This is a genomic window from Serinicoccus sediminis (assembly GCF_004153545.1).
GTDB lineage: Bacteria > Actinomycetota > Actinomycetes > Actinomycetales > Dermatophilaceae > Ornithinicoccus > Ornithinicoccus sediminis_A.
The window spans coordinates 112006-169676 of record NZ_SDVA01000009.1 but is presented as its reverse complement, the minus strand read 5'-3'; the positions used below and the strand labels follow the sequence as shown (position 1 = coordinate 169676).

The window sequence follows — 57671 nt, the reverse complement described above, 5'->3', positions numbered from 1 at the left end:
AGGGCGAACCGGTGCTCGACGAGGACGGCGAGCCGGTCTTCGGCGAGGTCGGGTTCCTCGGCGCCTCCCCGACGGTCGTCAACGAGCCCCAGCCGGTCACGGCGGTGCCGGCCGTGGTGGGGGAGATGTTCACCGGGACGGCGGGCATCGTGCTGACCCTGCCGCAGCGGATGGTCGACGTGTCGCAGGCCGCCTTCGGCGCCGAGGAGCGGGACCCCAACGGGCCCATGTCGGTCGTCGGCGTGGGACGGGTGGCCGGCGAGGTCACCCAGGACGGCCTGAACGGGCTCGTCGAGACGGCGCAGGAGCGCTTCTGGCTGCTGGTCTCGCTGCTGGCCTCGCTCAACATGGCACTGTTCGTCTTCAACCTCATCCCGCTGCTGCCGCTGGACGGCGGCCACATCGCCGGGGCCCTGTGGGAGGGCCTGAAGAAGGCCTGGGCGCGGCTCCGGCGCCGCCCGGACCCGGGCCCGGTGGACACGGCCGCCGCCCTGCCGGTCGCCTATGCGGTGGCCCTCGGCCTCCTGGGCATGACCGTGCTGCTCGTCTACGCCGACATCGTCCGCCCGGTCCAGCTCGGCTGACGCGCCCGACGGTCACCCAGGGAGAGGCCAGCCCGGGGTGCGACAATGAGCGCATGACAGCTGGTGTCCCCATCTCCCTCGGTATGCCCTCCGCCCCGCCCCCGGTGCTCGCTCCCCGCCGACCGACCCGCAAGATCAAGGTCGGCAAGGTGGAGGTGGGCGGCGACGCCCCCATCTCGGTCCAGTCGATGACGACGACGCCGACGACCGACATCAACGCGACGCTGCAGCAGATCGCCGAGCTCACCGCGACCGGGTGCGACATCGTCCGGGTGGCCTGCCCGAGCCAGGACGACGCCGACGCCCTCCCGGCGATCGCGAAGAAGTCGCAGATCCCGGTCATCGCCGACATCCACTTCCAGCCGAAGTACGTCTACGCGGCCATCGACGCCGGGTGCGCGGCGGTCCGGGTCAACCCGGGCAACATCCGCAAGTTCGACGACCAGGTCAAGCAGATCGCGCGAGCCGCCAAGGACGCTGGTGTGTCCATCCGCATCGGCGTCAACGCCGGCTCGCTGGACAAGCGGCTGCTGGACAAGTACGGCAAGCCGACCGCCGAGGCCCTGGTGGAGTCGGCGGTCTGGGAGGCCAGCCTCTTCGAGGAGCACGACTTCCACGACTTCAAGATCTCGGTGAAGCACAACGACCCGGTCGTCATGGTCCGGGCCTACGAGATGCTGTCCGAGCGGGGCGACTGGCCGCTCCACCTCGGGGTGACCGAGGCCGGTCCGGCCTTCCAGGGCACGATCAAGTCCTCGGTCGCCTTCGGCGCCCTGCTCTCGCAGGGCATCGGCGACACCATCCGGGTCAGCCTCTCCGCGCCTCCGGTCGAGGAGGTCAAGGTCGGCAACCAGATCCTGCAGAGCCTCAACCTCAAGCCGCGCAAGCTGGAGATCGTCTCCTGCCCCTCCTGTGGGCGGGCACAGGTCGACGTCTACACCCTCGCCGAGGAGGTCACCGCCGGCCTCGAGGGGCTCGAGGTGCCGCTGCGCGTCGCGGTCATGGGCTGCGTCGTCAACGGACCGGGCGAGGCCAGGGAGGCCGACCTCGGGGTCGCCTCCGGCAACGGCAAGGGCCAGATCTTCGTCAAGGGCGAGGTCATCAAGACCGTCCCCGAGAGCCAGATCGTCGAGACCCTGCTCGACGAGGCCATGCGGATCGCCGAGGAGATGGGCGAGCCGGAGGACGGCGCCGGCTCGTCGGCCGGGGCCACCGTGACCGTCGGGTAACGCCCCGGCAACACGGCACCGGGTAGCGTCTGGTCATGGCACCGGACCCCATCAGCCGGCAGACCGCCCGCCAGAGCACCTGGCACGAGGTGTGCCGGGCGTTCCACCTCGTCGACCGCTCGGACCTCACCGTCGTGCACGAGCACATGCCGTCCGGCACCCGGGCCGAGGCGCACGTCCACGACCGGGGCCGGCAGTTCTTCTACGTCCTCTCCGGCACCGGCACGATGACCCTCGGCCGGCGGGAGATGCCGGTGCCCCCCGGGTCGGGCATCGAGGTGCCGCCGCGGACGCGGCACTTCATGCGCAACGACGGCGAGGAGGACCTCGAGATGATCGTCGTCACCACGCCGCGGGCCAGCGGCCGGCCGCACGTGCGGGACCGCCCGCTGGGGCGCGACCGCAGCGGGCTGGTGGTCGGGTCGCACCTGCGGCAGACCCGCCCCGGAGACCTCTCTGCGGTCGTCAGCTTCGAGGAGGCCATGGACACCAGCCCCTTCCTGGGACAGGGCGGGTACGACTGGCACGAGGGGGCGCTGCGGGACCCGGACCTCGAGCACTGGGTGCTCGTCGACCGGCTGGACCGGGTCCTGGCCTTCGGGATCCTCGTCGGTGTCGCCGGCGGGGAGGTGGTCGAGATCCGCCGGATGGTCGTCGCGCCCGAGGGACGCGGCCAGGGGCTGGGGCGCCTGCTGCTGCGCCACCTCCTCGAGCACGCACTGGCCGGCCCCGGGGTCCGCCGTGTCTGGCTCGACGTCAGCGCGGACAACACCCGTGCGCGCTCCCTCTACCGCACCTTCGGGTTCGTCGAGAAGCCGCCCCCGCCGGACGCCACCCTGCTCGACAACGGTGTCTACATGGAGTGGGACGACAGCCACCGCATACCCTTGAGCAGGTGACCGCCCCCGGATTCCTGCCGCTGCGCCAGCTGGTGCTCGTCGACCTCCTCGGCCTCATGCTCGCCGTGCGGCCCGGGGAGCGCGCCGTCGTCGCGATGGACGGCCCCGACGGCGTCGGCAAGACGCGGCTGGCGGCCGAGCTGGTGGCGCTCGCCCCGCACGTCGCCGGTCGCGAGCTGCACGCCGTCTCGGTGGACGGGTTCCACCACCCCCGGGAGCAGCGGTACGCCCGTGGTCGCACCGGGCAGACCTGCTACCAGGACTCCTACGACTACGACGCCCTGCGACGCGCGGTGCTCTGGCCGTTCCGCGCCGGGCAGGACATCGTGCCCGCGGTCTTCGACGTCGACCGGGACGAGCCCGTCTCCGCCGCGCCGGTGGCCCTCGCCGAGGACGCGGTCCTGCTGGTCGAGGGGGTCTTCCTGCGTCGCCCCGAGCTGCGGGGGGAGTGGGACGCCACGTGCCTGGTGACGGCACCGGAGTCGGTGACGGTGCCCCGCGGCAACGCCCGGTCCGCCGCGTCCCGCGTGTCCGGCGACGACCTGCCCGACCACCCGGCGAACGCGCGCTACGTTGAGGCGCAGCGCCTCTACCGGCTCCAGGCCCGCACCTGGGCGCCGGAGTGGATCGTCGACAACACCGACCTGCAGCGGCCGGAGCTGGTCTGGCCCGACCCCGACGAGCCGCAGTGGTTCGACCAGTGACAGGAGGGACCCGTATGCGGCTGGCCCCGGTGCCGTACGCCACCTCCCGCAGCGCCCTCGTCCAGGCCGCCCCGGGGCGGGTCCTCACCGAGCTCGTCGACTTCCGTCGGTGGCGGGACTGGTCGCCGTGGGAGGGCACGGACCCACGGATGCGCCGCAGCTACTCCGGTCCGACGTCCGGGGCGGGGTCGGAGTACGCCTGGGACGGCGGCACCAAGGCCGGTGCCGGATCGATGCGCATCAGCTCCGTGCTGGGGTCTCGGGCGGTGGAGATCGACCTGCACTTCGAGAGGCCGTTCCCGGCGGACGCCGACATCCGGTTCGACCTCGTGCCGCAGCCGGAGGGGGAGCGCACCCTGGTGACCTGGAGCATGGCCGGCGAGCACACCGGGGTCATGCGGGTGCTCGGGCGCGTCCTGTCGATGGACCGGCTCGTGGGCACGGACCTCGAGAAGGGCCTCGCGCGGCTCAAGGACCTGGTCGAGCGCTGACCGCCCCGCCGGGCCCACTGCGGCGATCAGCCGACCGGCGGTGCCGTCCTGCACGTGCTCACCCCCGGGCGGCTAGAGCACCTTGGAGAGGAACTCCTGGGTGCGGGGCTCCCGGGGGTTGCCCAGCACCTCGCGGGGGTCTCCCTCCTCGCAGATGACGCCGTCGGCCATGAAGACCAGCTTGTCGCCGACCTCCCGGGCGAAGCCCATCTCGTGGGTGACGACCATCATGGTCATGCCCTCGCCCGCCAGCGTCTTCATGACGTCGAGCACGTCACCGACCAGCTCGGGGTCCAGCGCCGAGGTGGGCTCGTCGAAGAGCATCATGTCCGGGTCCATGGACAACGCCCGGGCGATGGCCACACGCTGCTGCTGGCCGCCGGACAGGTGGGCCGGGTACGCGTCGATCTTGTCCGACAGCCCGACCCGGTCGAGGTTGCGGCGGGCGACCTCCTCGGCCTCCTTGCGGCTGCGCTTCTTCGCCCGCTGCTGGGCGATGGTGAGGTTGCGCAGGACGGTCATGTGGCTGAAGAGGTTGAACTGCTGGAAGACCATGCCGATCCGGGAGCGGACCGCGTCGAGCTCGGTCTCCGGGTCGGTGATGTCGATGCCCTCGATGAGCACCTGTCCTGAGGTCGGCTCCTCGAGCCGGTTGACGCAGCGCAGCAGCGTCGACTTGCCCGAGCCGGACGGGCCGATGACGCAGACCACCTGACCGGCGTCGACATGGAAGTCGATGCCGGTCAGGACGTCGTTGTCACCGAACGACTTGTGCAGGTCACGGACCTCGATCGCCGGGGCTCCGGGGTCCACCTCCTGGGTCGGGTGCAGCCGGGTGGTCATCAGCGGGACCTGTTCTGTCGACGTTCGAGCCACGCCACCACACGGGTGAGCGGCAGGGTGATGGCGAGGTAGAGCAGTGCGGCGAAGGTCAGCGACGTCGCCGTGCCGGCCGAGGGCCCGCTGCTCATGAAGTCCCGCGCCATGGTGGTCAGCTCCTTCTCGTTGGCCGCCATCCCGATGACGAAGAGCAGGGACGTGTCCTTGATGAGGATCACCAGCTCGTTGGTCAGGGGCGGGATGACGATGCGCAGCGCCTGGGGCATGACGACGGTGGCCATGGTCCAGCCCCCGTTCATCCCCAGGGAGCGGGCCGCCTCGGTCTGGCCCTTGGGCACCGCCTCGATGCCGGCCCTGATCGTCTCGGCCATGTAGGCCGCGGACACCAGCATCAGGCCGACGAGGCCGGCCCCGACCGGTCCGCCCGGCGGTCTCCACCCGAAGGCGATGGGGACGCCGAAGGCCATGAAGAGGATGACGACCAGGGCGGGCAGGCCGCGGAAGAGCTCGATGTAGGCGGTGGCGAGCCAGCGGAAGGGCGCGACCGGGGCGAGCTTCATGAGCACCAGGACCATGGCCAGCACGAAGCCGCCGACGAAGGCGATGACCGTGTAGAGGATGGTGTTCTTGGCGCCGATGAAGACGAAGTCCTGCCAGGTCTCGGTGAACCCCTCGGCGAGGAAGAAGTTGGCCCGGATCGCCTCCTTGTCGGAGACCACCCAGAACAGGACGATCAGCAGGACGAACAGGCCGTACAGCGAGAACTGGACGGCCCGCTGCCGTTGCGTGCGGGTCAGGGAGCCCATCGGCCGGCGGCTCAGCCCTCGGTGCTGAAGTACGTGTCGTAGATCTCGTCGTACTCGCCGCTGTCGCGCAGTTCGGTCAGCTGCTCGTTGACCGCCTCCACGAGGGCCGTGTTGTCCTTCTTCATCGCCAGGCCGTAGGTCTCGTCGGTGGAGTACTCCTCGACGATCTCGTAGCCGCCGTCCCGGGTGTGCTCCACATTGACCGGCAGGTCCTGGAGCAGGGCGTCCACCTGTCCCGCCTGCAGCGCCTGGTACATCTCCGCGTCGCTGGGGAAGGAGGTGATGGTCGCCTCGGGCGCGTTCTCCTGCGTGTAGGCCTCACCGGTGGTGCCCTGCTGCACCCCGACGGTCCGGCCGGCGAGGTCGTCGATGCCGGCGATGTCGGAGTCCTCGGGGACCAGGAGCGACTGCTGGGAGTCGTAGTAGCCGTCGGAGAAGGCGAGGTTCTCCTGGCGCTCCTCGGTGATGGTCATCGCCGAGGCCGCCATGTCGCAGTCCCCGGAGTTCAGGGCCAGACCCGACTGCAGGGCGTCGAACGAGGAGTCCTTGATCTCCAGCTCGAGGTCCAGGCCCTCGGCCACTGCGCTGACGATGTCGACGTCGAAGCCGGTGAAGCCGGACTCGGTGGACTCGTCGAAGTCCTCGAAGGGCGGGTAGGGCACGTCGGAGCAGACGGTCAGGGTGCCGTCGGTCACCAGCTCGAGGTCGGCGCCGGCCGCCTCCTCGCCGCCGGAGCCGGCGTCGCTGCCGCCGTCGTCGGAGCCGCACGCGGCGAGGGAGAAGGCCAGGGTGCTGGCGGCGATCACGGGAAGGATGGAGTTCTTCATGGGCGCACCATACGTCCGGCCCGGGCGAGACGCGCTCACCCGGGCCGGATCGTGACCGAATCGATGCCGGTCAGGCGGTCTCGGCCTCCTCGGCCGCCTCCTCGGCCGCCTCGGCGTCCTCGTCCACCCAGTCGAAGGTCTTGGTCACGGCCTTCTTCCACTGGCGGTAGAGCCGGTCGCGCTCGGCGTCCCGCATCTGCGGGCTCCAGCGCTGGCCCTCCTCCCAGTTGTCGATGACGTCCTGCTCGCCCGAGAAGAAACCGACGGCGATGCCCGCGGCGTAGGCGGCCCCGAGCGCGGTCGTCTCGGCCACCTTGGGGCGCACGACGTCCACCCCCAGGATGTCGGCCTGGAACTGCATGAGGGTCTCGTTGGCGACCATGCCGCCGTCCACCCGCAGCTCGGTGAGCTCGACGCCGGAGTCGGCGTTCATCGCGTCGGCGACCTCCCGGGTCTGGAACGCGGTCGACTCCAGGGCGGCCCGCGCGATGTGGCTCCGGTTGACGTAGCGGGTCAGCCCGACGATGGCGCCGCGGGCGTCGTCTTTCCAGTAGGGCGCGAACAGCCCGGAGAACGCCGGCACGATGTAGCAGCCGCCGTTGTCGTCCACCTGGGTCGCGAGCTGCTCGATCTCGGGTGCGTCCGAGATGAGCCCGATGTTGTCCCGCAGCCACTGCACGAGAGAGCCGGTCACCGCGATCGAGCCCTCCAGGGCGTACACCGCGTCCTGGTCGCCGATCTTGTAGCAGACGGTCGTGAGCAGGCCGTTCTCGCTCGGCACGATCTCGGTCCCGGTGTTGAGCAGCATGAAGTTGCCGGTGCCGTAGGTGTTCTTGCTCATGCCCTTCTCGAAGCAGGCCTGACCGAAGGTCGCGGCCTGCTGGTCGCCGAGGATGCCGGCGATCGGCACGTGCAGCTTGGTGCTCTCGCCGTAGACCTCGGCCGAGGACCGGATCTCCGGCAGCATCGACAGGGGGATGCCCATGTCGGAGGCCACCTCATCCGACCAGCTCAGCGACTGCAGGTCCATGAGCATCGTGCGGGAGGCGTTGGTGACATCGGTGACGTGCACGCCGCCCTCGGTGCCGCCGGTGAGGTTCCACACCGTCCAGCTGTCGGTGTTGCCGAAGAGCAGGTCGCCGTTCTCGGCCTTCTCACGCGCCCCCTCGACGTTGTCGAGGATCCACTTCACCTTCGGGCCGGAGAAGTAGGTCGCGAGCGGGAGGCCGCAGATGTGCTTGTAGCGGTCCGCGCCCTCGTCGCCGGCCAGCTCGGCCACGACCTTGTCGGTCCGGGTGTCCTGCCAGACGATGGCGTTGTAGACGGCCTCGCCGGTGTTCTTGTCCCACACCACCGCGGTCTCGCGCTGGTTGGTGATGCCGATGGCCGCGAGCTCGTCGTTGCCGACACCACCCTTGCCCAGGGCGATGCCGATGACCTCCTTGGTGTTCTGCCAGATCTCGGCCGGGTCGTGCTCGACCCATCCCGCCTTGGGGAAGATCTGCTCGTGCTCCTTCTGCCCGACCGAGTGGATCTCACCGCTCTTGGTGAACACGATGGCACGGGTGCTGGTGGTTCCCTGGTCGATCGCCAGGACGTAGTCAGCCATGGATGCGCTCCTTCACGTCGTTGTGGGTTCGTGGGTGTGGGGTCGGTCAGCCGTACAGCGCGGCGACGAGGCCGGCCAGGATGCCGCCGACGATGGGGCCGGCGATCGGCACCCAGGAGTATCCCCAGTCGCTGCTGCCCTTGCCGGGGATGGGCAGGACGGCGTGGGCGATGCGGGGCCCGAGGTCACGGGCCGGGTTGATCGCGTAGCCGGTGGGGCCACCCAGGCTGGCGCCGATGCCGACGACCAGCAGGGCCACGGCCAGCGGACCCAGCTCGTTGGGGGTGTTGCCGAACATGATGACGACGAAGACCAGGACGAAGGTGCCGATCACCTCGGTGGCGAAGTTCCACCCGTAGTTGCGGATCTCCGGCCCGGTCGAGAAGACCCCGAGCTTGGCGGCCGGGTCGCCGTCGGCGTCGAAGTGCTGCTTGTAGGCCACCCAGCACAGCACGGCGCCGATGAAGGCTCCGAGCAGCTGCGCCAGGATGTAGATGACGGCGTTGCCGATGCTCGCCTCCACCCCGGGAGCGAACTCCTCCGCCCCGTTGGCCAGCAGCCCGATGGTGACCGCGGGGTTGATGTGCGCCCCGGACTTGTAGGCGGTGAAGACACCGGCGAACACGCCGAGACCCCAGCCGAAGTTGATGAGCAGCCAGGCGGCGCTGGCGCCACCACCGGTGCCCTTGGTCTTGGGAAGGATGGCGTTGGCCACCACGCCGCAACCCAGGAGCAGCAGCATCATCGTGCCGAGCACCTCTGAGACGAAGATCTCTCCCACGTCGGTGGATCCTTTCTCTTCTCACGGCCCCGGACGGGCGTCCGGGGGCCTACCGAGGGTCAGGCGTCCTTGCCCGCCCCCATCGCCTGGAGCGGGGCGACCTCACCGAGGTGGTCCCGGACCCGGGCGGCGCTCTCGTCATCCGGCTCGGCGGCGGCGGCGATCTCCGCCTCCGCCCGGGCGGTGTAGGCCTCGATCTCGGCCTGCTTCTTCTGCTCGTCCCAGCCCAGCTCGGCCGCCGCGATGTCGGCGATCTCGGGGACGGTGTCCAGACCCTTGCGGGGTGCCTCGTAGATGAGTCGGGTGCGGCGCATCATGAGGTCCTCGAGGTGCAGGACCCCTTCGGTGCGGCAGGCGTGGGCGACCTCGGCGCGCAGGTAGGCGGTGGAGTGCTCCAGGGTGCGGGCGAGGGAGGGGTCGTCGTCGATGAGCTCCAGCAGCTCCTCCACCAGCGACCCGTAGCGGTGCAGCAGGTGGTCGGTCATCTGCTCGCTCCAGCCGTACCGCTCGCGCAGGGCCGGCATCCGGTGCCGCATGGCGGCTTCGCCGACGGCGCCGAGCAACGGGATCTGGTCGGTGACGCAGGGCAGGTCGTCGGCCTTGCCGCCGAGCGCGAAGTCGACGGCGTCCTTGGCCATGACCCGGTATGTCGTGAGCTTGCCGCCGCCGATGACGGTGAGTCCGGGCACCGGGCTGGCGACGGTGTGCTCCCGGCTGACCTTCGCCGAGTCGGTGCCCTCCTTGGTGCCCGGCTGCAGCAGCGGACGCAGACCGGCATACCAGCCGACGACGTCGTCCCGGGTGAGGGTGGTCTTGAGCACCGCGTTGGCGTGGTCGAGCACGTACTCGATGTCCGCCGCCGTGGCGACCGGGTTCTGCCGGTCCAGCTCCCAGGGGGTGTCGGTGGTCCCCAGGATCCAGTAGCGCGACCAGGGGATGAAGAAGAGCACCGACTTCTCGGTCTGCAGGAACAGGCCCGAGGTGCCCTGGATGCGCTCACGGGGGATGACGAGGTGGATGCCCTTGGAGGCCAGCACGTTCAGGCCACCGTCGGTGTCGGCCAGCCCCGAGACGTCGTCGGTCCACACGCCCGTGCAGCTGATGACGTGCTCGGCGCGCGCCTCGAAGCGCTCACCGGTCTCCAGGTCGACGAGCTCGGCACCGACGGCCTTGCCGTGCTCGTCCTTGGCGATGCTGACGACCTCGGTGCGGCTCGCGGCCCGCGCACCGTAGGTGTGCGCCGTGCGCACCAGGGTGGACACGAGCCTGGCGTCGTCGACGGTGGCGTCGTAGTACTTGACCGCGCCGATGGCGGTGTCGTGACGCAGGTCGGGGAACTGCTTGCTCAACCCACCCCGGGTGGTGTGCTGGTGGATGGGCAGGGCACGCCGCCCGGGCATGATGTTGGCCAGCACGTCGTAGAGCGTGACCCCGGCTCCGTAGTAGGCCCGTTGCCACACCCGGTGCTCCAGGGGGATGAGGAACGGCATCGGCTTGACCAGGTGCGGGGCCAGGGTCTTGAGCAGCAGGCCCCGCTCGGTGAGCGCCTCGTGCACGAGCTTGAAGTCGAGCATCTGCAGGTAGCGCAGACCGCCGTGCACGAGCTTGGTCGACCACTGCGAGGTCCCGGACGCCCAGTCCTGCGCCTCGACGATGACCGTGGAGAGCCCGCGGGTGGCCGCGTCGAGCGCCACCCCGGCACCCGTGACCCCACCCCCGATGACCAGCACGTCGAGCGGCCGGCCGCCCGCACCCGAGTCCTTGAGGGTCTGGATCGCCTGCTCGCGGCTGGCGGGGTCGAGTGGGCGAGGCTGCATGGTGGCCTTCCGGTGGTGGACGTCCCGTGGTGCCTTCCGATCCTGCCCTGCCCGGACCTGTCCCGCAAGGGCACGGAGGCGGCCGTCGGGCTGGCCGAGGTGCCGCGCGGGCCGGTGTCGCACGAGCGCCGCGGGTGGGGCAGGCTGGGGTCATGCTGCGCACCCTCGGCTCCGGCACCTCGAGCGTGCGCGCCTACGGGCTGCAGGACGTCCGACGGGCGCTGGACGTGTGCGCTCAGGACCCGGTGACCAACGTCTTCGTCGCGGCGCGCATCCGGGAGAGCGGGCTGGTGGGGACCCGGGGGCCGCTCTACGGCTACGAGACGGGTCGGGAGCACGCGCTGTGCTGGTGCGCGGCCAACGTCGTGCCGGTCGGTGCCAGCCCGCGCGCCCTCGGGGCGCTGGCGGGCGCGGTGGTCAAGCGGCGGGCGACCGCCAGCTCGGTGTTCGGCCCGGCGGACCAGGTGCTGGACCTGTGGGGTCGGCTGCGCCGGCACTGGGGCGAGCCTCGCGAGGTGCGCCGCAACCAGCCGGTGATGACGATGCAGACCCTCCCGAGCGAGGTCGGGGTGCCGCTGGACCCGCGGGTGCGTCCGGCCCGGGCCGACGAGGTGGACCTCGTCCTCCCGGCGGCGGCCGCGATGTTCACCGAGGAGATCGGCTACCCGCCGTACCGCGGCAACGCCACGGCATACCGCCGAGCCGTGGCCGGCCTCGTCGAGCACGGGCACACCCTCGTGCGGGTCGAGGGGGGCGAGGTCGTCTTCAAGGCCGACCTCGGATCGGTGGCGCTGGGGGTCGCCCAGGTCCAGGGGGTCTGGGTGCACCCGGAGTGGCGGGGCCAGGGGCTCGCCGCACCGGCGATGGCCGCTGTCGTCGAGCACACCATCCGGCACGTGGCTCCGGTCGTCACCCTCTACGTCAACGACTTCAACCACCGCGCGATGGCGACCTACCGGCGGGTCGGCATGGTGCAGACGGGCACCTTCGCCACCGTCCTCCTCTGACCGCGGCCTGGCCGCTCCCCGGTGTCAGCCGGCGAGCCGCTGGTGCAGGAAGGCCCAGGCCAGCGCGTGCCACGTCGCCCACTGGGCTGCGGTGCTCGCGCCACCGTGGCCGCCCTCGGTGTTCTCCCAGTAGGTCACGTCCCGGCCGTGCTCCTCCAGCAGCGCCGCCATCTTGCGCGCGTGCCCCGGGTGCACGCGGTCGTCGCGGGTCGAGGTCGCGAGGTAGACCGGGGGCGTCGGCCGCCCGGCGTCGAAGCGCTGGTAGGGGGAGAAGCCCTGCAGCCACTCCCACTGCTCCGGGTCGTCGGGGTCGCCGTACTCCGCCATCCACGAGGCACCTGCGAGCAGGTGGTGGTAGCGGGCCATGTCGAGCAGCGGGACCTGGCAGACCACGGCGCCGAAGTCCTCGGGGTAGCCGGTGAGCATGTTGCCGACGAGCAGACCGCCGTTGCTGCGCCCGGTGGTCCCGAGACGCGGCACCGAGGTGACGCCGCGGGCGACGAGGTCGCGGGCGACGGCGACGAAGTCCTCGTAGGCGCGTGGGCGCTGCTCGCGCAGGGCCGACTGGTGCCAGCGGGGCCCGAACTCCCCGCCACCACGGATGTTGGCGACGACGTGCACGTGCCCGTGCGCCAGCCAGGCGCGCCCCACGATCGGGTCGTAGGCCGGCGTCAGCGGCTGCTCGAACCCGCCGTAGCCGTGCAGCACCGTCGGCGTCGAGCCGTCGTCCGGCAGGTCGGCGGGCCCCACCTGCCAGTACGGCACCCGGGTGCCGTCCGCCGAGGTGGCCCACTCCTGGGTCACCCTGAGGCCGGCGGCGTCGAAGCGCTCCGGGGCCTGTCGCAGCGGCTCGAGCTCGAGCGTCTGCGTCTCGTCCAGGTGGGCGAGCGACAGGGTCATCGGGTCGAGGAAGCCGGTGGTGACGACCCACAGGTCGTCGGTGTCGTGGTCGTCGACCGCCGCCAGGCTGACCGTGCGCAGGCCGACCTCCAGCGCGTCGGTGAGGTCGACGCTGACCCACCCCTGCGGGGTGCTGCGGTGCGCCTGGACGGTATGCCGCACCTCCCGCAGCGTGGTGGTGACCAGCTGGGTCGCGGTCCAGGTGACGTCGACCAGCGCGGACCGCTCGTCGGGCCGGACCAGGCAGGTCCATGGCGCCGCGGCCGGGTCGTCCAGCACGGCCTCCAGGGGGGCCACCAGCAGCGAGCCCGGCGCGTGCTCCAGGCCGGGCCGGGGGCGCCAGGCGTGCCGGAGCTCCACGGCCACCTGGTCGTCGTGCACCGAGATGGAGGCGGTCTCGGGCAGGTCGAGGGCCCGCACCCCTGCCGGGGTCAGCACGAGCGCCTGCTCGCGGTAGAAGGCCGGCACCCGGGTGAGGACGGTCTGGTCGCGCTCCTGGTCGTGGTGCACGAACACCCCCAGGTCCTCCTCGAGGACCGTGTGCACGACCTCCGCCTCGGCGACGGGCGTGCCGCGCCGCCACAGCCGCACCGTGCGCGGGTAGCCCGAGCGGGTCGCGCCGGTGGGGTCGTCGGCGGTGGTGAGGAAGACGTGGTCGCGGTCCCGCCACGTCAGGCTGCCCTTGGCCTCGGGCTTGGCGAAGCCCTCGGGCTCGGGGACGAACTGCCCCGAGGTCAGGTCCAGCTCGCGGGTGGTGCCGGCGTCGGAGCCCCCGCGGGACAGGTGCACCAGGGCGCGGTCGTAGCCGGGGCGCAGGAGCCCGGCCCCTTGCCAGACCCACGGCACGTCCTCCTCGGCGGCCAGCGCGTCGACGTCGACCAGGACCTCCCAGACCGGCTCCTCGGTGCGGTACGACGCCCAGGTGGTGCGGCGCCACACGCCACGCGGGTGCTCGCCGTCGGTCCAGAACCCGTAGAGGTGGTCGCCCGCCTGCCGGACGAGCGGGACGCGGTCGCTGGCCTCCAGGGCGTCCTGGATGCCGGCGTGCAGCCGGGGGAAGACCTCGGTGCCGCGCAGCGCCTCCTCGCTGGCCGTCGAACGCTCGCGCACCCAGTCCAGGGCCTGCGGCGACTCGACCTCCTCGAGCCAGCGGTGCGGGTCGGTGCCGGACGAGGTCTGCGTCATGCGCCCCATGTCATCACACGCCGCCAGGGCGTCTCGGGTCGGTGCTGGTCAACTCCGCGTCTCGTGGCTAGGTTGGCCCGCGGGCCCCGTCCCAGCGGGCCCGTCCACCGAGTGACGAAGGAGTCCTCATGAACCACCGCCTGCGCCCCCGGCGCACGCTGGGCGCGGCCGCTGCCGGCGCCCTCGTCGCCTCCGCCCTGGTCGCCGCGCCCTCCGGCGCTGCTCCGGCCAAGAACGGCTGCGACAACCGCACCAACAACACCTACGCCAAGCTGCTGGAGTGCGTCACCGCCGAGGGCGTCACCGAGCACCTCGAGGCGTTCCAGGCCATCGCGGACGCCAACGACGGGAACCGCGCCGACCAGACCCCCGGCTACGAGGCGAGCGTCGACTACGTGGTCGAGACGCTGGAGGCAGCCGGCTGGACGGCGGAGGTGGTGCCGTTCACCTACGACGCCGCCGACGTGGCACTGCGCCAGCTGACGCCCGTGGCGGCGGACTACCCCGCCAACGACGCCACCGGCACCGGGGAGGGCGACGTCACCGGGTCCGTGGTCCCGGTCGACGTCAACCTCGCCGGTGACCGGGCCAACAGCAGCGCGTGCGAGGCGGCCGACTTCGCCGGCCTGGACCTGTCCGGGCCGAACGACGTCGTGCTGACGCAGCGAGGCTCCTGCTCGTTCGCGGTGAAGGCGCTCAACGCGGAGGCTGCCGGGGCCGAGGCCGTGGTGATCTTCAACCAGGGCGACAGCACCGGCCCGGGTGACCGCTTCGGTGCGGTCAACCCGACCCTCGGCGGGGAGGACGTCGTGGGCATCCCGGTCGTCGGCACGTCCTTCGACGCCGGCGAGGCGCTCGCGCAGGAGGGCTCGACCGCGCAGGTCAAGGTCGACTTCTTCGAGGCGACCTCCGCCAACGTCATCGGCGAGCTGGCCGGGAAGACCGACGGCAACGTCGTCATGGCCGGTGCCCACCTGGACTCCGTGCAGGCCGGGCCGGGCATCAACGACAACGGGTCCGGCTCGGCCGGACTGCTCGAGGTCGCCCAGCAGATGAGCAAGTCCAAGCCCCAGAACACCGTGCGGTTCGCGTGGTGGGGGGCCGAGGAGCTCGGCCTCATCGGCTCCACCGAGTGGGTGGAGCAGCGGACCCAGGAGCAGCTGGACGAGATCGCGCTCTACCTCAACTTCGACATGATCGGGTCGCCGAACTACTACTTCGGCGTGTATGACGCGGACGAGTCGAGCTTCGAGGCGCCGGTCGTGGTGCCCGAGGGGTCGGAGGACATCGAGAGGACCTTCGAGTCGTTCTACACGCTGCGCGGCGAGCCGTACGACGACTCCGCCTTCAGCGGTCGTAGCGACTACCAGGCCTTCATCAACAACGGCATCCCCTCCGGCGGTCTGTTCACCGGTGCCGAGGTCGTCAAGACCGAGGAGCAGGAGGCGATCTGGGGCGGCGTGGCCGGGGAGTCCTTCGACCCGTGCTACCACCAGGAGTGCGACACCCTGGACAACGTCGACCAGCACGCGCTGTCGGTGAACGCCGACGCGGTCGCCTTCGCCGTCTTCACCTACGCGGCCTCCACCGAGGCGGTCAACGGGGTGGCGGGCGCGAGGATCCCGGGCCGGTTCACCGTGCCGGAGCCGGCCGGTCCCGAGCACACCTTCGCGGGCCCGCTGGGTGGCGACGACCACGGCCACGACCACGACGTGGTGGGCGAGCACGAGTGACGCGCGGCCCGGGCCAGCCGGCCAGGGCCGAGGCACCCGAGGGTGGGCGGGCCGCGCGCCCGCCCACCCTCGTCGTGCGTGCGTCTCTCTGCTCAGGCGGCGTGCGCGGGGGAGCGGTCGCCGCCTGAGCAGAGAAAGATGGCCGAGGCAGGGGTCGCAGCACCTGCTTGGGCGGCGTTTCTCTGCTCAGGTGGGTGCGCGGCCAGGCACGTCTGCATCAGAAGCCCTTCCGCACACGCGGTGCCCGGACCGTGACCTGGGCCGGACCGGACGCGGTGCGGAGGCGCGCCTAGGGTGGGCGGTATGCCGCTCGACGTCGCCGCCGTCCGTGCCCAGTTCCCCTCCCTGCGCTCCGGGGTGGCCTTCTTCGACGGACCCGGGGGCTCGCAGACGCCCGAGGCGGTGGCCGGTGCCGTGGCCTCCACGCTGACCAGCCCCATCTCGAACCGGGGGGTCGTCACGGCCAGCGAGCGCCGCGCCGACGAGGTCGTCGTCCAGGCTCGGTCCGCGCTGGGCGACCTGCTGGGCGTCGCGCCCGGCGACGTGGTCTTCGGCCGGAGCATGACGGCGCTGACCATGGACCTCGCGCGCACCCTCGCCCGCGAGCAGGCGTGGGGCCCCGGTGACGAGGTCGTGGTGAGCTCGCTGGACCACGACGCCAACATCCGCCCGTGGGTGCTGGCCGCCGAGGCCGTCGGCGCCACCGTCCGGTGGGCGGAGGTCGACCCGGCGACCGGCGAGCTGCCGGTGGGGGCGGTCACCGAGGTGCTCTCCGCGCGCACCCGGCTGGTCGCGGTGACCGGGGCCTCGAACCTGCTCGGCACAAGGCCTGACGTGCGGGGCATCGCCGACGCGGCCCACGAGTCCGGGGCCCTGGTCCACGTGGACGCCGTGCACCTGGCCCCGCACGCCCGGATCGACCGGGAGGCGCTCGGCGCCGACCTGCTCTCCTGCTCGCCCTACAAGTTCTTCGGGCCGCACCTGGGGGTGCTCGTGGCCCGCCGCGGACTGCTGGAGGAGCTGCACCCGGACAAGCTGGTGCCCTCCAGCGACGCCGCGCCCGAGCGCTTCGAGCTGGGCACCCTGCCCTACGAGCTGCTGGCCGGCGCCACCGCCGCCGTCGACGTGATCGCCGGCTGGGGCGAGGGCGCCACGAGGGCGGAGCGTCTCACCAGCGCCTTCACCGCGGTGGAGGAGCACGAGGGCGCCCTGCGGGAGCGCACCGAGGAGGGCCTGCGGGGGATCGAGGGCCTGACCCTGTGGTCGCGGGCCGCCCGCCGGACGCCGACGCTCTTCTTCACCCTGGACGGGGTGCGGCCGACCGAGGTGCACCGGCACCTGGCCGGGCTGGACGTCAACGCGCCCGCCTCCCACTTCTACGCGTGGGAGCTGTCCCACCGGCTGGGCCTGGGGCCGACCGGCGGGGTGCGGGTGGGACTCGCGCCCTACACCAGCACCGAGGACGTGGACCGGCTGCTGGCGGGTGTCGCCGAGGTGGCCGCCCGGCGCTGAGCCGGCTCGCCCGGCGCCGCGACCGTCCACCCGACGCCGCGACCGTCCACCCGGCGCCGCGCCGGCCCGCCACCGGCCCGGCCGGAATCACGTCGGGACGGCCCCCGGCCGACAGGTACCCTCGTACCGCCGGGACCACCGGCACACCCCTGCACACCGACCACCGAGGAGTGCCGTCACGTGACGCGCCCACTGCGCCTGTCGACCCTGTTCCTGCGGACCCTGCGCGAGGACCCGGCCGACGCCGAGCTGCCGGGGCACAAGCTGCTGGTCCGCGCCGGCTACATCCGGCGGGCCGCGCCGGGTGTCTACTCGTGGATGCCGCTCGGGCTGCGGGTGCTGCGGAACGTGGAGCGGGTGGTGCGCGAGGAGATGGACGCCATCGGCGGCCAGGAGCTCTCCTTCCCGGCGCTGCTGCCGCGCGAGCCCTACGAGGCGACCGGGCGGTGGGCCGAGTACGGCCCCAACCTCTTCCGGCTGCAGGACCGCAAGGGCGTCGACATGCTGCTCGGTCCCACCCACGAGGAGATGTTCACCCTGGCCGTCAAGGACATGTTCAGCTCCTACAAGGAGCTGCCGCTGACGCTCTACCAGATCCAGACGAAGTACCGCGACGAGGCACGCCCCCGCGCCGGGCTCCTGCGCGGCCGGGAGTTCGTCATGAAGGACTCCTACTCCTTCGACGTGACCGACGAGGGGCTGGAGCAGGCGTACGCCCGGCACCGCGAGGCGTACGTCCGCATCTTCGACCGGCTCGGCTTCGACTACGTCGTCGTGCACGCCGACTCCGGCGCCATGGGCGGCTCGGCCAGCGAGGAGTTCCTCGCCGTCAGCCCGGTGGGCGAGGACACCTTCGTGCGCTGCGAGGAGTCCGGGTATGCCGCGAACGTCGAGGCGGTCGTGGTGCCCCCGGCGCCGCCGGTCGACGACGCCACGGTGGCGTCGACCCCCGCCGCCCACGTCGAGGACACCCCGGACAGCCCCACCATCGCCACGCTGGTGGCGCAGGGCAACGAGCTGCACCCGCGGGCCGACGGCCGGCCCTGGACCGCGGCCGACACCCTGAAGAACGTCGTCGTCCTGCTCACCCACCCGGACGGCAGCACCGAGCCGCTGGCCATCGGCCTGCCGGGCGACCGCGAGGTCGACGCCAAGCGGCTCGAGGCCCAGGTCGCCCCCGCCACCTGGCGCCCGTTCGAGGAGGCCGACTTCACGGCATACCCGATGCTGGCCAAGGGCTACATCGGGCCGGGCGTGCTCGGTGAGGAGCGGTCGTCGGGCATCCGGTACCTCCTCGACCCCTCCGTCGCCGAGGGGTCGGCCTGGGTGACCGGCGCCGACGAGCACGGCAAGCACGTCTTCGACCTGGTGCTCGGGCGCGACTTCACGGCCGACGGCACCATCCAGGCCGCGGAGATCCGTGCGGGCGACCCCAGCCCGGACGGTGCCGGCCCGCTCACGCTCGCCCGCGGGATCGAGATGGGGCACATCTTCCAGCTCGGCCGCAAGTACGCCGAGGCGCTGGACCTCAAGGTGCTGGACGAGAACGGCAAGCTCGTCACGGTGACCATGGGCTCCTACGGCGTCGGCGTGTCCCGGGCGGTCGCGGCCGTGGCCGAGGCGACGCACGACGACCTCGGTCTGGTGTGGCCCCGCGAGCTGGCGCCGGCCGACGTGCACGTCGTCGCCACCGGCAAGGACCAGGCGGTCTTCGAGCACGCCGAGGGACTCGTGGCCGAGCTCTGCGACCAGGGCCTGGAGGTCGTCTTCGACGACCGGCCCAAGGTCAGCCCGGGCGTGAAGTTCAAGGACGCCGAGCTGCTCGGCGTACCGACGATCGTCGTCGTGGGCAAGGGCCTGGCCGACGGCGTCGTCGAGGTCAAGGACCGCCGCTCCGGTGCGCGACGCGAGGTCCGGGTCGAGGCCACCGTCGCCGAGGTCCTGGCCGAGGTGCGGGGCGCGGCCCCGACCCCGGGCGGCTGAGCCCGCCCGGTGCTGCTGGAGGCGCTCGACCTCGAACCACGCGTCCTGCTCTTCCTCGCCCTGGCCGGCCTCGCGGCCGGCTTCATCGACGCGGTGGTGGGCGGCGGCGGGCTGGTGCAGCTCCCGGCGCTGCTCGTCGCGCTGCCCGGGGCGAGCCCGGTGCAGCTGCTGGCGACCAACAAGCTGGGCTCGATCTGCGGCACCACCACCAGCTCCCTGACCTACCTGCGCCGCATCCGGCCGGACCTGCGGACGGCGCTCCCCCTGGCCGGCGCCGCCTTCTGCGGCAGCGCCGCCGGAGCCGCGCTCGCCTTCCTCATCCCGAAGGCGGCGTTCACCCCGCTCATCCTCGCGGTCCTGGTCGGCGTCGGGGCCTACACCCTGCTGAGGCCGTCGATGGGTCAGATGCAGGCCCTGCGCTTCGGTCACTCACGGCGGCGGCACCTGGCGTGGGCGGTCCTCATCGGCCTGGTCGTCGGTGCCTACGACGGTGCGCTGGGGCCGGGCACGGGCTCGTTCTTCGTCTTCGCCCTCGTCAGCATCCTGGGGTACGGCTTCCTCGAGGCCAGCGCGAAGGCCAAGATCGCCAACCTCGCCACCAACCTCGCCGCCCTGGTCGTGTTCGTGCCGCAGGGGGCGGTGATCTGGTCCGTGGGTCTGCTCATGGGCGCGTGCAACGTCCTCGGCGGTTACCTCGGTGCCCGGGTGGCGGTCTCGCGCGGCAGCGGCTTCGTGCGGATCTTCTTCGTCGTGGTCCTCGTCGCCTTCGTCGTCAAGATCGGCTACGACACCTGGGTGCAGCTCGCCGGCTGACGTCTGCCTCAGGTCGCCGGGGCCGCGGCCTGGGGTGTCCTCGGCAGGTCGCCGGGGTCGGCCGAGGGCAGCCCGCAGACGGTCCCGCGGCAGACCAGCGCCCGACCGGGCGGCACCGTGTCCGGGGCGTCGTCCGGGGCCGTCGCGGCAGCCATGACGAGGGTGCCCGCCGGCGCCCGACGGGCCGCCTGCGCGAGCTCGGGGGCGGGCCGGGGGCCCAGCTGGACCGTGGTCGGCCCGCCGGCCAGCTCCTCCCACGCCACCAGGGACCACCCGGCGAAGCGGGGCGCCTGCTGGGCGGTGCCGGCCACCCGGCGCAGCGCCCCCTCGGCGCGCTCCAGGAGGTCGGGCCGTGAGCCCTGCGCACCCGCTCGCACCAACGCCACCGCGACCGCGGACAGGCCACCGGGCTCGGCGTTGTCGCCGGTGGCGGACGGCGCCAGGAAGAGCTGCTCGGCGTCCCGGCCGGTGGCGGCGATGCCCCCGTCCGCCCGGCCGAACAGGTCGACCGCCTGGTCGAGCAGGTGCTGCGCCTCGTCGAGCCACCGGCTCTCACCGGTCACCCGGTGGAGGGCGAGGAGCCCGTCGGCGAGGGCGCCGTAGTCCTCGGCCACGGCCAGCGACCGACCCACGGTCCCGTCCCGCGAGCTGCGGCGCAGCCGACCGTCGACGGCGTGCACGTCGAGCAGGAAGCGGGCGCACCGAGCGGCCAGGTCGACCCAGTCCTCCTCCTCGAAGACCCAGCCGGCGTGCGCCAGCGCACCGACCAGCAACCCGTTCCAGGCCGTCACGACCTTGTCGTCGCGGCCCGGCTGGGGCCGCAGGCTGCGGGCGACGTCCAGGCGCTGCCGGACCCCGGCGTACCAGGCAGGGTCGGCCGGGTCCGAGCGGAGCTGCAGGGTGGACCGGCCGTGCTCGACGGTGCCGGCGTCGGTGACCCCCAGCAGGTCGGCGGCCGCTCCGCCGTCCTCCGTCCCCAGGGCCGCGACGAGCTCGTCCCGGGTCCAGGTGTAGGTCGCCCCCTCGACGCCCCCGGTGTCCGCGTCCAGCGAGCTCGCGAACGCCTCCTGCTCGGTCCAGAGCTCGCGGACCAGCCACTCGACGGTCTCGTGGACGACGCGCCCGGCCCAGGACCGCGACCTCTCGTCGGTGCGGGCCAGGTCGGTGTAGACGCCCAGCAGCAGGGCGTTGTCGTAGAGCATCTTCTCGAAGTGGGGGACGACCCATGCGCGGTCCACGGCATACCTCGCGAACCCACCGCCCACCTGGTCGTAGGTGCCGGACCGGGCCAGGTGCTCGCAGGTGCTCCGCACCATGGCAAGCGCGCGTGGGTCACCGGTGCGGCCGTGGTGGCGCAGCAGGAAGGCCAGGACCATCGAGGGCGGGAACTTCGGTGCGCCGCCGAAACCGCCCCACTGCGGGTCGTGCTCGGAGGCGAGCGTGGCGACCGCCGCGGCAAGGTCGACCACCTCGTCGTCGGTCGCGGCGTCGGCTCGTGCGTAGGCCTCCCGCAGCCGTGCGGCCAGCTGCCCGGCACCGTGCTCCAGACGGTCCCGTTCCTGGGTCCACTGCTGCGCGGCGGCCCGGAGCAGCCGGAGGAAGCCGTCCCTGGGCAGGTAGGTGCCGGCCCAGAACGGGTCGCCGTCCGGCGTGAGCAGGCAGGTCATCGGCCACCCGCCGTGGCCGGTGAGCGCCGTGGTGGCACTCATGTAGGCGGCGTCGACGTCGGGGCGTTCCTCCCGGTCCACCTTGACCGCGACATACCCCGCGCGCAGCACCCCTGCCACCTCCTCGTCCTCGAAGGACTCGTGCGCCATGACGTGGCACCAGTGGCAGGCCGCGTAGCCCACCGAGAGCAGGACCGGGACCCCGCGGCGCCGGGCCTCGGCGAAGGCCTCGTCGCCCCACTCCCACCAGTCGACCGGGTTGTCCGCGTGCTGGAGGAGGTAGGGCGAGGTGCTGCTGGCCAGACGGTTCGACATGTCCCCAGTCTGCCCTCCGGAGGCCGAGGCCTCAGGGCAGGCTCATCCCGGGGAACGCGCTGTCGGTCACCCCCAGCCGGTCGGCCCAGAGGCGGGCCTGCACCGCGAGCCGCAGGTAGGAGCCCACCTGCTCGATGTCGGCCCCGGCGCGGTCCGCGACCGCCAGCACCGCGGGGGCGACGTCCTGGACCACCGCCCTGGCCAGGTCGAGCCGCTCGTCCCCGTCGGAGAGCGGCTCGGGGAGGTCGTAGCCGAGCGGCGGCACCGGAGCGGCGTCGCCGGCCAGGGTGGTGAGGGAGCGGGTGACCGAGCGCAGCGGGGACAGCACGTCCTCGTAGCGCTCGCGCTCCGCGCCCCCGGAGCGGGCCGCGACGACTTCCAGCGCGAAGACCGCCGGGCGGGTGCTCGCGAGGACGGGCACCGCCGCGGTGCCGACCGGCCCGACGAGCGGCGGCCAGTCCGTGGCGGCCCCCAGCCGCCCGGCGCCGGCGAGGTGCTGGGCGGCCAGCGACAGGAGCATCGGACGGTGCGACGACGTGGCGGCGGCGATGCCCTCCACCATGGCGGACAGGTCGGCCCGCACCGCGCGCCCGACCTCCAGCAGCTCGACCGGCCCGGCGGAGGTGGCGGCGGCGTCCCCGCCCGTCGTGCTCGACGCTCCCGCATCACCCGGGGCGGCCACGCCGGCGTCGGCACCGAGGGAGGCGAGAACGAGGTCCAGGCGCTCCACCTGGGTCTGCCAGACCTCCTCCAGGTCCCGCGCCAGGCGACGGCGGGACCCGCTCGGACGGGCGCGGGCCAGGGCCTCGCGGTATGCCGTCACCCGGGCCCGCGCGTCCTGCAGCAGCGGGATGTCGGGTGCGGCGCGAGCGTCCTCGGGGTCCGGTGAAGGGTCCGGCGACCACGGTGTGCGCAGCCGTTCGCCGCTGCACCCCGCCAGCAGACCGGCGGTCGCCACCCCTGCTCCCAGGCGCAGGAGGGTGCGGCGCGAGGGGTCGACGGGGGGCATGGGGTCATCATCCCAGACGGTAGGCTGGCCCCCCGAGCACCACGGCCACGGGCACGTCCGCGCGCCCCGCCGGCCGACATCAGAAGACGAGGAGCACCGCATGGACGCCCGCGCCGCCGCCGCGACGATCACGCAGCACACCTCCGAGGCGTTGGAGCGCGCGGGGCTGGACGCCGTGGTCGACGACGTCACGGTGCAGGAGGCAGGCCGCCGGCGGCTGGTCCGGGTGCTGCTCGCCCGGGACGTCTCGACCATCCCGTCCGAGGACACCACCTCGCCCGTCGAGCCGCTGAGCCTGGACGAGGTGTCCGAGGCCACCACCGTGGTGTCGTCGGCCCTCGACGGGTGCGCGGTGATGGGGGAGCGTGCCTACACCCTGGAGGTCAGCTCGGCGGGGATCGACCGGCCCCTCACCGCACCGGACCACTTCCGCCGCAACGTCGGCCGGCTGCTCACGGTGGTCCGGACCGACGGGACCACCCACACCTCCCGACTCACCGCCGCCGGGCCCGACCAGATCCGCCTCGAGGAGCTGGACCACCCGGTCCCGCTGTCCGAGGTGACCCGGGCCCAGGTGCAGATCGAGTTCACCCGCCCCGACGGAAAGGACGCCTGATGGACATCGACATGGCCGCCCTGCGCATGCTCGAGCGCGAGCGCGAGATCCCCATGGACGTCATCGCTGAGGCGATCGAGCAGGCCCTGCTCTCCGCGTACCAGCGCCTCGACGGCCACGCCCGGCACGCCCGGGTCGAGCTCGACCGGTCCAGCGGTCACGTCACGGTGTGGGCCCGGGAGGACGCCCCCGTCATGGAGGACGGCACGCGCGGTGAGCCCGGGCCGGAGTACGACGACACCCCCGAGGGCTTCGGGCGGGTGGCCGCGTCCACCGCCCGACAGGTCATCACGCAACGCATGCGGGACCTCGAGGACGACGCCATCCTCGGGGACTTCCGCGGGCGGGAGGGCGACATCGTGTCGGGGATCATCCAGCAGTCCAGCGACCCGCGCCGCGTCCTCGTCGACTTCGGGACGATCGAGGGTGAGCTACCCGTCTCCGAGCAGGTGCCGGGGGAGCGCTACGAGCACGGCCAGCGTCTGCGCTGCTACGTCGTCAGCGCCAAACGGGGTATGCGCGGCCCCCAGGTCATGCTGTCCCGCACCCATCCCAACCTGGTCCGTCGGCTGTTCGCCCTCGAGGTGCCCGAGATCGCCGACGGGACCGTGCAGATCCAGGCCATCGCCCGGGAGGCGGGGCACCGCACCAAGATCGCGGTCCACTCCCCGGTGCCCGGGGTCAACGCGAAGGGAGCCTGCATCGGCCCCATGGGCCAGCGGGTGCGCGCGGTCATGGCCGAGCTGCAGGGGGAGAAGATCGACATCGTCGACTACGACGAGGACCCGGCCGCCTTCGTCGCGGCCGCCCTGTCGCCGGCCCGGGTGGCCTCCGCACGGGTGGTCGACCCCCGGACCAAGCAGGTCCGGGTCGTCGTGCCCGACTACCAGCTCTCCCTCGCCATCGGTCGCGAGGGCCAGAACGCTCGCCTCGCCAACCGGCTGACCGGGTGGAAGATCGACATCCGGGCCGACACCGAGGAGCAGGTCGACGACGGGGCGGCCGCCTCCTCGCCCGACGCCAGCGTGTAGAGTGAAGGGTCGGACCGGAGTCGACTCCCCGGTGCGGGCAGGATCACCTGTGCGCACCTGCGTGGGGTGCCGACGACGGGACGAGCAGGCCGCGCTGCTGCGGCTGGTGGCTCGCCTGGGCGACGACGGATCGTGGACGGTCGTGCCCGACGAGCGCAGACGTCTCCCGGGACGCGGTGCCTACGTGCACCGACGCCCCGGGTGTGTCGAGTCGGCCGTGGCTCGCCGCGCCGTCGTCCGTGCCCTGCGCCTCCCGGCGTCGGCCGCGGTCGACCTCGCGGACGTGCTGCCACCGACGACGCAGCAGCGCTAGAGCACGACCTCGCCGGACCGACCGGTCCGGCGAGAAGCAGCAAGGGCGGGCCCCACGGGGCCGGTCATCGAGGACACCGGAAGCGGGTTTGACGCTGATGAGCACCCGATGAGTACTCAGCGATGAGCACCCACCAGCAGTAGTCGCGACCTCCCGAGCGGGTTCGGTCGTGGCGCCAGACACCAAGGAGACACCACACCGTGCCAAAGCTCAGGGTTTACGAGCTCGCCAAGGAGCTCGGGGTCGAGAGCAAGGAGCTGCTCGCCCACCTGAAGGACCAGGGAGAGTTCGTGAGGTCGGCGTCGTCGACCATCGAGCCCCCCGTCGTACGCAAGATCCGCGAGAACCCCCCGGCCGGTTCCGGGCCGAAGGGGTCCGAACCGGCCCAGGCCCCCGCCGCCAAGGCCGCCCAGAATTCTGCTCCCAAGCCTGGCCCGGCCCGGCCCGCGACGCCGACCCCGGCGCCGGCGGCCCCCGAGAAGTCCGAGACCCCGGCCCCGGCTGCCCCCGAGGCGTCGCCGAGGCCGCGTCCGGCCGAGCCGGCGCCGCAGCAGCCGGCCGCACCGGAGCCGACCCGGGAGACGCCGGCGGCCCAGGAGCCGACCCAGGAGAAGCCGGCGCCCCAGGCGCCGACCCCGCAGGCCCCGACACCTCAGGCCCCGGCGGCCAAGGCCACGCCGAAGACCCCGCGTCCCGGCGCCAAGCCTGGCCCCCGACCGGGCAACAACCCGTTCAGCTCCAACCAGGGGATGGGCCAGTCCCGTGACCGCCGCGGCGGTCAGGGCGAGCGCGGCGGGTCCCCGCGACCGGGCAACAACCCGTTCGCGAACAGCCAGGGCATGCCCCGGCCCGGCGGCACCCGCGGCGCGGAGCGCCCGGCCGCACGTCAGGGCACCGGCGCCGCCGGACCCCGTCCCGGCGGACCCCGGCCGAACCCGGGCATGATGCCCGCCCAGGCGGCCGTGCCCCGTCCCGGGGAACGTCCCGCCCGCGGCGGCGGCCGTGGCCGCCCCGGCGGCGGTGGGCCCGGCGGGCCTGGTGGTCCCGGTGGGTTCCGCGGCCCCGCTGGAGGACGCGGAGGCGGCCCCCGTGGCCGTGGCGGCACGGCAGGTGCCTTCGGACGAGGCGGCGGGAAGGTCCGTGGCCGCAAGTCGAAGCGGGCCAAGCGCCAGGAGTTCGAGCAGATGCAGGCGCCTGCCATCGGCGGCGTCAACGTGCCTCGCGGCAACGGCGCGACCATCACGGTGCGCCGCGGTGCCTCGCTGACCGACTTCGCCGACAAGATCAACGTCGACCCGGCGTCGCTGGTGACCGTGCTCTTCCACCTGGGCGAGATGGCCACCGCCACCCAGTCCCTGGACGAGGACACCTTCGGCGTGCTCGGCGACGAGCTGGACTACACCATCCGCGTCGTCTCCCCGGAGGAGGAGGAGCGCGAGCTGCTCAGCTCCTTCAACATCGACCTCGAGGCCGAGGCGGACGCCGAGTCCGACGAGGACCTCGAGGCCCGTCCTCCGGTCGTCACGGTCATGGGTCACGTCGACCACGGCAAGACCCGCCTGCTGGACGCCATCCGGCAGGCCGACGTGGGCGGCGACGAGGCGGGTGGCATCACCCAGCACATCGGCGCCTACCAGGTCCACACCGAGCACGACGGCCAGGAGCGGGCGATCACCTTCATCGACACCCCGGGTCACGAGGCGTTCACCGCCATGCGTGCCCGTGGTGCCAAGGTGACCGACATCGCGATCCTGGTCGTCGCCGCTGACGACGGCGTGATGCCGCAGACCATCGAGGCGTTGAACCACGCCCAGGCGGCGGATGTGCCGATCGTCGTGGCGGTCAACAAGATCGACGTCGACGGCGCCGACGCGGCCAAGGTGCGCGGTCAGCTGACCGAGTACAACCTCATCGCCGAGGAGTACGGCGGCGAGACGATGTTCGTCGACGTGTCGGCCAAGAACCAGCTCAACATCGACGAGCTGCTCGACGCCGTGCTGCTCACCGCCGACGCGGCGCTCGACCTGCGGGCCAACCCCGACAAGGACGCGCGCGGTGTCGCCATCGAGGCCAACCTCGACAAGGGACGCGGTGCGGTCGCGACGGTGCTGGTCCAGCAGGGCACCCTGCGGGTCGGGGACGCCATCGTGTCCGGTGGCAGCCACGGACGCGTGCGGGCCATGCTCGACGAGCACGGCAACAACGTCGAGGAGGCCACCCCCTCGCGTCCGGTGCAGGTGCTCGGGATGGACACGGTCGCCCGCGCGGGCACCACCTTCGTGGTGGCCCCGGACGACCGGACCGCCCGGCAGATCGCCGAGAAGCGGGAGGCTGCCGACCGGCAGGCCGCGCTGGCCAAGTCCCGCAAGCGGATCAGCCTGGAGGACCTCAACCAGGCCCTGGCGCAGGGCAAGGTCGAGACCCTCAACCTCATCCTCAAGGGTGACGTGTCCGGCTCCGTGGAGGCGTTGGAGGACGCGCTGCTGCAGATCGACGTCGGCGACGAGGTCGACCTGCGGATCATCGACCGTGGTGTCGGCGCGATCACGATGAACAACATCAACCTCGCGGTGGCCTCGGACGCGGTGATCCTCGGCTTCAACGTCCGGGCGGAGGGTCAGAACGCCGACTACGCCGACAAGGAAGGCGTGGAGATCCGCTACTACTCGGTGATCTACCAGGCCATCGAGGACATCGAGAACGCCCTCAAGGGCATGCTCAAGCCCGAGTACGAGGAGGTCGTCACCGGGACGGCGGAGGTCCGCGAGATCTTCCGCAGCTCCAAGTTCGGCAACGTCGCGGGCTGCCTGGTCCGCAGCGGCGAGATGCGCCGCGGCGCCAAGGCGAGGATCACCCGCAACGGGGTCGTCATCACCGAGAACCTGCAGATCGCCGGTCTGCGGCGGTTCAAGGACGACGTCACCGAGGTCCGCGAGGGCTTCGAGTGCGGTGTCAACCTGGGGTCGTTCAACGACCTCCAGGCGGACGACCTCATCACCACCTACGAGATGCGCGAGATCCCGCGCACCTGAGGTGTCACCGTTCGCCGTCGAGGCCGGTCCGCGTCCCCGGACGCCGGACCGGCCTCGTCGGTCGCCACGACCGGCTCCGTACGATGGGCCGGCCCCCTGACCGGGGTGCACGACAGCCGAGGAGGACGACATGGCCGACCAGGCACGCGCACGGCGCATCGCCGAGCGGACCAAGCAGCTGGTGACGCAGGGGCTCTCGCAGGTGGTCAAGGACGAGAGGGTCGGTTTCGTCACCATCACCGACGTCCGGGTCACCGGGGACCTCCAGCACGCGAGCGTGTTCTACACGGTGCTCGGCAGCGACGAGGACCGGGAGGTCGCGGCCGAGATCCTGCAGACGTACCGCGGCCGGCTGCGCAGCTTCGTCGGCAAGGGGCTGGGCATCCGGCTCACGCCGACCCTCGAGTTCATCCTGGACGCGCTGCCGGAGGACGCCCAGCACATGGACGAGCTGTTGCGGCAGGTCGCTCAGCGCGACGCCGAGCTCGCCGCGGAGCGTCGTGAGTCCGGGTACGCCGGGGAGGCCGACCCCTACCGCAAGCCCCGCAGCGAGGAGGACGAGCAGGGGGCCTCCGGCGCATGAGCGGCCCGGGGCGGGCGCCCTTCGTCGGCGACGGCCTGCTCGTCGTCGACAAGCCCGCCGGGTGGACCAGCCATGACGTGGTGGCTCGCGCGCGCCGGCTGTGCGGGACGCGGAAGGTGGGGCACGCCGGCACCCTCGACCCGATGGCGACCGGTGTGCTCGTCCTGGGCGTGGGGCGCGGCACCAAGCTGCTCACCTTCCTCGTCGGGGACGACAAGGCCTACACCGCCACGGTGCGCCTCGGGCAGGCCACCGTCACCGACGACGCGGAGGGCGAGGTGAGCGCCACGACCGACGCCTCGGGGCTGACCGAGGACCAGGTCGTGACCGCGGTCCGGGACCTCACGGGGGACATCGAGCAGGTGCCGAGCGCCGTGAGCGCGGTCAAGGTCGACGGGGTGCGGTCGTATGCGCGGGTCCGCTCCGGACAGGACGTGCAGCTCGCCGCGAGACCGGTGAGGGTCGCCCGCTTCGACGTGCTCGACATCCGTCGTGAGGACCTCGTCGTCGACCTCGACGTCGAGGTCGAGGTCTCCTCCGGGACCTACGTCCGGGCACTGGCGCGTGACCTCGGCGACGCCCTCGGGGTCGGGGGCCACCTCACCGCCCTGCGGCGCACCCGGGTGGGTGGGCTGCGTGCCGGGTCGGCCCGCTCGCTGGAGGCGCTGTCGGCCGACGGGGCGGTGGCGCAGGCGCTGCTGCCGCTCGCCGACGCCGCCCGCGCGACCCTCTCCTGCCGGGAGCTCGACGACGCGCAGACGCGAGCCCTCGGCTACGGGCAGCGCATCCCCTCCGAGCAGCCCGGTCGCACCGACCCGGTGGCCGCGTTCGCGCCGGACGGGCGCCTGGTGGCGGTGCTCGACGAGTCGCGGGAGCAGGCGCGGGCGCACGTGGTCCTGGCCCCTGCCGGCGGCGGTTAGAGTGACGCCCGTGCATCGTTGGACCAGCGTGGAGGACCTTCCCGACGACCTCGGCCCGACGGTGGCGACCCTCGGCAACTTCGACGGCGTGCATCTCGGGCACCGGGCGGTGCTGCGCACCGTCACCGACCTGGCCCACGAGCGAGGCCTCCCGGCGGTGGCCGTCACCTTCGACCCGCACCCGGTGGCGGTCCTGCACCCCGAGCGCGCGCCGCAGGAGATCGTCGGGCTCGAGCACCGGCTGGAGCTGCTGGAGCAGGCCGGCCTCGACGGGGTCGTCGTCATCGAGTTCACCAAGGAGTACGCGCGGCTGCTCCCGGAGGACTTCGTGGTCGAGACCTTCGTCGACGGGCTGCACGCCGAGGTCGTGGTGGTGGGTCAGGACACCCGCTTCGGGCTGCACAACTCGGGTGACGTCGGCACCATGAGGCAGCTCGGGGAGGTGCACGGCTTCGACGTCGTCGTCCAGCACACCGAGGGTGCCCTGGCCGACGGCCAGCGCACCTGGTCCTCGACGGCGCTGCGCCAGGCGATCGCCCACGGCGACATGGCCCGCGCCGCGCAGATCCTGGATCGTCTCCACCGGGTGACGGGGACCGTGGTGCACGGGCACCACCGGGGCCGCCAGCTGGGCTACCCGACGGCCAACCTCGGCCCGGACCGGGTGGGCATGGTCCCCGCCGACGGCGTCTACGCCGGGTGGCTGGAGCGTCCCGGGCGGGACGCGGGAGACCCCGACCAGCGGCTCCCGGCCGCGATCTCGGTCGGCACCAACCCCACCTTCGACGACGTCGACGACCGCACGGTGGAGGCCTACGTCCTCGACCGGACCGACCTCGACCTCTACGGCGAGCTCGTGAGCGTCGACTTCCTCGAGCGGCTGCGCGGCAACGTCCGCTTCGCCTCGGTCGAGGAGCTGACCGAGCAGATGGCGCACGACGTCGACCGGAGCCGCACCCTGCTCGTCGGGGACTGATCTCCCGTGCGCGAGCGGTACCTGCGCACGGACTGGGCTCCCTTCGTCGCCGGCCTCGGGCTCAGCCTGGTGGGGGCGATCCTCGTCTGGTCGGCCACCCACGACTGGGCCGGGCCGGCGCTCGCGGTGCGCCACCTCGTCAACACCGCGGTCGGGGTGGTGCTGGGTCTGGCCGTCGCGGGGATGGACGTGCGGTGGCTGCGCGCCGCCGCCCCGTGGGTGTACCTCGCCGGGCTGTCGGGTCTGGTGCTGGTGCTCACACCGTTGGGGCAGACCGTCAACGGGTCGCGGTCCTGGCTGTTCCTGCCGGGCGGCTTCTCGCTGCAGCCCGCGGAGCTGGCCAAGATCGGCCTGGTGGTGGGCCTGGCCATGATCCTGGCCGAGGGGCGCGACCCGTACCGCCGCCCCGGCTGGCGGGAGGTCCTTCCGGCGTGGGCGCTGGCCGGGGTCCCGATCGGGCTCATCATGCTGCAGCCCGACCTCGGCAGCGCGCTGGTGCTGGGCGTGCTCACCCTCGTGGTCGTCGCGACCTCCGGGGCCTCCTGGCGGTGGACCGCGGCTGCCGCGGGGGCGGTGTGCGTCGCGGTCGTCGCGGCGATCCGCGTGCCGCTGCTGGACCCCTACCAGGTGGACCGTCTGCTGGCCTTCCGTGACCCGGGTCTGGACCCGGAGGGGATCGGCTACCAGACCCGGCAGGCGCGCCTGGCGATCGGCTCCGGAGGGTGGTCCGGGACCGGCCTCGGCGAGGGGCCGCAGACGCAGGGGGGTTTCGTCCCCTTCCAGTACACCGACTTCATCTTCACGGTGGCCGGGGAGGAGCTGGGGTTCGTCGGGGCGGTCGGGCTCCTCCTGCTGCTGGGCTTCCTGGTCGTGCGCGGCCTGGTGGTGGCCCTGCGCTGCGAGGACCCGTTCGCGCGGCTGCTGGCCGTCGGGGTGTCGTCCTGGTTCGGGTTCCAGGTCTTCGAAAACGTCGGGATGAACCTGGGCCTCATGCCGGTCACCGGGCTGCCCCTGCCGTTCCTGTCCTACGGCGGGTCCTCGATGCTGGCCTGCTGGCTGGCCCTGGGCCTGCTGGCCTGCGCGAGCGGCCGGGACGGCGCGGCGCGTTCCCCTTGGCCGGTCCGGTCGGACCTGTCAAGATGAGCACCCACAGAATCTTGAGACACCAGGAGTTGCCGTGGCCCGCCTCATCGACGAGCAGCCAGACCTCGACCTGATCGAGAACCGCGTCCCCAGCGTCGGGCACCTCTTCCGCGACCGGGTGGCCGCCACCCCCGACACCGACGCCTTCCTCTACCCCGACGGTGAGACGTGGCCGACGCTCACCTGGGCGCAGACGGGGGAGCGGGCCTACGCGCTCGCGGCCGGTCTCGTCGAGCTGGGCGTGCAGCCCGAGGAGCGGGTGGCCCTCGCGTGCTCCACCCGCATCGAGTGGGTGCTGGTGGACCTGGCCGTCATGTGCGCCGGCGCCGCCACGACGACGATCTACCCCACCACCCTGTCCGACGACGTGGCCTTCATCATCACCGACTCCGGCAGCCGGGTCGTCGTGGCCGAGGACGAGGAGCAGGTGGCCAAGGTGCTGGAGCACCGCGCCGAGCTCGGGGCCGTGCTCAAGATCGTCGTCGTCGACGGGGAGGGTGACGGCGGGGACGTCATCACCCTCGCCGAGCTGGAGGACCTGGGACGCCGTCGGCTCGAGTCGGAGCCGGGAGTGGTCGACGCCCGCATCGACGCCCTCACCCCCGACCACCTGGCGACCATCATCTACACCTCCGGGACCACCGGGCGCCCCAAGGGGGTCCGCCTGCCGCACTCGGCGTGGACCTACGAGGGCGCCGGGGTGGACGCCGTCCACCTGCTGGGCCCGGACGACCTGCAGTACCTCTGGCTGCCGCTGGCCCATGTGTTCGGCAAGTGCCTGCTCGTCCTGCCGCTGCAGATGGGTTTCCCCACCGCGGTGGACGGCCGGGTGGACAAGATCGTGGAGAACCTCGCCGTCGTCCGACCGACCTTCATGGGGGCCGCGCCGCGCATCTTCGAGAAGGCCTACGGACGCATCACCACGATGATGTCCGACGAGGGAGGGGTGAAGCAGAAGCTCTTCACCTGGGCCAGCGGGGTGGGCAAGGAGGTCGCCGAGATCCGCGCCTCCGGGGGTGAGCCGGCCGGTCTCCTCAAGGCCAAGCACGCGGTGGCCGACAAGCTCGTGCTCTTTAAGATCCGGGAGCGCTTCGGCGGCCGCATCCGCTTCTTCATCTCCGGGTCCGCCGCGCTCAACCACGACATCGCCCGGTGGTTCGACGCGATGGGGCTGACGATCATCGAGGGCTACGGGCTCACCGAGTCCAGCGCCGCCTCGATCGTCAACCGCCCGAGGCCCGGGGTCAACAAGATCGGGACGGTCGGCTGGCCCCTGCCCGGCACCGAGGTGCGCATCGCCGAGGACGGCGAGCTGCTCATGCGCGGACCCGGCATCATGACCGGGTACCACCAGAACGACGAGGCGACGGCGGAGTCGCTCCAGGACGGGTGGCTGGCGACCGGTGACATCGCCGAGATCGACGAGGACGGCTACGTCCGGATCACCGACCGCAAGAAGGACCTCTTCAAGACCTCCGGCGGCAAGTACGTCGCGCCGTCGCGCATCGAGTCGCTCTTCAAGGGCATCTGCCCCTACGCCAGCCAGCTCATCGTCGAGGGCGACGGGCGCAACTTCGTGTCCGCGCTCATCACCCTCGACCACGACGCCATCACGGCCTGGGCGGCGAAGAACGGTATGGCCGGGGACAGCTACGCGCAGATCGTCACCTCGGCCGCGGCCCGCGAGATGGTGCAGGGTCACGTCGACCAGCTCAACCAGCAGCTGGCCCGGCACGAGCAGGTCAAGCAGTTCCACATCCTCGACCACGACCTGTCCGTCGAGGACGGCGACCTCACCCCGAGCATGAAGCTCAAGCGCCGCGCGGTCACGGCGAAGTACAAGGACGAGCTCGACGCCTTCTACACCGGGTGACCGTGCGGCGACGGGCCGGCGTCCACCGGCCCGTCGCCTCCCGGCGGGTCAGCCGTGCACGGTCTGCACGAGGTCCCGGTAGCGCTGGGCGACCTCGGTCGCGCGCTCGGACGGTCGGGCCTCCAGGCGCGCGGACGCGTGCACCGGCCAGTCCGGCACCTCTCCGCCGCGCAGCGTCCAGGCCGCCTGGCGGGCTGCCCCCAGGGCGACGTACTCCGCCGCGTCCGGGACGACCACCGGCACCCCCAGCAGGTCGGCGGCCACCTCTCGCACCGCGCGGGAGGCGACCGCGCCGCCGATGAGGTGGATCCGCTCGACGTCCACGCCCTCGCGGGCCAGCGACTCCACCCCGGCCCCGACCCCGAGGATCATGCCCTCGACGACGGCGCGGGCGAGGTTGGCGGGCGTGAGGTTGTCCCGGGTCAGGCCGGAGAGGGTGCCCGTCGCGTCCGGCAGGTTCGGCGTGCGCTCCCCGTCCAGGTAGGGCAGCAGCGTCAGGCCCCCGGCCCCCAGCTCGGCCTCGAGGGCCAGCTGCTCCAGCCCGGCGAGGTCGGTCCCGAGGACCTGGGCGCCGGCGCTGAGCACCCGCGCGGCGTTGAGGGTGCACACGAGGGGCAGGAAGCTCCCGGTGGCGTCGGCGTAGGACGCCACCTCACCGGTCGCGTCCCGGCTGGGGGAGCCGTGCCGGGCGAAGGCGGTGCCGCTCGTGCCGAGCGACATCACCACGTCGCCGGGCTGCAGCCCGAGGCCGAGGGCGGCGGCGGCGTTGTCACCGGTGCCGGGCCCGAGGAGCATCCCGGACGCGGTGCGGCCGGCCTCGTCGTGCGGCCCCAGCACCCGGGGCAGCTGCAGGTCGCCGTCGACCGCCAGCCGGAGGAGCCCGTGGTCGTAGTCACCGGTCCCGGCGTCGAAGTAGCCGGTGCCGGAGGCGTCCCCCCGGTCCGTCACCCACTCCTGCGCCGCACCACCGCCGCGCCGGGCGATCTGCCCGGTGAGCCAGTCGTGCGGCAGCACGCAGGTGCGGGCCCGCGCGATGTGCTCCGGCTCGTGCTCGGCCGTCCAGCGCAGCTTGCTCACGGTGATGGCCGCGAGCGGCACGACGCCCACGCGGTCGGCCCACGCCTGCGCCCCGCCGAGCTCGTCGACGAGCTGACGGGCGGCGTCGGCGGAGCGGGTGTCGTTCCACAGCAGCGCGGGCCGGACGACGGCGTCGTCCTCGTCGAGCAGCACCATGCCGTGCTGCTGCCCCCCGACCGACAGCGCGGCGACGCCGTCGAGGAGGCCGCCGGCCGTGGCCTCCTCGAAGGCCGACCACCAGTGCTCCGGGTCGACCTCCGTGCCGGAGGGGTGGGCGCCGCGCCCTTCGCGGACGACCTCCCCGGTGTCGGCGTCGCAGACGACGACCTTGCAGGACTGGGTCGAGGTGTCGACCCCGGCGACGAGGGTGCGGTCAGTGCCAGTCATGGTCCTCCAGGGTGGAGCGCGCGCCCACCTCGTGCAACCGGGACAGGAAGTGCCGGTAGGCGGCGGCGAAGCGCTCGTCGTGGCGCAGGTCGCCGAAGAAGGTCTCGTCCTCGAGGAAGGCGAGGGGTTCCTGGTCCTGGCGGGCGGCGGCCGCCATGACCCGGTCCTTGTGCCGGTCGACGACCTCGATCGGCTCGCCCTGCTCGTCCACCCCCTCGGCATACCGGGCCCAGGAGGCGACGACGAGCGCCGAGCGCTCGATCGGTCCGTCGTGCTCGAGCTGGTGGCGGATGACGGGGACCAGCCACTTGGGTATGCGGTCGCTGCTCTCGGCGCACAGGCGGGCGAGGGTGTCGCGGACCTCCGGGTTGGCGAACCGCTCCACGAGGGTGCGCCGGTAGTCGGCCAGGTCGACGTCCGGGACCTCGGGCAGGGTGGGCGACCCCTCGTGCTCCATGTAGCCGAGCAGGAAGTCCGCGAAGAGCGGGTCCTGCGCGACCTCGTGGGCGTAGCGGTAGCCGGCGAGGTAGCCGAGATAGCACAGCGCCTGGTGGCTGGCGTTGAGCAGCCGCAGCTTCATGAGCTCGTAGGGGACGACGTCGTCGACGACCTGGACCCCGACCTCCTCGAAGGCGGGGCGGCCGGTCGGGAAGTGGTCCTCGAGGACCCACTGGGTGAACGGTTCGCAGACCACCGGCCAGGCGTCCTCGACCCCGAACCTCTCGGCGAGGGCGTCGATGTCCTCCTGGCTGGTGACCGGGGTGATGCGGTCGACCATCGCGTTGGGGAAGGACACGTGCTCCTCCACCCAGTCGGCGAGCGGTTCGCCGGTGCGGTTCTCGTCCTGCATCCGGGCGAAGGAGGTGATCATCTGGCCGGCCACGTCGCCGTTGCCGGGGAGGTTGTCGCAGGACATGACGGTGAACGGCTCGTCCCCGGCCTCCCTGCGCCGACGCAGCGCCTCGGTGACGAAGCCGAAGGCGCTGCGCGGGGGCTCCTGCGGCGCGGCGATGTCGGCCTGCAGCGCCTCGTCGGACGGGTCAAACTCTCCGGTCACCTGGTTGACGTGGTAGCCACCCTCGGTGATCGTCAGGCTGACGATCCGGACGTCCGGGTCGGTCATCCGGGACAGGACCGCCTCGGGGTCGTCCGGCGCGAAGAGGTAGGCCGACATGGCCCCGATGACGCGGGGCTCGAGCGCGCCGTCGGGGTGCTTCACGACGAGGGTGTAGAGGCAGTCCTGGGCGGCCATGGCGTCCCGCATGCGGGCGTCCCCGGGCATGGTGCCGACCCCGACGACCGACCAGCCGAGGTGCTCCTCGGGGGCCTCGTTCATGAGGCGGTCGAGGTACATCGCCTCGTGCGCCCGGTGGAAGCCGCCGACCCCGAAGTGGACGATGCCGGGCCGCAGGGCCGAGCGGTCGTAGGTCGGGCGGGCCACGTCCTCGGGCAGCCCTGGCAGGGTCTCCTCGCTCAGCTTCATGGTCGTCATTCTCCCGGTCACTTGACGGCACCCATCGACAGGCCCTGCACCAGCTTGTCCTGGGCCGCGAAACCGGCCGCCAGGACCGGGAGCGAGACGACGAAGGACGCCGCGCAGACCTTGGCGAGGAAGAGCCCCTGGCTGGTGACGAACCCGGTGAGGAAGACGGGCGCGGTGCTCGCCACGGTGCTCGTGAGCACGCGGGCCAGGAGCAGCTCGTTCCAGCTGAAGATGAAGCAGATGAGCGCGGCCGAGGCGATGCCGGGCATGACCACGGGGGCCACCACCTGCCGCAGGGTCGTCAGCAGGCCGGCGCCGTCGACCTGGGCGGCCTCCAGCATCTCGACCGGCACCTCGGCCAGGAAGCTCTGCAGCATCCACACCGCGATCGGCATGTTCATCGAGGTGTAGAGGATGATGAGCAGCCAGATGTTGTCGAGCAGGTTGGTGGCCTGCGCGAAGAGGTAGATCGGCAGGATGCCGGCCACGATGGGCAGCATCTTGGTCGAGAGGAAGAAGAACAGGACGTCGGTCCACTTCTTGACCGGCCGGATCGACAGGGCGTAGGCCGCGGGGAAGGCCAGCGCGATGACCAGGATGGTCGACACCACGCTCGCGGTCATCGAGTTGAGCAGGGGCGGCCAGGGCCCGGCCGCGAAGAAGGTGCGGTAGCCCTCCAGGCTGATCGGTGCCAGGAGCACCGGCGGGTTGCTGGCGGCGTCCGTCTCGGCCCGGAACGACACCAGCACCATCCAGAGGACCGGGAAGAAGAAGAGGATGCCCACGAACCAGGCGAGGACCGTGAGGACCATCCCGCGACGGGGAGGCCTGGCCTGGACGAAGCGTCGACCCGCCACCTCCGTGGTGGTGGTGCCGCGCGTGGTGCTCCCGCCCTGCGTCGACGTGGTGGTGCTCATCGGCCCTCCTCCTTGAAGATGGCGAAGGCCGTGCGCAGCGCGAACATCGCGATGACGAGGGTGCCGACCACCGTCACGACGCCCGCTGCCGACGCCCGGCCGTAGTCCTGGGCGGTGTAGAAGGTCTGGTAGATGAAGTAGGGGAGGTTGGCCGTACCGGTGGCTCCGGCGGTGATCGTGAAGACGTGGTCGAAGTTCTGGACGACGTAGATCGTGCCGAGCAGCGTGCTGAGCTCGATGTACTGCCGCAGGTGCGGCAGCGTCATGCTCGTGAAGATCCGGAACTCGGACGCACCGTCGATCCGTGCCGCCTCCACGACGTCGAGCGGCCGGCTCTGCAGGCCGGCGAGCAGGATGAGCATCATGAAAGGGGTCCACTGCCAGACCAGCGCTGCGACGAGGGCCGGCAGCGGCATCGTGCCCACCCAGTCCGGCTGGGGGGCGTCCTCGCCGAGCACCAGCGTCAGCAGACCGTTGAACAGGCCGTACTCGGGGTTGTAGAGGGCGTGCTTCCAGAGCAGGGCAGCGGCCACCGGGACGACGAGGAAGGGCGCGATCATCATCGTCCGGACGATGCCCTGGCCGCGGAACTTCCGGTCCAGCAGCAGTGCGATGGCCAGCCCGAGCAGCAGGCTGACGAGCACCGTGGCCACCGTGATGACGATGGTGACGAAGACCGCCGACCGGGCGTTGACGTCGGTGAACACCCGGGCGAAGTTGGAGAAGCCCGCGAAGCCCCGCTCGTCGGGGTAGTAGGCGTTCCAGTTCATGAACGAGATGACGATGGTGCCCAGGAAGGGCAGCTGGGTCATGACGATGACGAAGATGAGCGCCGGCAGCAGCGGGATGCGGCGCTGCCAGGAGCTGGACCGGGGCTGCCGGCTCGGGGGCGGCGCGACCGCGCCCGAGCGCCCCTGCTCGGGGTTGGTGCCCGGCTTGCCGAGCCTGCCCACCCTGGACGTGCTGGTGCTGCTGCTCACTGCTGGGCCGCCCTCTCCTCGTAGCGCTCCGCGATGTCCTCGGCGACCCGTTGGCCGCGCTCCAGCGCCTCGTCGACGCTCATCCGGCCCGCGATGGCCGCGCTGATGTCCTGGCTGACCTGGGTGCCCAGGTCCGGGAACTCGGGGATGCCGACGAACTGCACCCCGATCGCCGGTCGGGGCTGCACCCCGGGGTCCTCCGGGTCGGCTGACTCGATGGCGGCCCGGGTGGCCTCGGCGAACGGACCCGCCTCGGCCAGGTAGTCCTCGTTGTCGTAGGTCGAGGACCGCTTGCCCGCGGGGACCCGCGACCAGCCCAGCTCCTCGCCGACGAGCTCCTCGTACTCGGCGCCGGAGGCCCACGAGACGAACTCCCACGCGTTGTCCTGCTTCTCGCTCGCGTCCTGGATGGCCCAGGACCAGGCGTAGAGCCACCCGGCGCTCTCGGTCTCCATGACCGGCGCCGGGGCATACCCGATCTTGCCCTTGACCGGCGAGCCGGGCGCCTCGAGGGAGCCGGCCGCCGAGGTGGCGTCGTACCACATGGCCGAGTTGCCCTGCTGCAGGTTGTTGAGGCACTCCACGAAGCCTGAGGCGGGGGCGCCGTTCTGGCCGTGCTCGCGCACCAGGTCCACGTAGAAGTCGACCGCCTCGGTGAACTCCGGTGCGTCGACGCGCGGGGTCATGTCCTCCTCGAACCACGTGCCGCCGAAGGTGTTGACGACCGTCGTCAGGGGCGCCATGACCTGGCCCCACCCCGGCTGCCCGCGCAGACAGATGCCGCTCATGCCGGGCTCGGCCCCGTCCACCTGCGCGGCGATGTCGGCGACCTCGGGCCAGGTCGGCTGCTCGGGCATCTGCACGCCCTCCGCCTCCAGCACGTCCTGGCGGTACATGAGGAAGGAGGACTCGCCGTAGAACGGGATGCCGTACGGCACCCCGTCGACCGAGAGTGAGGTCCGCATCGGCTCGAGGATGTCGTCGTAGTCGAACTCCTCGTCCTGCGCGATGAACTCCTCGAGCGGGGCCACCCACCCGGCCCGGGCGTAGATCGGGATCTCGAAGTTGGAGAGGGAGGCCACGTCGTACTGGCCGGCCTGGCTGGTGAACTCCTGGCTGATCTTGTCGCGCACGTCGTTCTCGGGCAGGACGGTGAAGTTGACGCTGATGCCCGTCTCCTCGGTGAAGTGCTCGGCCGTGAGGTTCTGCAGGTCGACCATCTGCGGGTTGTTGACCATGAGGACGTCGATGGAGTCCGGGCCACCGCCGCCGACACCGCCCCCTCCCCAGCCGGCGCATCCCGTGGCCACGAGGGCCACGGTCGTCGAGGTGATGACGACCAGCGTCCTCGCTGGTCCGTGGTTCCTGGGCACAGGCCGCCTCCCGGGTCGGTTGCGCTCATGCGAGCGCATCATCGTGCACATATGAGTATGCTCAGTGAAACGCGCCCCATCGCGCTTGTCAAGGACGTGGACCTCGCCCCGTCCGACCCGGGAGAATGGTCCTCCCACCGTCCGCCCGACCCCCCCCCCGGGGGGTCGACCACCAGCAGGAGGCTCTCGTGCCCGTCCGGGAGGAGCCCGACCTCGCCCTGGCCGTCGCCGTGGCCCGGAGGCACTACGAGCAGCGCCAGGCCAAGACGGACATCGCCGAGGCGCTCGGCATCAGCCGGTTCAAGGTGGCGCGGTTGCTGGACCTCGCGCACGAGGCCGGGGTGGTGCGCATCGAGATCGTCGAGCCGGACGCCCGTGACGGCCGGCTGGCCGAGGAGCTGCGCGCCCGGTTCTCCCTCGAGCACGCCCTCGTGGCCCCCGTCTCCTCCACCGCCCTCGACGTCCGGGCCGAGCTGGGCCGGGCCGCGGCCGGCCTGCTCACCCGGGTGCTGCGCCCCGACGACGTCCTCGGTCTGCCCTGGAGCCGCGCCGTGCACGACATGGTCTACGCCCTGGAGAGCCTGCCGCCGGTCGAGATCGTGCAGCTCAGCGGGGCTCTGGCCGGGATCAGCGAGGACTCCAGCTCGGTCGACCTGGTCCGGCGCGCGGGCCGGCTGTCCGGGGGAGGGCGCAGGGTGTTCTTCGCCCCGCTCGTCATGCCCGACGCCGCCGCGGCCGAGGCGGTGCGCCGTGACCCGGCGGTCAGCGGCACCCTCGCGGCCGCGGACCAGGTCAGCGTGGCCGTCGTCGGCGTGGGCGCCTGGGCCGAGGGGCAGTCGACGATCTACGACTCGGTCGACGAGGACTGCCGGCGACGCGTCGGCGACGCCGGGGTCGTCGGCGAGGCCGTGGGCGCCTGCTTCGACGGGCGTGGTCGTCCGGTGCGGACCTGCCTGTCGGAACGCCTCATCGCCCTCTCCGCGGAGCAGCTGCGCTCCATCGACCGGGTCATCGCCGTGGCCCACGGGCCGGGCAAGGTGGAGGCGCTGCGGGCGGCCATGACCGGGGACCTCATCAACGGCCTGGTCACCACCTACGACACGGCGCAGGCCCTGCTGGACGGGGCCTGACCCTCAGCCCGGGCCGGCCTCGTCCGCCCCGGTGGGCGAGCCGGCCGGCATGTGCCAGGCTGCGACGGCGGCCGGCACCATGAGGACGAGGGTGGCGAGCACCACGACGGGGGTGAGCTCCAGGCCGAGCGTGAGCAGGCCCACGGTGGCGAGGGTCACCATGAAGCCGACCTCTCCGGCGACGCCCGCCACCGAGGTCACCGTGGCGCGGGCCCGGCTCGCACCCCCGATGGCGTGCTGCAGCCGGGCGTCACCCGCGACGTAGAGGCTGCTGGCCACCGCGTAGCCGACGCCCAGCGCCAGGGCGCCGGGCAGCCCCGTCCCGCCTGCGCCGGACGCCAGGAGCACCCCGGCCAGGAGCACCAGCGCGGCGTGCCGCCACCCGGTGAGCACGGCGACCCGGTCGCTGAGCCCGGTCGCGACCGCCTCGAGGAGCACGATCCCCGCCATGACGAGCGCGACCCGCCCGACCGTCGCGCCGTCGTCAGCCAGCAGCAGAGGGAAGTACTCGTCGAACCCGACGAGGGTCACGACGGCGGCATACCCCACCAGGACCCGCCGCACCGGGCCGACGGCGCGCGCCTCGGCGAGGCCTTGACGCAGGGTGCTGGCCCAGCCCGTGGCGGCGGCCGGGTGACCGGGGCCCGGCGGGGGGTCGACCGCCCGCGGCGACGTGGGGTGGGGCGCGGCAAGCGGCCCGGGGGGCCCGGGTGCGCCGTCGCGCACCGGGCGCGGGAGCCGCAGCGTCACCCCGACGTGGACCAGCGCGACCGCCAGGCTGGCCGTCCCGACCGCGGGGTAGCCACCCAGCTGGTGCAGCGGCGCGGCGGCCGCGATCGCCCCCGCCATGGCGAGCAGCGCGACGCTCTCCGACCGGGCCTTGATACGGGCGTAGCGCCCGGTCTCACCCCGCGCCGCGAGCTGCTCGTAGAGGTACGCCTCCCAGGTGCCCGAGTGCAGGGCGTCCGAGCACGACCACAGGACGAGACCGAGCAGGAACCCCCAGAAGCCCGGCCAGGCCAGCCAGGTCGCGAAGGCGCCTGCGTAGACGAGGCCGGACGCCACGAGCAGACGACGGCGGTCCAGGAGGTCCGCCCAGGCACCGGACGGGACCTCCAGCACGAACGCGCTGAGCGACCACACCGCCAGGAGCACGGAGATCTGCGAGGTGCTGAGCCCCTGGTCGGCGAACAGCAGGGCGTAGACGCCGAAGAGCGGGATCGCCTCGTGCGTGGAGCGCCAGGCGACCGCGAGCGACCCGACCGGGGCTCAACCCTCGCCGGAGGGGAAACGGGGGCGCGACATACCCGTCAGGGTAGTCCGCCCACGGCGGTGTGGTCAGTCGATCTTGCGGGCGCGGATGATGCCGTCGATCGCCAGGATCGCGTCCTTCAACCCGTCCTGCACCTCGCCCTCGACGTCGACCAGGGTGTAGGCCACCTCACCCTTGGACTTGTTGGTGAACTCGGCGACGTTGAGGCCGGCGTCGGCGAGCGTGGCGGTGATCTGCCCGATCATGTTGGGCTTGTTCTCGTTGAAGATGCCCAACCGCGTCGTGCCGGGCGTGCGGGCCATGACGACCTCAGGGAAGTTCACCGAGTTGCGGATGTTGCCGTGCAGCAGGTAGTCGGAGAGCTGGTCGGCGGCCATGACCGCGCAGTTGTCCTCGGCCTCACCGGTCGACGCGCCCAGGTGGGGCAGCGCGATGACCTTGGGATGGACCGCACCGGCCTCGCTGGGGAAGTCGTTGACGTAGGCGTGCAGGTGCCCCGAGTCCAGGGCCTCCAGGACGGCTGTTTCGTCCACCACGCCACCGCGGGCGAAGTTGAGCACCACCCCGCCGGCCGGCATCGTCGCGATACGGTCCGCGTCGACCAGCCCCCGGGTCGCCTCGATGAGCGGGACGTGCAGCGTGATCATGTCGGACCGCGCGAACAGCTCCTCGACGCTGGTCACCTGCTCGACGTTGGGGGAGAGCTGCCAGGCGCGCTCGACGGTGATGGCGGGGTCGTAGCCGAGCACCCTCAGGCCCAGCGACTGCGCCGCGTTGGCGACGAGCACCCCGATGGCACCGAGGCCGATGACGCCCAGCGTCCGGCCCGGGAGCTCGTAGCCCGCGAACTGCTTCTTGCCGGCCTCCACCTGCTGGTCCAGGTCGGCGCCGCTCAGGGACTGCTCGGCGACCAGGCCGCGGGTGTAGTCGGCGGCGTGGTAGAGGTTGCGCGCCGCGAGCAGCATGCCCGCGATGACCAGCTCCTTGACCGCGTTGGCGTTGGCGCCGGGGGTGTTGAAGACGGGGATGCCGCGCGCCGCCATCGCCTCGACCGGGATGTTGTTGGTGCCGGCGCCGGCGCGGGCCACGGCATACAGGGAGTCCGGGATCTCGGCGGAGTGCAGGTCGGCCGAGCGCAGCAGGATGCCCCGCGGCTCGGCGATGTCGGTGCCGATGTCGAACAGGTCCCGGTCGAGCCGCTGGAGGCCGATGGGGGAGATGGCGTTGAGGGTCTGGATCGGGTAGGTCTGGCTCATGGGAGTGGTGTCTCAGCCGTTCTGCTGCTCGAAGTCGGTCATGAAGTCCACGAGGGCCCGGACGCCCTCGATCGGCATGGCGTTGTAGATGCTCGCCCGCATCCCGCCCACGCTGCGGTGCCCCGCCAGGCCGGACAGCCCGGCCTCGGCGGCCGCGGCGACGAAGGGCTTCTCCAGGGAGCTGTCGGGGACGAGGAAGGGCACGTTCATCCAGGACCGGGCCGCGGGCTGCACCGGGTTGGAGTAGAACGACGAGGCCTCGATCGCCCCGTAGAGCAGGTCGGCCTTGGCCTGGTTGCGGCGGGCCATCTCCTGCACGCCGCCCTGCTCCTCGACCCACTCCAGCACCAGTCCGACGAGGTACCACGCGAGCGTGGGCGGGGTGTTGAGCATCGAGTCGGCCTCCGCCATGGCCTTCCAGTCCAGGGCCGCCGGCACGTCGGGCCGCGCCTGCTCGAGGAGGTCGCGACGCACGACGACGACGCACAGGCCCGCGGGGCCGAGGTTCTTCTGCGCGCCGGCGTAGATGACGCCGAAGCGGGAGACGTCCAGCGGCCGGGACAGGATCGTCGAGCTGGCGTCGGTCACGACCGGCACGGACCCGGCGTCGGGGACGTAGGGGAACTCCACCCCGCCGATCGTCTCGTTCAGCGTGTAGTGCAGGTAGCTCGCGTCCTGGGGGACCTCGAAGGAGCCCTCCGCCGGGACCGTGGCGTAGTTCGACTGCTTCTCGTCGGCGAGGACCTGCACGTCGACGTACTTGCGACCCTCGGCGATCGCCTTCTTCGACCACGACCCGGTGTTGAGGTATGCCGCGGGCGCGCCGGGGGCGGCGAGGTTGAGCGGGACGGCGGAGAACTGCCCGGTGGCGCCGCCCTGCAGGAACAGCACCGCGTAGTCGTCAGGCACCTCGAGCAGCGCGCGCAGGCGCCGCTCGGCCTCGGCGGCGATGGACACGAACTCAGGGCTGCGGTGGGACATCTCCATGACGGACATCCCGGACCCGCGCCAGTCGGTGAGCTCGGACTGGGCGCGCTCGAGGACCTCGAGCGGCATGGTGGCTGGACCGGCTGAGAAGTTGAAGACTCGCACGGGGCCCTACCGTACCGTCAACCACGGCCCGTCCCGGCCACGGGGCCGTGGTCGCCGGCGGCCGGGCACGAGGTACGGCGCACCGCGTGATCGGTGCCGTCGTCGACCCGGGATGTGCGATACTGCCACTCGGTCGGACGGCGTCCCACAGCGTCGTGCGGCCCGGCACGAGCCCTTGCGGTGCGGCCCCCGAGATTGGGCCCCCGCAGGAGACGACGGCGGTGGTCACACCGCGTCGCGAGCCCGTGCCGCGCCGGAACCGGTGCCGCGCGAGCGCGCGAGCCGCAGCCGGTGACGACAGGACGACTTCCGTCGTGGCCGGCCGGTCGCGACGACATCGCACCCGCGCCGCGCGGGAGGTGGGCCACCGAGGCCCGGTGTGGGCCTGAGCCGCGCGGCCTGGAAGGACACCACGTGTCTGACGAGCGCACCTCCGCAGCACCGACCGACGAAGAGCACTCACCCGGACCGTCCGACGAGACCGTCGACGCCGGCGGGGCCCAGCAGCAGGACGCGACGCCGCAGGAGGCGGCCGAGCAGGACACCCCCCCGGCTGACGTCCCTCAGGAAGAGGCTCCGCAGCAGGCCGCCGAGGAGGAGGCTCCGCAGCAGGCCGCCGAGGAGGAGGCCCCGCAGCAGGACGCTGACGAGGCCACCGAGGAGGAGGCGGCCGAGGAGGAGGAGGAGCAGGCCCCCGCCGCGCAGCCCTCGTTCGGCCTGGTGTTCCAGGCTCCCGACCTCACCGACCTGCCCAGGCGTCGGTCCCGCCGGGCGACCTCGGCGTCGACCGCACCCGCCCCGGCACCCGAGGCCGGGCCCGCCACGGAGCGCGAGGACACCGACCACGACGACACCGACCGCGGCGACACCACCCCGGATGGCGCCGGTGCCGACGACGACCGCCGCGGGGACGCCGACGACGACGGGGACAACGGGGGTCGCGGGCGGCGCCGTCGGCGCCGCGGCGGCAAGGGCCGACGTTCGCGCGCCGGCGAGGACGGCGGCCCGGACCAGGAGCCCGAGGGCAAGGGTGATGCGGACGAGGAGGACCGGAAGCCGTCGAACGGGGACAAGCCGTCCGGGTCCTCGCGTCGACGCCGCGGCGGGGGCGGCGGCAAGGACTCCGGCTCCGGCCAGTCGGACCAGAAGGGCGGGGACGCCAGGGCCGAGCCCGGCGACCAGCAGCGCGACGCCCAGGAGTCGGAGGACGACGGGTCGGGGGGCACGAAGCGTCGGCGCCGCCGCTCGCGCAGCGGCAGCGAGCGGTCCGCGAAGGACGAGGTGACCTCGGTCAAGGGGTCGACCCGCCTGGAGGCCAAGAGGCAGCGCCGGCGCGAGGGCAGGGAGGCCGGTCGGCGACGCACCGTCATCACCGAGGCCGAGTTCCTCGCCCGCCGCGAGAGCGTGGAGCGGGTCATGGTCGTGCGCGGCCTCGAGGACCGCACCCAGATCGCCGTGCTCGAGGACGGCGTCCCGGTCGAGCACTACGTCTCGCGCTCGGCGCAGTCCACGATGGTGGGGAACGTCTACCTGGGTCGGGTCCAGAACGTGCTGCCCAGCATGGAGGCGGCCTTCGTCGACATCGGCAAGGGGCGCAACGCGGTGCTCTACGCCGGCGAGGTCAACTGGGACGCCGCCGGTCTCGAGGGCAACCAGCCCAAGCGCATCGAGAACGCCCTGAAGTCCGGCGAGTCGGTCCTCGTCCAGGTCACCAAGGACCCGATCGGCCACAAGGGGGCACGGCTGACCTCGCAGGTCTCCCTGCCCGGCCGCTACCTGGTCTACGTGCCCGGGAACTCGATGACGGGTATCTCGCGCAAGCTGCCGGACACCGAGCGCAACCGGCTCAAGAAGATCCTCAAGGAGGTCGTCCCCGGCGACGCGGGCGTCATCGTGCGGACCGCCGCCGAGGGTGCCTCCGAGGCGGAGCTGCGCGCGGACGTCGAGCGGCTCACCGCGATGTGGGAGCGGATCGAGAAGAAGTCGACGACGGCCAACGCCCCCTCCCTGCTGCACGGTGAGGCGGACATGACCGTGCGGGTCATCCGGGACGTCTTCAACGAGGACTTCGCCAAGCTGGTGGTCTCCGGTGACAAGGCGTGGACCGAGGTCAAGCGCTACATCGACGAGGTGGCCCCCGACCTCGCCGACCGGGTCGAGAAGGACACCGGCACCACCGACGTCTTCACCACCTACCGCGTGCACGAGGCCATCGCCAAGGCCATGGACCGCAAGGTGTGGCTGCCCTCGGGCGGGTCCCTCGTCATCGACCGCACCGAGGCGATGACGGTCGTCGACGTCAACACCGGGAAGTTCACCGGCTCCGGCGGCAACCTGGAGGAGACGGTCACCAAGAACAACATCGAGGCTGCCGAGGAGATCGTCCGGCAGCTGCGGCTGCGCGACATCGGCGGCATCATCGTCGTCGACTTCATCGACATGGTCCTGGAGAGCAACCGTGACCTCGTGGTGCGCCGGCTGCTCGAGTGCCTCGGCCGCGACCGCACGAAGCACCAGGTCGCGGAGGTCACCTCGCTCGGGCTGGTCCAGATGACCCGCAAGCGTGTCGGCTCGGGGCTCATCGAGGTGTTCTCGGAGAGCTGCACCCACTGCTCGGGCCGTGGCGTCGTCGTGCAGACCGAGCCGGTCGTGCGCGGCAGCGGCGACGAGGGCAACGGCGGCAACGCGGGCAACGGCGGCGGGAAGCGGCGTGGCAAGGGCCGGGGCGGCAACGGCGGCAACGGCGGGTCCGCCGAGCCCAAGAACGTCCTGCCGACCCCCAACCCCTCCGGCCCGACCCCGGCGCAGATCGCCGCCGCTGCCCACGCCGCGGCGCTGAGCGCAGGGGCGAGCTCGGAGGCCGCCGACGCCGCGGCCGGGGCGGCCGCCCACCAGGTGGCCGACCGGGGCCCCGGTGCCGCGCAGACGCCGGCCGCTCAGCCCGTCCCGGACCCTGCACCCGCGGCGCCGGAGCCCGAGACTCCCGCCGTGCCGCAGCAGGAGCCGGATGCTCCGGCGGCGCCGGCCACCGCGGAAAACCGGGCCCCGGTGGCGCCGGTCGTGGACGAACCCGCCCCCGCCCCCCGGCGACGGCGACGGGGCCGGGTCGTCGCCCCGGCAGGACCGCCCGTGGGGGAGGCTGCGACAGGGGCGACGACCGTCGACGACGACGCCGCCGAGGACACCGGGACCACCCCGCAGGAGCAGGCACCGGACGAGTCCGCCGGGACGCCGTCCTGAGTTTGGAGCCGGGGCGCCGCGCACGGTAGTCTGGTGCGTCGGTTCGCCCGGACGTCCGGGGCCGGTCTCGCAGACGACATCCTGGTATGTCGGCTCGACCGGGTCCAGACGTCGACCAGGGCTTGTCCGAGCCCACCGCGAGAGAAGCAGAAAGCGAGTTCAACGTGTACGCGATCGTCCGTGCTGGCGGCCGCCAGGAGAAGGTCTCCGTCGGCGACGTGCTGACCATCGACAAGGTCGGCGGCAACGCTGCGGCCGGCGACACCGTCGAGCTCGCGCCCGTGCTCCTGGTGGACGGTGACGCCGTGACCACCGACGCCGACGCCCTCGGCAAGGCCACGGTCACCGCCGAGGTCGTGGGTGCCGTCAAGGGCCCCAAGATCGTCATCCAGAAGTACAAGAACAAGACCGGGTACAAGAAGCGGCAGGGTCACCGTCAGCCGCTCACCCAGGTCAAGATCACCGCGATCGACGCCTGAGCGTCACCCGAGCCAAGGAGGAGTCAGCAGATGGCACACAAGAAGGGTGCGTCCTCGACCCGCAACGGTCGTGACTCGAACGCGCAGCGCCTCGGCGTGAAGCGCTTCGGCGGCCAGGTCGTCGGCGCCGGCGAGATCATCGTCCGCCAGCGCGGGACCCACTTCCACCCCGGCGAGGGTGTCGGCCGCGGCGGTGACGACACGCTGTTCGCGCTCGTCCCGGGCGTCGTCGAGTTCGGCGCCAAGCGCGGCCGCAAGACCGTCAACATCGTCGGCCAGAGCGCGACCGTCGACGCCTGAGGCGCGGCACCACATACCTGATGAGACGCCGGGACCACCCGGCGCACGGCATCGGCGACGCCGGTGGGTCCGACACGACCCGCCGGCGTCGCGCTGTCTGCACCACCTGAGAGGATCACCACATGGCCAACTTCGTCGACCGGGTCGTGCTGCATCTGCGCGCCGGGAAGGGCGGCCACGGGGTGGCCTCGGTGCACCGGGAGAAGTTCAAGCCGCTCGGCGGCCCCGACGGCGGCAATGGCGGCCGTGGGGGTGACATCGTGCTCCGGGTGGACGCCCAGGTGACGACGCTCATCGACTACCACCACGGGCCGCACCGCAGCGCGCCCAACGGCCGCCCGGGCGAGGGCGACGAGCGCAACGGCGCCCAGGGTGAGGACCTCGTGCTGCCGGTGCCGTCGGGCACCGTCGTCACCACCCGCGGGGGAGAGGTGCTCGCAGACCTGGTGGGGGACGGGACCGAGTTCGTCGCCGCGCGCGGCGGCCGGGGCGGGCTGGGCAACAAGGCCCTCGCCTCCCCGCGTCGCAAGGCCCCCGGGTTCGCCCTGCTCGGCGAGCCGGGCGAGGAGACCGAGGTCGTCCTCGAGCTCAAGACGCTCGCCGACGTGGCGCTCATCGGCTTCCCGTCGGCCGGCAAGTCGTCCCTGGTCAGCGTGCTGTCCGCCGCGCGGCCCAAGATCGCGGACTACCCCTTCACCACGCTGGTGCCCAACCTCGGCGTGGTGACGGCCGGAGGTGAGCGCTTCACCATGGCCGACGTGCCCGGGCTCATCCCGGGGGCGAGCGAGGGCAAGGGTCTGGGGCTGCAGTTCCTGCGGCACGTCGAGCGCTGCCACGTGCTGGTGCACGTCATCGACTGCGCGACCCTGGAGCCAGGACGCGACCCGCTCACCGACCTCGAGGTCATCGAGGCCGAGCTCGCGGCCTACGTGCCCCACGGCCAGCTGGGCGGCATCCCGCTGGCCGAGCGGGTGCGCGTCGTCGTGCTCAACAAGGCGGACGTCCCCGAGGCCCGCGAGCTCGCCGAGATGGTGCAGCCCGACCTGGAGGAGCAGGGCTATGAGGTGCACGTCGTCTCCGCGGTCGCGCACCAGGGTCTGCGCGAGCTGACCTTCGCGCTGGCCGGGCACGTGGCCCGGGCCCGCGCCGAGCACGTCGAGACCGAGCCTGCGCGGGTCGTCGTCCGGCCGAAGGCGATGGACGACCAGGGCTTCACCGTGCGGCGCGAGGGCGGCGGCGAGGACGAGGTCTTCTGGGTGCTGGGGGAGCGGCCCACGCGCTGGGTGCGGCAGACCGACTTCGCCAACGACGAGGCCGTCGGCTACCTCGCCGACCGGCTCGCCCGGCTGGGGGTCGAGGAGGAGCTGCTCAAGGCCGGAGCGGTCGCCGGGTCGACCGTGCTCATCGGACCCGAGGACGACGCGGTCGTCTTCGACTGGGAGCCGACGATGGCCGGCGGCGCCGAGCTGCTCGGCAGCCGCGGGACCGACCTGCGGCTGGACGACCGGTCCCGGCCGACCCGAGCCGAGAAGCGGGAGGCCTTCCACGGCCGCAAGGACGCCGCGACCGCGGCCCGCGAGGAGCTCGCGGCCGAGCGCCGCGCCGGTCACTGGACCGACGACGACTGAGCCGGGCTCAGGTGCATGACTATGCACGCAAGTGGAATAGTATTCGTCCCATGGCCTCGACCGTCGACCGCAGCGTCATCCGTGACGCGCACCGCATGGTCGTCAAGATCGGCTCCTCCTCGCTGACCGGTCCGCAGGGCGGTCTGGACGGCTTCCGCCTGCAGGCGCTGGCCAGCAGCCTGGCCAAGCTGTCGCTGGCGGGGACCCAGGTCGTCCTGGTGTCGTCGGGGGCGATCGCCGCCGGCATGGTGCCGCTGGGGCTGGACCGCCGGCCCAAGGACCTGGCCACCCAGCAGGCCGCGGCGAGCACCGGGCAGGGCGCGCTCATGGCGGCCTACACCCAGGCCTTCACCCTGCACGGCGTCCAGGTCGGGCAGGTGCTGCTGACCGCCGACGACATGCACCGGCGCAGCCACTACGTCAACGCCTCCCGCACCCTGGAGCGGCTCCTGGAGCTGGAGGTGGTGCCCATCATCAACGAGAACGACACCGTGGCCACCGACGAGATCCGGTTCGGCGACAACGACCGGCTCGCGGCACTCGTCGCCCACCTCGTCGACGCCGACGCCATGGTCCTGCTGTCCGACGTCGACGCCCTCTACACCGCGCACCCGTCCCGCCCCGGTTCGGCCCGCATCCCGCTGGTCGCGGGGGTCGAGGCGCTGGCCGCAGTGGACGTGAGCACCGCCGGGTCCGGCGTGGGCACGGGGGGTATGCAGACCAAGGTCACCGCCGCGCAGATGGCGGTCGCCGAGGGCATCCCGGTGCTCGTCACCAGCGCCGACCAGGTCCACCAGGCCCTGCGCGGCGAGGACGTCGGCACCCTGTTCACACCCGTCGGCACCAAGAGCCCCGCGCGCCGACGGTGGCTGGCGCACGCGAGCAGCGCCACCGGCCGGGTCGTCCTCGACGACGGGGCGGTCGAGGCCGTCGTCCGTCGCCAGACCTCCCTGCTGCCGGTGGGCATCACCCGGGTCGAGGGTCGCTTCAGCGCCGGCGACACCGTCGACCTGTGCGACCAGGCGGGCCGCGTGGTCGCCCGCGGCCTCGTCGGCTACGACGCCGCCGAGCTGGGCCCGCTCGTGGGCCGCCGGATGGTCCGCGACGCCGCCCTGCGCTCGGGCGCCCCCGCGCCCCGACCCGTCGTCCGCCGGGACGACCTCGTCGTCCTCTAGCCCCGTCAGACACGACATACCCCACCATCGCCGGTCCACCGGACCAGGAGGTCACATGAGCACCATCGCCCCCGAGGTCGTCGACCAGGTCGCCGCGGTCGCCCGGGCCGCGCGCACCGCCGCCCGCCAGCTCGCGCTGCTGACCCGCGCCGAGAAGGACGCCGCCCTGCTCGCGCTCGCCGACGCCGTGGACGCCGGGGCCGAGCGCGTCGTCGCGGCCAACCGCGAGGACCTCGAGCGCGGGCGCGCCCAGGGGCTGCCGGAGAACCTGCTGGACCGGCTGACCCTCGACGCGGACCGCACCCATGCCGTCGCGGACGCGCTGCGGCAGGTCGCCTCGCTGCCCGACCCGGTCGGGGAGGTGGTGCGCGGGTCGACCCTCGCCAACGGGCTGCAGATCCGCCAGGTGCGGGTGCCCATGGGGGTCGTCGGCATGATCTACGAGGCCCGCCCCAACGTCACCGTGGATGCCGCCGGGCTCGGCCTCAAGAGCGGCAACGCGGTCATCCTGCGCGGCGGCTCGGCCGCCGGGTCCACCAACGCCGCCCTGGTGGCGATCCTGCGTGCCGGGCTGGAGGAGCGGGGCATCTCCCCGGACGCCGTCAACCTGCTCTCCGAGGGCGGGCACGACGCGGCGCGGGCGCTGATGACAGCGCGTGGGCTGGTCGACCTCGTGATCCCCCGGGGAGGCGCGAGCCTCATCCAGACGGTGGTCACCGAGTCGACGGTGCCGGTCATCGAGACCGGTGTCGGGAACTGCCACGTCGTCGTGGACGCCAGCGCGGACACCGACATGGCCGTCGCCATCGTCACCAACTCCAAGACGCACCGGACCTCGGTGTGCAACGCGGCCGAGTCGCTCCTCGTCCACCGGGAGGCCGCCGAGCGGGTGCTGCCGGGGATCATGGCGCAGCTCGCCGCGGCCGGGGTCACCGTGCGCGGCGACGAGCAGATGTGCCGGTATGCCGAGGCCGCCGGCGCGGTGCACCAGCCGGTCACCGCCGAGGACGACGACACCGAGTTCCTCTCCCTCGACATCTCGGCCCGGGTGGTCGACGACCTCGACGCGGCCATCGCCCACGTGCAGCAGCACAGCAGCGGGCACACCGAGGCGATCGTCACGGCGGACCGCGCCGCCGCCCGCCGGTTCACCACCGAGATCGACGCCGCCGCGGTGCTGGTCAACGCCTCCACCCGGTTCACCGACGGCGGGGAGTTCGGGTTCGGCGCCGAGATCGGCATCTCGACGCAGAAGCTGCACGCCCGCGGGCCCATGGCGCTGCCGGAGCTGACGACCACGAAGTGGGTCGTGGAGGGCGACGGGCAGATCCGCTGACCCTGCCGGGCACCGTGGTGCGGCAGGTAGAGTGACGCCCATGTCGCCAGCGCAGAGCCTGCACCTCCTCGCCGCCGCCGAGGAAGGGGGCCACCACGTCGTCCACGAGCTGCCCTTCCCGCCCATCATGTTCGGCGTCATCGCGATCCTGGCGTTCGTGCTGCTGCTGGGCTTCCTGTGGGCCTTCCGCAACACGCTGGCCCTCGACCCGCACGGGGTGTCCGACGCGCACCACGACCCCGACCTGGGCCGAACCCAGTCCTGATGCGGCTCGGAGTGATGGGTGGGACCTTCGACCCCATCCACCACGGCCACCTCGTCGCCGCGAGCGAGGCCGCACACCTGCTCGGCCTGGACGAGGTCGTGTTCGTGCCCACCGGGCAGCCCTACCGCAAGGACGCCAGCGAGGTCACGGACGCCGAGCACCGCTACCTCATGACCGTCATCGCCACCGCGTCCAACCCCAGCTTCACCGTCAGCAGGGTCGACGTGGACCGGGAGGGCCCGACCTACACCCTGGACACCCTGCTCGACCTGCGGGACGAGCGGCCGGACGACGAGCTGTTCTTCATCACCGGGGCCGACGCGCTGGCCCAGATCCTGTCTTGGAAGGGCGTCTCCCAGCTGTGGGACCTGGCTCACTTCGTCGGGGTCACGCGCCCCGGGCACGTCCTCACCGACGCCGGGCTGCCCGAGGACAAGGTGACCCTGCTCGAGGTGCCGGCCATGGCCATCAGCTCCACGGGCTGCCGCGAGCGCACCGCCCAGGGCGAGCCGGTCTGGTACCTCGTGCCCGACGGCGTCGTCCAGTACATCGGCAAGTACGACCTCTACCGGAAGGACCCCTGAGTGGCAGCCACCCAACGCGCGATCGAGCTGGCGCAGGCCGCGGCCGCCGCGGCGCAGGACAAGTTGGCGCAGGACGTGGTCGGGCTCGACGTCTCCGGACAGCTCGCCCTCACCGACGTCTTCGTCATCGCCTCGGCGCCCAACGAGCGGCAGGTCGGCGCTGTCGTCGACGCGGTCGAGGAGCGCCTGCTGCAGCTGGGGGCCAAGCCGCTGCGACGCGAGGGGCAGCACGAGGGACGCTGGGTCCTGCTGGACTTCAGCGACATCGTCGTGCACGTCATGCACGCGGAGGACCGCCAGTTCTACGACCTCGAGCGGCTCTGGAAGGACTGCCCGCACGTGCTCGCCGGCCCGCCGGCGCCGGCCGCACCCGACGGGGCCTGAGCCGGTGCGGCGCGTCGTCGTCTGGCGGCACGGCGAGACCGCGCACAACGCCGGCGGGGTCTACCAGGGGCAGCTGGACACCGAGCTGTCCGCGACGGGACGCGAGCAGGCCCGGCGGGCAGCCCGCGTGCTGGCCGCTCGTGGGGTCTCCCGCCTCGTCTCCTCCGACCTGGCCCGGGCACGGCAGACCGCCGCCGAGCTGGCCGAGCTGACCGGGCTGGACCTCGAGCCGGACGCCCGGCTGCGGGAGATCCACGTCGGGCGCTGGCAGGGCCTGACCCACGTCGAGGTGAGCGCTCGCTACCCGGAGGCACAGCTGGCCCTCGAGCGCGGCGAGGACGTCGTCCGGGGCGAGACCGGTGAGCGGCTGGCCGACGTCGCGGCCCGCACCCGGGCGGCGTTCGAGGACGTCGTCGCGGGGCTGCCCGAGCACGGTCTGGCGGTGCTCGCGACCCACGGCCTGGCCACCCGGGCGCTCGTCTGCGTGGTCGTGGGCCTCCACGTCGGGCAGGCCGCCCAGGCGCTGGTCGGCCTGCGCAACTGCCACTGGGCGGACCTCGTCGAGCACCCGACGGGGTGGCGGCTGGAGACCTGGAACGCGGGGCCACCGGACGCCGGGTCGGTGGGCACGATCGCGCACCCGGTGCCGTGACGGGGATTTGGTGATTGCCGAACGCGCTGGGTAAAGTATCCAAGTCCTCACGGGGCGACCCGGGGCTGTGGCGCAGTTGGTAGCGCACCTCCATGGCATGGAGGGGGTCAGGGGTTCGAATCCCCTCAGCTCCACCGGTATAGGGCCGGGCACCCAGGTGCCCGGCCCTTCTCGCTGCTCCGAGGGAGGGACGCGGTGTCCAGGCAGGATGGCGCGGGCGCGGCCGACACGGGGTTCCGGCTACGGCACATCGCCGTGCCCGCCTTCGCCCCCACGGTCGTCAACGCGGTGGGCCTGGGGGCGATCACCCCGGTGCTGGCGCTGCTCGCTCGAGACCTCGGGGCCAGCGTCGGTCAGGCCGCCTTCGTGGTGGCCCTGCTCGGGGTGGGCAGCCTGCTGGGGGCGCTGCCGGCAGGCGCCCTCGTCGCCCGGATCGGGGAACGGCGGGCCATGGTGCTCGCCGGGGTGGCCGATGCCGTCGCCCTCGCGGTCGTCGCCTCGGCGCCGTCGCTGGCGGTGCTGGGCGCAGGCGTCCTGGCGAGCGGGGTGACCTGGGCGGTCTTCCTGCTGGCCCGGCAGGGCTTCCTCATCGTCGTCGCCCCGGCGCACCTGCGGGCCAGGGCCATGTCGACCCTGGGCGGCTCGCACCGCATCGGCGGCTTCCTCGGGCCCGTGCTGGGCGGCGCCCTGCTCGCGGCCACCGGCGAGCTGCGCTCGGTCTTCTGGCTGGCGGCCGCGACGGCGCTGCTGTCCGCCGTCGTCGTGCAGCTGGCCCCGGACCTGACGGCGCGGCACGAACGGGCCGCACGGGCGGGTGGGGCGCGTCCCACCCGGGTGCTGGCGGTCCTGCGCGACCACCGGCGCACCCTGGCCTCGGTCGGCAGCGCGGTCGTCGTCATCTCGGGAGCCCGGTCGCTGCGCATGGTCCTGCTGCCGTTGTGGGCCGACCACGTCGGCATCTCGGCCGCCACCACCTCGCTCGTCTTCGGCGCGGCGGCCCTGCTCGAGATCGGTCTCTTCTACCCCGCCGGGTGGGCCATGGACCGGGCCGGGCGCGCCGTGGTGGCCGTGCCCGTCGTCGCCCTCATCGGGCTGGGGGTGCTCGTCCTGCCGCTCACCGGTGGCCTGCTCGGGTTCACCCTGCTGGCGCTGCTCATGGCGGTCGGCAACGGGCTCGGCTCAGGCATCGTCATGACGCTGGGCGCCGACACCGCGCCGCGCGAGGGCCGCGCACAGTACCTCGGTGGCTACCGCCTCGCCGGCGACCTCGGGGGTCTCGGCGGGCCGCTGCTCGTCTCCGGGCTGTCCCTGGTCGTCCCGCTCGCCGCCGTCTGCGTCACCGTGGGCTCGCTGTGCCTGCTCGGGACCGGCTGGGTGGCGCACCGGGTCGGCCGCATCGACCGCCGCCGTCGGGTCGGGGCCGCTCACACCCCGGGGTAGTGCCGACGCACCTGCGCCACGACGCGGTCGAAGACCCGTTCGTGCACCGCGGCGCCCGTGCGCCGCACGGCAGCAGGGGACCGTCGCGTCCCACCACGAGGACCGGGCGGTCCTTGCCCTGGCTCGGGTCCTCCTCGTACGGCACCCACGCCCACACCACCTCGCCCGGGTCGGCCCGGGCGGGCCGTGCCGTCCGCCCGGCCGCGTGCCCCGCGACCCGCACGGCCCGGATCAGCAGGCGGCCGACCCCGCGCGTCCTCACGACGGGTCGGCCAGGGTCGTCGCGACGCGACGGAGCGCGGGGACGACCGCACGGGCCCGCTCCCGGGTGAGGCGCTCGGTCGGCCCGCTCACCGAGAGCGCGACCTCGAGCGCCGCGACCGGCACCGGCACGGCCACGCACCGGACCCCGAGCTCCTGCTCCTCGTCGTCCAAGGCGAAACCCTGGTCGCGCACGGTCAGCAGCTCGGACGTGAGCTCCTCGACGGTGGTCAGGGTCTGCGGGGTCCGGGCCTCCAGCGGCGACCTCGCCAGCAGCTCGACCCAGGTGTCGCGGGGTCGCGCCGCGAGCGCTACCTTGCCGACGGCGGTGGAGTGCAGCGGGACCCGACGGCCCACCTCGGCGAAGATCCGCAGGGTGTGCGGGGAGGGGGACTGGGCGACGTAGACCATCACCCCGCCCTCGAGCACCGCCAGGTTGGCTGTCTCCCCGGTCTGGCGGACGGCCTCGCGGAGCGCGGGTGCCGCCGCGGCACCGAGGGCGCGGTAGGACGCGTCCCCGACGCGCAGGGCGGCCGGCCCCACGGCATACCGGCGGTCGGCGTCCTGGCGCACCCACCCGCGCGACGCGAGCCCGGCGACGATCCGGTGCGCCGTCGCCGGTGACAGGCCCACCCCCCGGGCGATCTCGGTCACCCCGAGCGGTGAGCCGGCCGCGAGCAGCTCGACGATGTCCAGGGCGCGGTCGACCGACTGCACGCCCCGGGGCCGCTCCTGCGCCGGGCTCACGGCGCGACCCCGCCCGGCGCGCGCCGTCCGGCCACCCCGGCCAGCGGCACCCCGCGCAGCGAGGCGTCCAGCACCACGGCGGTGTGGACGAACGGGAGCGGATGGCCGGCGCGCTCCAGCGCCCGGGTGATCTGCATGAGGCAGCCGGGATTGGCGGTGACGACGAGCCCGGCGCCGGTGCGCAGGATGCCGGCCGCCTTGCGGTCGCCGAGCTCGGCCGCCGGCTCGGGCTGGAGGATGTTGTAGACCCCCGCCGAGCCGCAGCAGATCTCGCCGTCGGGGATCTCGACGAGCCGCACCCCCGGTATGCCGTCGAGCAGCTCGCGCGGGGCGTCCACCACGCCCTGGGCGTGGCGCAGGTGGCAGGCGTCGTGGTAGGCCACGGTGACGGGTGCGTCGCCGACCGGGTGCCGGGGAGCCACCGGGCCCAGCTCGACGAGGAACTCCGCGAGGTCGCGGACCCGGTCGCCGAGGGCGCGGGCACGCTCGGCGTAGGCCGGGTCGTCGGCCAGCAGGTGGGCGTACTCCTTCATCGTGGAGCCGCAGCCGGCGGCGTTGACCACGACCGCGTCCACGCCCGCCTGCTCGAAGGTGTCGACGAGGCGGCGGGCGTAGGCCCGGCCCTCCTCCTCCCGCCCGCTGTGGACCGACAGCGCGCCGCAGCAGCCCTGCCCCGCGGGGGCGACCACCTCGCATCCCTCGGCGGCGAGGACCCGGGCGGTGGCGGCGTTGACCTCGCCGAAGAACTCCCGCTGGACACAGCCGGTGAGCATCCCGACCACGGCCCGCCGTGGCCCCTGCGCCGGGGTGCGCCCGGGCACCACGACCCGCGGACCCAGCGGGGGCGCCAGCGACTGCATGACCTCCAGCCCGGGGCTCACCCGGCCCACCAGCCCGGTGCGCCGCACGAGGTCGAGCAGGCCGGTGCGTTGGGCGGCCCGCAGCGGGCCGCGCAGCAGCCGCAGCCGCGCCGGGTGGGGGAAGAGCGCGAAGACGAACGCACGCAGGGCCCGT

The 57671-nt window shown here is 72.9% G+C and carries 50 protein-coding genes and 1 tRNA gene (2 of these 51 only partly in view); 32 read left to right on the top strand and 19 right to left on the bottom strand.

Going from position 1 to position 57671, the window contains the following annotated elements:
- The 5 genes in view from EUS26_RS10450 to EUS26_RS10430 are tightly spaced (at most 53 nt apart) and all read left to right on the top strand, a layout consistent with a single transcriptional unit that may run on beyond the window.
- Positions 1–584 carry the 3' portion of a M50 family metallopeptidase gene (locus EUS26_RS10450; protein WP_130013765.1) on the top strand. It extends 739 nt beyond the left edge of the window, so the window shows 584 of its 1323 coding nt (coding positions 740–1323); its start codon lies off the left edge, out of view; its stop codon occupies positions 582–584.
- Positions 585–637: 53 nt separating this feature from the next.
- Complete coding sequence (gene ispG, locus EUS26_RS10445) at positions 638–1813, top strand: flavodoxin-dependent (E)-4-hydroxy-3-methylbut-2-enyl-diphosphate synthase (RefSeq protein ID WP_058892458.1); 1176 nt, start codon at positions 638–640, stop codon at positions 1811–1813.
- Positions 1814–1848: 35 nt separating this feature from the next.
- Positions 1849–2712 (top strand): GNAT family N-acetyltransferase, encoded by an 864-nt coding sequence (locus tag EUS26_RS10440; RefSeq protein WP_130013764.1) that lies wholly within the window; start codon positions 1849–1851, stop codon positions 2710–2712.
- Complete coding sequence (locus EUS26_RS10435) at positions 2709–3416, top strand: nucleoside/nucleotide kinase family protein (RefSeq protein ID WP_238148912.1); 708 nt, start codon at positions 2709–2711, stop codon at positions 3414–3416. Before EUS26_RS10440 ends, EUS26_RS10435 begins: the two co-directional genes overlap by 4 nt.
- A gap of 14 nt (positions 3417–3430) precedes the next feature.
- A complete protein-coding gene (locus EUS26_RS10430; RefSeq protein ID WP_130013763.1) occupies positions 3431–3907 on the top strand; it encodes an SRPBCC family protein in 477 nt (158 codons plus the stop codon).
- Between the two features lie 72 nt (positions 3908–3979).
- Here EUS26_RS10430 and EUS26_RS10425 read toward each other — a convergent pair whose 3' ends face one another.
- The 6 genes from EUS26_RS10425 to EUS26_RS10400 all read right to left on the bottom strand — a co-directional run bounded on the left by EUS26_RS10425 (position 3980) and on the right by EUS26_RS10400 (position 10587).
- Complete coding sequence (locus tag EUS26_RS10425) at positions 3980–4750, bottom strand: amino acid ABC transporter ATP-binding protein (protein WP_130013762.1); 771 nt, start codon at positions 4748–4750, stop codon at positions 3980–3982.
- On the bottom strand, positions 4750–5553 hold the full coding sequence (locus tag EUS26_RS10420; RefSeq protein ID WP_130013761.1) for an amino acid ABC transporter permease: 804 nt from the start codon (positions 5551–5553) through the stop codon (positions 4750–4752). Before EUS26_RS10420 ends, EUS26_RS10425 begins: the two co-directional genes overlap by 1 nt.
- Positions 5554–5564: 11 nt before the next feature.
- Positions 5565–6380, bottom strand: coding sequence for a basic amino acid ABC transporter substrate-binding protein (locus EUS26_RS10415; protein ID WP_130013760.1), 816 nt, complete (start codon positions 6378–6380; stop codon positions 5565–5567).
- Between the two features lie 70 nt (positions 6381–6450).
- The gene (gene glpK / locus EUS26_RS10410) at positions 6451–7989 is read right to left on the bottom strand and encodes a glycerol kinase GlpK (protein ID WP_130013759.1); all 1539 of its coding nucleotides are present in this window, start codon (positions 7987–7989) and stop codon (positions 6451–6453) included.
- Positions 7990–8035: 46 nt separating this feature from the next.
- Positions 8036–8770 carry an MIP/aquaporin family protein gene (locus tag EUS26_RS10405; RefSeq protein ID WP_130013758.1) on the bottom strand — a complete coding sequence of 245 codons (735 nt, stop codon included), beginning with the start codon at positions 8768–8770 and terminating at the stop codon, positions 8036–8038.
- 59 nt (positions 8771–8829) lie between these two features.
- Entirely contained in the window at positions 8830–10587 is a 1758-nt protein-coding gene (locus EUS26_RS10400) for a glycerol-3-phosphate dehydrogenase/oxidase (protein WP_130013757.1), read from the bottom strand.
- Between the two features lie 152 nt (positions 10588–10739).
- On the opposite strand from EUS26_RS10400, the gene EUS26_RS10395 reads away from it, so the two are divergent.
- Positions 10740–11594, top strand: a complete 855-nt coding sequence (locus tag EUS26_RS10395) for a GNAT family N-acetyltransferase (protein ID WP_130013756.1) — start codon at positions 10740–10742, stop codon at positions 11592–11594.
- Between the two features lie 24 nt (positions 11595–11618).
- Here EUS26_RS10395 and EUS26_RS10390 read toward each other — a convergent pair whose 3' ends face one another.
- Positions 11619–13679: a prolyl oligopeptidase family serine peptidase gene (locus tag EUS26_RS10390; protein ID WP_130013755.1), complete on the bottom strand. Its 2061-nt coding sequence runs from the start codon at positions 13677–13679 to the stop codon at positions 11619–11621.
- A 128-nt stretch (positions 13680–13807) separates the two neighbouring features.
- Between EUS26_RS10390 and EUS26_RS10385 the strand changes: the two genes are divergently transcribed.
- From EUS26_RS10385 to EUS26_RS10370, 4 genes are all read left to right on the top strand, one after another.
- Positions 13808–15412, top strand: coding sequence for a M20/M25/M40 family metallo-hydrolase (locus EUS26_RS10385; protein ID WP_130013754.1), 1605 nt, complete (start codon positions 13808–13810; stop codon positions 15410–15412).
- Between the two features lie 303 nt (positions 15413–15715).
- The gene (locus EUS26_RS10380) at positions 15716–16924 is read left to right on the top strand and encodes a cysteine desulfurase-like protein (protein WP_130013753.1); all 1209 of its coding nucleotides are present in this window, start codon (positions 15716–15718) and stop codon (positions 16922–16924) included.
- 180 nt (positions 16925–17104) lie between these two features.
- On the top strand, positions 17105–18907 hold the full coding sequence (locus EUS26_RS10375) for a proline--tRNA ligase (protein ID WP_238148911.1): 1803 nt from the start codon (positions 17105–17107) through the stop codon (positions 18905–18907).
- A 12-nt stretch (positions 18908–18919) separates the two neighbouring features.
- On the top strand, positions 18920–19720 hold the full coding sequence (locus tag EUS26_RS10370; RefSeq protein ID WP_130013790.1) for a TSUP family transporter: 801 nt from the start codon (positions 18920–18922) through the stop codon (positions 19718–19720).
- An 8-nt stretch (positions 19721–19728) separates the two neighbouring features.
- Here EUS26_RS10370 and EUS26_RS10365 read toward each other — a convergent pair whose 3' ends face one another.
- Together EUS26_RS10365 and EUS26_RS10360 are read right to left on the bottom strand one after the other, a co-directional pair.
- Positions 19729–21702 carry a thioredoxin domain-containing protein gene (locus EUS26_RS10365; protein ID WP_130013752.1) on the bottom strand — a complete coding sequence of 658 codons (1974 nt, stop codon included), beginning with the start codon at positions 21700–21702 and terminating at the stop codon, positions 19729–19731.
- 31 nt (positions 21703–21733) lie between these two features.
- A complete protein-coding gene (locus EUS26_RS10360; protein ID WP_165368581.1) occupies positions 21734–22711 on the bottom strand; it encodes a DUF4439 domain-containing protein in 978 nt (325 codons plus the stop codon).
- Between the two features lie 100 nt (positions 22712–22811).
- On the opposite strand from EUS26_RS10360, the gene EUS26_RS10355 reads away from it, so the two are divergent.
- From EUS26_RS10355 to EUS26_RS10315, 9 genes are all read left to right on the top strand, one after another.
- Positions 22812–23327: a ribosome maturation factor RimP gene (locus EUS26_RS10355; RefSeq protein WP_130013750.1), complete on the top strand. Its 516-nt coding sequence runs from the start codon at positions 22812–22814 to the stop codon at positions 23325–23327.
- On the top strand, positions 23327–24358 hold the full coding sequence (nusA, locus tag EUS26_RS10350; protein WP_130013749.1) for a transcription termination factor NusA: 1032 nt from the start codon (positions 23327–23329) through the stop codon (positions 24356–24358). Before EUS26_RS10355 ends, nusA begins: the two co-directional genes overlap by 1 nt.
- Positions 24359–24407: 49 nt before the next feature.
- Positions 24408–24671 carry a YlxR family protein gene (locus EUS26_RS10345; protein ID WP_238148910.1) on the top strand — a complete coding sequence of 88 codons (264 nt, stop codon included), beginning with the start codon at positions 24408–24410 and terminating at the stop codon, positions 24669–24671.
- Between the two features lie 200 nt (positions 24672–24871).
- Positions 24872–27703, top strand: a complete 2832-nt coding sequence (infB, locus tag EUS26_RS10340; protein WP_130013747.1) for a translation initiation factor IF-2 — start codon at positions 24872–24874, stop codon at positions 27701–27703.
- Positions 27704–27833: 130 nt separating this feature from the next.
- Positions 27834–28286 (top strand): 30S ribosome-binding factor RbfA, encoded by a 453-nt coding sequence (gene rbfA, locus EUS26_RS10335; RefSeq protein ID WP_130013746.1) that lies wholly within the window; start codon positions 27834–27836, stop codon positions 28284–28286.
- Positions 28283–29206, top strand: a complete 924-nt coding sequence (truB, locus tag EUS26_RS10330; RefSeq protein WP_130013745.1) for a tRNA pseudouridine(55) synthase TruB — start codon at positions 28283–28285, stop codon at positions 29204–29206. Before rbfA ends, truB begins: the two co-directional genes overlap by 4 nt.
- Before the next feature lie 10 nt (positions 29207–29216).
- A complete protein-coding gene (locus EUS26_RS10325) occupies positions 29217–30182 on the top strand; it encodes a bifunctional riboflavin kinase/FAD synthetase (protein WP_130013744.1) in 966 nt (321 codons plus the stop codon).
- 6 nt (positions 30183–30188) lie between these two features.
- Positions 30189–31325 (top strand): rod shape-determining protein RodA, encoded by a 1137-nt coding sequence (gene rodA, locus EUS26_RS10320; protein ID WP_130013743.1) that lies wholly within the window; start codon positions 30189–30191, stop codon positions 31323–31325.
- A 34-nt stretch (positions 31326–31359) separates the two neighbouring features.
- Positions 31360–33198: an AMP-dependent synthetase/ligase gene (locus tag EUS26_RS10315; RefSeq protein ID WP_130013742.1), complete on the top strand. Its 1839-nt coding sequence runs from the start codon at positions 31360–31362 to the stop codon at positions 33196–33198.
- A 48-nt stretch (positions 33199–33246) separates the two neighbouring features.
- On the opposite strand, the gene xylB is transcribed toward EUS26_RS10315, so the two are convergent.
- From xylB to EUS26_RS10290, 5 genes are read right to left on the bottom strand one after another with little or no spacing between them, the layout of a single operon-like run.
- Positions 33247–34662, bottom strand: coding sequence for a xylulokinase (gene xylB / locus EUS26_RS10310; RefSeq protein ID WP_130013741.1), 1416 nt, complete (start codon positions 34660–34662; stop codon positions 33247–33249).
- Entirely contained in the window at positions 34649–36154 is a 1506-nt protein-coding gene (locus EUS26_RS10305) for a mannitol dehydrogenase family protein (protein ID WP_130013740.1), read from the bottom strand. The genes xylB and EUS26_RS10305 overlap by 14 nt, the downstream gene beginning before the upstream one ends.
- 8 nt (positions 36155–36162) lie before the next feature.
- The gene (locus EUS26_RS10300) at positions 36163–37062 is read right to left on the bottom strand and encodes a carbohydrate ABC transporter permease (RefSeq protein ID WP_130013739.1); all 900 of its coding nucleotides are present in this window, start codon (positions 37060–37062) and stop codon (positions 36163–36165) included.
- The gene (locus EUS26_RS10295; RefSeq protein ID WP_420330004.1) at positions 37059–38042 is read right to left on the bottom strand and encodes a carbohydrate ABC transporter permease; all 984 of its coding nucleotides are present in this window, start codon (positions 38040–38042) and stop codon (positions 37059–37061) included. The genes EUS26_RS10300 and EUS26_RS10295 overlap by 4 nt, the downstream gene beginning before the upstream one ends.
- Positions 38039–39415 (bottom strand): ABC transporter substrate-binding protein, encoded by a 1377-nt coding sequence (locus EUS26_RS10290; protein WP_238148909.1) that lies wholly within the window; start codon positions 39413–39415, stop codon positions 38039–38041. The genes EUS26_RS10295 and EUS26_RS10290 overlap by 4 nt, the downstream gene beginning before the upstream one ends.
- Positions 39416–39603: 188 nt before the next feature.
- Here EUS26_RS10290 and EUS26_RS10285 point away from each other — a divergent pair, with 188 nt between their 5' ends.
- Entirely contained in the window at positions 39604–40545 is a 942-nt protein-coding gene (locus EUS26_RS10285) for a sugar-binding transcriptional regulator (RefSeq protein ID WP_165368580.1), read from the top strand.
- A 3-nt stretch (positions 40546–40548) separates the two neighbouring features.
- Here the strand turns inward: EUS26_RS10285 and EUS26_RS10280 are convergent, their stop codons facing one another.
- The 3 genes from EUS26_RS10280 to serC form a co-directional block, all read right to left on the bottom strand.
- Entirely contained in the window at positions 40549–41739 is a 1191-nt protein-coding gene (locus tag EUS26_RS10280; RefSeq protein WP_337590217.1) for an MFS transporter, read from the bottom strand.
- Between the two features lie 144 nt (positions 41740–41883).
- Positions 41884–43074, bottom strand: a complete 1191-nt coding sequence (locus EUS26_RS10275) for a phosphoglycerate dehydrogenase (RefSeq protein WP_130013736.1) — start codon at positions 43072–43074, stop codon at positions 41884–41886.
- 12 nt (positions 43075–43086) lie between these two features.
- Positions 43087–44166 (bottom strand): 3-phosphoserine/phosphohydroxythreonine transaminase, encoded by a 1080-nt coding sequence (gene serC, locus EUS26_RS10270; RefSeq protein WP_130013735.1) that lies wholly within the window; start codon positions 44164–44166, stop codon positions 43087–43089.
- Between the two features lie 414 nt (positions 44167–44580).
- Here serC and EUS26_RS10265 point away from each other — a divergent pair, with 414 nt between their 5' ends.
- The 12 genes from EUS26_RS10265 to EUS26_RS10210 all read left to right on the top strand — a co-directional run bounded on the left by EUS26_RS10265 (position 44581) and on the right by EUS26_RS10210 (position 55649).
- Positions 44581–47406 (top strand): Rne/Rng family ribonuclease, encoded by a 2826-nt coding sequence (locus tag EUS26_RS10265; protein WP_337590215.1) that lies wholly within the window; start codon positions 44581–44583, stop codon positions 47404–47406.
- A gap of 164 nt (positions 47407–47570) precedes the next feature.
- Complete coding sequence (gene rplU / locus EUS26_RS10260; RefSeq protein WP_058892430.1) at positions 47571–47885, top strand: 50S ribosomal protein L21; 315 nt, start codon at positions 47571–47573, stop codon at positions 47883–47885.
- A 30-nt stretch (positions 47886–47915) separates the two neighbouring features.
- Positions 47916–48185, top strand: coding sequence for a 50S ribosomal protein L27 (gene rpmA, locus EUS26_RS10255; RefSeq protein ID WP_058892429.1), 270 nt, complete (start codon positions 47916–47918; stop codon positions 48183–48185).
- A 122-nt stretch (positions 48186–48307) separates the two neighbouring features.
- The gene (gene obgE / locus EUS26_RS10250; protein WP_130013734.1) at positions 48308–49813 is read left to right on the top strand and encodes a GTPase ObgE; all 1506 of its coding nucleotides are present in this window, start codon (positions 48308–48310) and stop codon (positions 49811–49813) included.
- A 50-nt stretch (positions 49814–49863) separates the two neighbouring features.
- Positions 49864–50988, top strand: coding sequence for a glutamate 5-kinase (proB, locus tag EUS26_RS10245; RefSeq protein WP_130013733.1), 1125 nt, complete (start codon positions 49864–49866; stop codon positions 50986–50988).
- Positions 50989–51043: 55 nt separating this feature from the next.
- The gene (locus EUS26_RS10240; protein WP_130013732.1) at positions 51044–52324 is read left to right on the top strand and encodes a glutamate-5-semialdehyde dehydrogenase; all 1281 of its coding nucleotides are present in this window, start codon (positions 51044–51046) and stop codon (positions 52322–52324) included.
- Positions 52325–52364: 40 nt separating this feature from the next.
- Positions 52365–52589 (top strand): hypothetical protein, encoded by a 225-nt coding sequence (locus EUS26_RS10235; RefSeq protein WP_130013731.1) that lies wholly within the window; start codon positions 52365–52367, stop codon positions 52587–52589.
- Complete coding sequence (gene nadD, locus EUS26_RS10230; protein WP_272947960.1) at positions 52589–53173, top strand: nicotinate-nucleotide adenylyltransferase; 585 nt, start codon at positions 52589–52591, stop codon at positions 53171–53173. The genes EUS26_RS10235 and nadD overlap by 1 nt, the downstream gene beginning before the upstream one ends.
- Positions 53174–53557 (top strand): ribosome silencing factor, encoded by a 384-nt coding sequence (rsfS, locus tag EUS26_RS10225; protein ID WP_130013730.1) that lies wholly within the window; start codon positions 53174–53176, stop codon positions 53555–53557. It begins immediately after the preceding gene.
- Positions 53558–53561: 4 nt separating this feature from the next.
- A complete protein-coding gene (locus tag EUS26_RS10220) occupies positions 53562–54209 on the top strand; it encodes a histidine phosphatase family protein (RefSeq protein ID WP_130013729.1) in 648 nt (215 codons plus the stop codon).
- Between the two features lie 61 nt (positions 54210–54270).
- Positions 54271–54343, top strand: a tRNA-Ala gene (locus EUS26_RS10215).
- Positions 54344–54404: 61 nt separating this feature from the next.
- A complete protein-coding gene (locus tag EUS26_RS10210) occupies positions 54405–55649 on the top strand; it encodes an MFS transporter (RefSeq protein WP_165368578.1) in 1245 nt (414 codons plus the stop codon).
- Positions 55650–55907: 258 nt separating this feature from the next.
- On the opposite strand, the gene EUS26_RS10200 is transcribed toward EUS26_RS10210, so the two are convergent.
- Together EUS26_RS10200 and EUS26_RS10195 are read right to left on the bottom strand one after the other, a co-directional pair.
- Positions 55908–56657: an IclR family transcriptional regulator gene (locus tag EUS26_RS10200; RefSeq protein WP_130013727.1), complete on the bottom strand. Its 750-nt coding sequence runs from the start codon at positions 56655–56657 to the stop codon at positions 55908–55910.
- Positions 56654–57671, bottom strand: the 3' portion of a protein-coding gene (locus EUS26_RS10195; RefSeq protein ID WP_130013726.1) for a (Fe-S)-binding protein. Its footprint extends 398 nt past the window's final position; 1018 of the gene's 1416 nt are visible here — the last part of the coding sequence; its start codon lies beyond the right edge, outside the window; its stop codon occupies positions 56654–56656. Before EUS26_RS10195 ends, EUS26_RS10200 begins: the two co-directional genes overlap by 4 nt.

Coding starts and splice junctions, on each gene's coding strand:
- ispG (WP_058892458.1), top strand. CDS start 638: ATGACAGCTGGTGTCCCCATCTCCCTCGGTATGCCCTCCGCCCCGCCC.
- EUS26_RS10440 (WP_130013764.1), top strand. CDS start 1,849: ATGGCACCGGACCCCATCAGCCGGCAGACCGCCCGCCAGAGCACCTGG.
- EUS26_RS10430 (WP_130013763.1), top strand. CDS start 3,431: ATGCGGCTGGCCCCGGTGCCGTACGCCACCTCCCGCAGCGCCCTCGTC.
- EUS26_RS10425 (WP_130013762.1), bottom strand. CDS start 4,750: ATGACCACCCGGCTGCACCCGACCCAGGAGGTGGACCCCGGAGCCCCG.
- EUS26_RS10420 (WP_130013761.1), bottom strand. CDS start 5,553: ATGGGCTCCCTGACCCGCACGCAACGGCAGCGGGCCGTCCAGTTCTCG.
- EUS26_RS10415 (WP_130013760.1), bottom strand. CDS start 6,380: ATGAAGAACTCCATCCTTCCCGTGATCGCCGCCAGCACCCTGGCCTTC.
- glpK (WP_130013759.1), bottom strand. CDS start 7,989: ATGGCTGACTACGTCCTGGCGATCGACCAGGGAACCACCAGCACCCGT.
- EUS26_RS10400 (WP_130013757.1), bottom strand. CDS start 10,587: ATGCAGCCTCGCCCACTCGACCCCGCCAGCCGCGAGCAGGCGATCCAG.
- EUS26_RS10395 (WP_130013756.1), top strand. CDS start 10,740: ATGCTGCGCACCCTCGGCTCCGGCACCTCGAGCGTGCGCGCCTACGGG.
- EUS26_RS10390 (WP_130013755.1), bottom strand. CDS start 13,679: ATGACGCAGACCTCGTCCGGCACCGACCCGCACCGCTGGCTCGAGGAG.
- EUS26_RS10385 (WP_130013754.1), top strand. CDS start 13,808: ATGAACCACCGCCTGCGCCCCCGGCGCACGCTGGGCGCGGCCGCTGCC.
- EUS26_RS10380 (WP_130013753.1), top strand. CDS start 15,716: ATGCCGCTCGACGTCGCCGCCGTCCGTGCCCAGTTCCCCTCCCTGCGC.
- EUS26_RS10365 (WP_130013752.1), bottom strand. CDS start 21,702: ATGTCGAACCGTCTGGCCAGCAGCACCTCGCCCTACCTCCTCCAGCAC.
- EUS26_RS10360 (WP_165368581.1), bottom strand. CDS start 22,711: ATGCCCCCCGTCGACCCCTCGCGCCGCACCCTCCTGCGCCTGGGAGCA.
- EUS26_RS10355 (WP_130013750.1), top strand. CDS start 22,812: ATGGACGCCCGCGCCGCCGCCGCGACGATCACGCAGCACACCTCCGAG.
- nusA (WP_130013749.1), top strand. CDS start 23,327: ATGGACATCGACATGGCCGCCCTGCGCATGCTCGAGCGCGAGCGCGAG.
- rbfA (WP_130013746.1), top strand. CDS start 27,834: ATGGCCGACCAGGCACGCGCACGGCGCATCGCCGAGCGGACCAAGCAG.
- truB (WP_130013745.1), top strand. CDS start 28,283: ATGAGCGGCCCGGGGCGGGCGCCCTTCGTCGGCGACGGCCTGCTCGTC.
- xylB (WP_130013741.1), bottom strand. CDS start 34,662: ATGACTGGCACTGACCGCACCCTCGTCGCCGGGGTCGACACCTCGACC.
- EUS26_RS10305 (WP_130013740.1), bottom strand. CDS start 36,154: ATGACGACCATGAAGCTGAGCGAGGAGACCCTGCCAGGGCTGCCCGAG.
- EUS26_RS10300 (WP_130013739.1), bottom strand. CDS start 37,062: ATGAGCACCACCACGTCGACGCAGGGCGGGAGCACCACGCGCGGCACC.
- EUS26_RS10275 (WP_130013736.1), bottom strand. CDS start 43,074: ATGAGCCAGACCTACCCGATCCAGACCCTCAACGCCATCTCCCCCATC.
- rpmA (WP_058892429.1), top strand. CDS start 47,916: ATGGCACACAAGAAGGGTGCGTCCTCGACCCGCAACGGTCGTGACTCG.
- obgE (WP_130013734.1), top strand. CDS start 48,308: ATGGCCAACTTCGTCGACCGGGTCGTGCTGCATCTGCGCGCCGGGAAG.
- proB (WP_130013733.1), top strand. CDS start 49,864: ATGGCCTCGACCGTCGACCGCAGCGTCATCCGTGACGCGCACCGCATG.
- EUS26_RS10240 (WP_130013732.1), top strand. CDS start 51,044: ATGAGCACCATCGCCCCCGAGGTCGTCGACCAGGTCGCCGCGGTCGCC.
- EUS26_RS10235 (WP_130013731.1), top strand. CDS start 52,365: ATGTCGCCAGCGCAGAGCCTGCACCTCCTCGCCGCCGCCGAGGAAGGG.
- nadD (WP_272947960.1), top strand. CDS start 52,589: ATGCGGCTCGGAGTGATGGGTGGGACCTTCGACCCCATCCACCACGGC.